The sequence below is a fragment of the Cellulosimicrobium sp. BMG9.22 genome (assembly GCF_059159975.1).
The window spans coordinates 1-54,436 of record NZ_JBZGBY010000002.1 but is presented as its reverse complement, the minus strand read 5'-3'; the positions used below and the strand labels follow the sequence as shown (position 1 = coordinate 54,436).

Sequence of the window (54,436 nt, the reverse complement as noted above, 5' to 3'; positions counted from 1 at the left end):
GGCGCTCGTCCTGGTCGTCGAGGCGCTGCACGGGCGGCGGCGCCACCACGCGGCGGAGTACCTCGCGGTGGCCACGGACCGGGCGGTCGCCGGGGTCGCCGGCGGGTTCACCGTCACGGAGCGCGACGAGGCGCGCGCGCTCGTCGAGCTCGGGCGCGGCGAGCCGGGCGCCGAGGAAGTGTCGGCGCTCGTCGAGGCCGTGCCGCGCGACGACGTCGACCTCCCCGACCCGGTCCGCGCGCTCGTGCGCCGGTCGTCGGAATGGTTCTCCGCCGCGCTCGAGCGGCGGTGGGCCCGGGTGCTCGTCGTGGTGCTCGTACTCGGGACGGCGGCGGGGTCGCTGGTCGCCGGTATCCGCGTGCTCGTCCGGGACATCGACGTGCCGTCGTGGGTCGGCGTCGGGATCGCCGTCGGGGCCGCGGCGACGGCCGCGTGCGTCGTGACGGGCGTGCTGCGGGCGCGCGGCGGGCAGAGCGCGGACCGTCGCGCGGGGGCCGTCTGGGTGCGGCGCGGCGTGCTCGTGTCGCTGCTGCTCACGCAGCTGCTCGTGTTCCGCGCGCTGCAGTGGGTCGGCGTCGCGGGGCTGGTCGTGGACCTGCTCGTGCTCGCGGCGCTCGGCGCCGCGCTGGGCGGCGACGACGAGCGCCGTCGGACACCGCCGCGCGGCGCCGACCCGAGCACGCCGCCGCGAGATAGCGACGCACGGCCCAGATAGCGACGCACGGCCCCTGAGGAGCCCCGTCTCGCGCGGTACGTCGCTATCTCGCGAGCGTCAGACGCCGGCGGTGACCTGGTGTCCGGTCGGACCCCTCGTGTCGGCTGGGCGCTAGCTCAGTTCCAACGTTGCCCGAAGGTCGGCGCCGTCCGTCACGACCATTGCGTCGTCGCGTAGTTCCTCTGGGAGGTGCGGCAGGAGGCTCGCGTCGGGCACGGATGTCGGGCAGCCGACCGCGAGGACCGCCAGCGAACCGACCCCCGCGAGCTCGACGATCACGTCCCGGCGGACGGCCCGGTGCCGCAGCCGCTCGTCCACGACGAAACCTGCGCGATCGTACGCGGAGACGGCACGCTCGCTGCTGTGCACGACGACGCGCTCGACGCCGAGCCGGCCCGCCTGCGCGACCACGGCCTCGACCAGACGTGACCCGAGCCCGGCGTCCCGCGCGTCGGGCACCACGTACACGCTCTGCAGGTCCCCGCTGCGGCGGTGCGGCGCTCGCGGGCTGGGCACGCGCGCTGTGAGCGCGAGCCAGGCCATGCCGATCACCGCACCCTCCCGCTCGGCGACGAAGCACCGGTGGGTCCTGGCCTGCTCGCGGGCCCACCCGGCGAACGCCTCGACGAACTCGTCCTCGTCGAGGACGTCTGTCGCGCCGTTCTCCTCGACCACCCACCGCCACCGCAGTCTCGCGACGGCGGCGACGTCGTCGGGGCGGGCCGGCCGGATCGTCACCTCGTGCATCGGCCCATCATCGGTCATCGCCGCCAGGGCGCGACGACGCGGGTTCTGCCAGGATCGAGCCATGTCCGAGGGATGGAGCACGCGCCGTGTCGAGGTGGAGGGGCGCGAGGTCTTCGTGCGCCTCGGGCCGGAGGTGCCCGGCGCGGTGCCGCTCGTGCACGTCCACGGGTTCGCGGTCTCGGGGAGGAGCCTCGTGCCGACGGCGGAACGGCTCGCGCAGCGGGCGACCAACGTCGTCCCGGACCTCCCCGGCTACGGGCGCAGCGAGGACCCGGCGCACGCGCTCGGCATCCCGGCGCTCGCGTGGTCCCTGCTCGACCTGCTGGACGCGCTCGAGCTGGAACGTGTCGTCCTTGTCGGCAACTCGATGGGTTGCCCGGTCAGCCTCGAGGTCGCGCACGCCGCGCCGGAGCGGGTGGCCGGCATCGTGCTCGCATCGCCGGCCGGCGGGGTGCACAACCAGCCGTTCGTGCGCGCCCTGACCCAGCTCGCGCGGGACGCCGGACGCGAGAGCCCGAGGATGGCGCGCATCGCGGTGCCCGACTACGCGCGGTTCGGGCCGATGAATGCGCTGCAGGTCTTCGCCGAGCTGGCCCGCTTTCCGTCGCTCGAACGCATGATCCGGGTGCCCGTGCCCACGCTCGCGGCCATCGGCACGCGCGACCCCCTGATGCCGCCGCCGTGGCGCGTGCGGGAGGTCGCAGCGCTCGCGCCGCCGCACGTGACGGTCGTGGCGATCGAGGGCGCGGCGCACGCGATGAACTTCAGCCACCCCGGTGAGCTCGCGCACGCGATCGGGTGCTGGCTCGACGGGCGGGACATCACGGACGCGCCTGACGAGCCGGGCGTGGCGCGCGTGCTCCAGGTCGCGCGGGGCGCGGGACCGGTGGTCTGATCCCGACGGCGGGTGTCGGAGCCCAGCGCTAGCCTGCGAGGCGTGGCGATCACCTGGGCCCAGGCGCTCGCGTGGCGGGCGCGGCGGCACCTGCTCGAGCCGGTCGGCGACGACCCGGCCGAGCACGTCGTCGCGCGGCTCGGCGCCGTCCCGGCCGCCTCCGACGACGCGGCCGAGCTCGCCGTTCGCGTACGGCAGCGCGCGTCGGAGCCGGGCGAGGTCGCTCGGGCGGTCGCGGACGGACGGCTCGTGCGGACGTATGCGTTCCGGGGCGCGAACCATCTCCTCACACCCGAGGACGGCGGCGCCTACCTGGCACTGCGCCGGGCCGGACGGATGTGGGAACGGACGAGCTGGCAGGAGTACTACCGCCTGACGCCCGCGGAGTGGCCGGATCTGCGCGCCGTCGTGCGCGACGCGCTGGCCGACGGCCCCCTCACGCGCGCCGAGCTCGGCGACGCCGTGGCGTCGCACGCCCGGTTCGCCCACCTGCGCCCGTCGTTCGGCGACGGCACGGACACTCTCCTCAAGCCGCTCGCGTGGTTCGGTGACATGAGCTTCGCCCCGTCGGGCGACGGCCGGTCGGCGTTCCAGCGCCTCGACACGAACCCGCTCTGGGTGGACTGGCCCGACCTCGACGCCGCGGGCCGGCACGCGATCGTCGCGTACCTGCGCACGTACGGGCCTGCGACCCCGGACCGCGTCCACTACTGGTTGGGCCAGGGGCTGGGCGCCGGCCGCGGTCGCCTGGACCGCTGGCTGGGGGACCTGCGTGGCGACGTGATGGCCGAGGTCGACGTCGAGGGCGAGCGCGCGCTCGTGCTGCGCGCGGACGCGGACGGGCTGGAGGCGACGGTCGCGACGTCGGTGGTCCGCCTGCTGTCGGTGTTCGACCAGTGGGTGCTCGGCCCGGGGACGTCGGACGCGCACGTCGTGCCGCCTGCGCACCGCGCCGTGGTGAGCCGCGGGGCGGCGGTCGTCACCGTGGGCGGCGTCGTCGCGGGGACGTGGGCCGCCGCGGGTGACGAGCTGCGGGTGTCCTGGTTCGACGGCGCTGCTGCACCGCACGACGTCCTCGCTGCGGCACCCACGCGGCTGGGTGGCCTGCTGGACCGCGACCTTCGGCTCGTCGAGGTCGGGTGAGCGCGGGCGCGCAGTGCGCGGCCAGCAGGTCGGTGACCGGGTCACGGGAGGACAATGACGGGATGACGACGGCAGGGCCCGCGTCGTCGGGCGACGACGCTGCGCGTCTGACTGACGCGCAGCGGGCGCTGCGTGCCCAGATCCTCGCGACCGAGCACTGGAGCCTGCTGGCGTCGCGCTCGACCACGCAGAGCGAGGTCCTCACGCGCATCGCGATCTTCCTCACGCTCGTGTCCGCCGGGGTCTTCAGCCTGGGCGTGCTCGGGAACGCGACGGGCTTCCGCGGCAGGTTCGGCGCGGTCGCGGTAGGGGTGCTGCTCCTGCTCGCGCTGCTCGGCGCGGTGACGCAGCTGCGCGTCATCAACACCGGGGTGGAGGACCTCGCGCACGTGCTCGCGATGAACCGCCTGCGCGGGGCGTACGTGGACCTGGACCCGGGCGTCGAGCCGTACTTCCTCATGTCGGCGGCCGACGACCGGGCAGGCGCGGAGCGCACCTACTACCCCTTCGCGTCGCGTGACCGGACCCAGGTGCTCGCGAGCTCGATGCTGCTCATCGCCGTCGTGGAGTCGGCGCTCGTCGGCATGCTGTGCGGGGCCACGGTCCGGCTGGTCACGGGCTCGGTAGGGTGGGGGATCGTCGTCGGGGTGGTCGGTGCGGTCGTGTCGTTCCTCGTGTGGGCGCGCCACGGGTACCGGGCCTACCGGCGCGTGTGGCGCGTGCACGAGCCGCTGCGCCGCAGCAGCCCCGGCGGCGCGGGGCCGAGCCGCCGGTCCCCGTGAGGTCACACGACGCTGAGGTCACACGACGCTGAGGTCACACGACGAGTCCATCCCGGGCACGTCCACGATCAGCGACGCCGGATCCCCTGAGCGAACAGGTCGAGGACAGCGATGATCCCGTCGTGCTGCCAGACACGGTTCCGGCGCAGACCGCTGCGCTCGCGGAGGATGCCTGCGTCGGAGAGCTGGCTCAACGCTCGCTGCGCGGTGACGTCGCTGAAGCCGAGGTGGTCGCGCAGGAACGCTGCGTTGACGACCGGATGCGCCACGAGGTGCGGGACGACCTTCCAGGCAGAGGCCTGGGGTCGTAGGCCGACGAGCCGGTCTCGTGCGTCGTTGACCTGTGCGGCGAGGTCGTCGACGAGCCGCGCGCCGGCCGTCGCGGCGTACCGGCTCGCGCGCGAGAACTGTTCGACGATCGGCCAGGCGTCCCCCGAGCGATACGCGGTCAGGGCATCGAAGTAGGCCTCGGTGTCCACGAGCAGTCCGGCGGAGACCGGTGCGATCGTGCTCCGGGTGAGTCCCTTGGAGCGGAGCATGGCGTGGACGAGGGCACGTCCGGTGCGCCCGTTGCCGTCCGTGAACGGGTGGATGGTCTCGAGCTGGGCGTGCGCGACGGCCGTCTGGACGACGATGGGGAGATCCTCTCGGCGCACGAAGGCGACCAGATCAGCCATCGCCCCTGGCACGAGCTCCGGCTGAGGCCCGACGTGCGTGGCGCCACGAGGGCTGATGCTCGAGGACCCGACCCAGACGAGGGCTGATGCTCGAGGACCCGACCCAGACGAGGGTCTGCCGGTATCGACCCGCGTGGTCCTCCCACCCGGGCTGCCCGGCGAGAAGCTCGCGGTGCATCGTGAGGATCGAGTCCTCGTCGATCTTGTCGGCGATGTCCAGCGCGGCCTGCATGGCGCGCACGTTCGCGACGACGGTGCGGGCGTTGGTACTCGTCGTCTGGTGGATCTCTGCGAGCGCCAGCTGCTTGGCGCCGACCGTGAGGTTCTCGATCTGCGACGAGGACGCCGACTCGGTGCGCAGCAGGATCGACGCCATCGGTCCGAGGGTGGGGCTGTCAGGTCCGAGGGTGGAGCTGGCGTAGGAGTCGAACCGCGCGAGAGCAGCGGCTGCCTCCTCCGCGTCGGCGGAGTGCCGAGGCGACAGGCCAGGGGAATGGTCTGCGATGAGGGCTGGCAGGCTGGATTCGTACGGGCCCGATCCCGCGGCGACCTGGGCACGTGTGGACATGCCGTCGTTCTCCGCGACCCAGGCGTGGGTCTCGTATCCGACGGGCGTGATGGCGATGCCGTCCTGTGTGTCCACGCTCGCACCTTACTTACAGTTTCGGCCAAACTGTAAGTAGGGGCGGACCTCTACGCACACGTGAAGGTCCGCGTTCGGTGTGGCGAGGGCCACGTGCACGCGGTGCCACTCAGGTCGAAGTCGTGCACCAGATGGATGCATCATGTATCTATGCCTCGCACGACCAGCGGTTCTGCCACGGAGCAGGCCTACCGACACGTGAAGTCCCTCGTCCTCGACGGCACGCTGCCCGGCGGGTCGATGACGAGCGAGGGCGAGATCGCCGAGCAGCTCGGCGTGAGCCGCACGCCGGTGCGCGAGGCGTTCCTGCGCCTGGAGACCGAGGGCCTGCTGCGCCTCTACCCGAAGCGCGGCGCGCTCGTCGTCCCCGTCGCGCCAGGGGAGGCGGACGCCGTCCTCGACGCGCGTCTGCTCGTCGAGACCCACGCCGCGCAGACCGTCGTGCGCCTGCCCGACGCCGAGCTCGCGACCCTCGTCGCGCTCCTGCGCGACCTCGTCACGGCGCAGGAGGCCGCGGTCGCCGACGGCGACGTCGCGGAGTACGCGACCCTCGACGCGCGCTTCCACCAGGAGATCGTCGCCGCGGGTGGCAACGCGCTGCTCACGACGTTCTTTGTGAGCCTGCGCGAGCGCCAGCAGCGCATGGTCGCGCACAGCGTCCGGTGGGACCCGAGCCGCGCGACGACGTTCGTCGCCGGGCACCGAGCGCTGATCGACGCGCTCGAGGTGCGCGACACCCGCACGTACAAGCGCCGCATCCAACGCCACCTCGAGGACGCGAGGTCGGGTCTGTGAGCGCGGTCTCGATGTCGGCGACCGAGGGCGAGACCGCGGCCTCCGCGCGTGGGGCGAGCGCCGCCGTCGGGCCGCGGGCGTGGGTCGCCGTCGCGGCGGTGATGTTCGCCGTCGCGTGGGGCGGCAACGAGTTCACGCCTCTGCTCGTCATGTACCGGGAGGTGGGGCACTTCTCGGCGGTGACCGTCGACGCGCTGCTCGCCGCGTACGTGCTCGGCATCGTGCCCGCGCTGCTGCTCGGCGGACCGCTCGCCGACCGGTACGGGCGGCGGCCACTGCTGCTGCCCGCGGCGCCGATCGGGCTCGCCGGGTCGCTCGTGCTCGCGGCGGGGGAGTCGTCGGCCGCGCTGCTCGCGACCGGGCGGGTGCTGTGCGGGGTCGCGCTCGGCCTCGTCATGGCCGTGGGCACCACGTGGGTCAAGGAGCTCAGCGACGCGGCGTCCCGCACGTCCGGGGTGCCCGACGGCGGCTCCGGCGCCCGGCGCGCCGGCCTCGCCCTCACGCTGGGGTTCCTCGTCGGGGCGGGCGTCGCGGCGGTGCTCGCGCAGTGGGCGCCGTGGCCGACGCACACCGCCTATCTGCTGCACGCGGCGCTCGCCGTCGCGGCGGGCGTGTGGGTGCTCGGCGTGCCGGAGACGCGCGTCGCGGCCGACGGCGCCGCTCGCGGTCGGCTGCGCGACGACCTGCGCGTGCCGGCCGTCGCGCACCGGCGGTTCCTGCGCGTCGTCGTGCCGGTGGCGCCCTGGGTGTTCGGATGCGCGGGCAGCGCGTACGCCGTGCTGCCGGGGCTCGTTTCCACGAGCGCGGGGAGTGCGCCCATCGCGTTCTCCGGCCTCATGACGGTGCTCGGTCTCGGCTGCGGCGTCGGGATCCAGGTGCTCGGCCGCCTCATCGACACCCGGCACAGCGCACGGGCGTCCGTCGTCGCGATGTCGATCGTCGTGGTCGGGATGGGGCTCGGCGCGCTCGCGTCGGCGCGCCTCGACCTCCCGACGGCGCTCGTCGCCGCGATGGTGCTCGGCGCCGGGTACGGGCTCGCGCTCGTCGCCGGGCTCAGCGAGGTGCAGCGCATCGCGACGCCCGACGACCTCGCCGGGCTCACGGCCGTGTACTACTCGCTCACGTACGTCGGGTTCTGCGTGCCCGTGGCGCTCGCGGCGCTGTCCGTGCGGTGGACGTACGCGCAGATGTTCCTCGGCGGGCTGGTCATCGCCGCGGTGTGCCTGGCGATCGTCGCGAGCGCGTGGCGCGCGCACCTGCCGACGGGGGAGGACGACGCCGCTGCTCAGGGCGTGGACGAGACCCGCAGCACAGCCGCGACCGGGGCAAACGGTGCGCTGGAGGCGTCGCGGATGGGGTAGAGTATCCGAGGCTTCACGGGGCCAGGACGCGCGGTGTTGTGCAGCGTGTGAGGGCCAGTGATCCAGCCACGGGCTGTGGCGCAGCTTGGTAGCGCACCTGACTGGGGGTCAGGGGGTCGCAGGTTCAAATCCTGTCAGCCCGACCGTGTGATGTCTCACGACATCGCGGACAGCCGGACCTACGTTTTCGTAGGTCCGGCTTTTCGTTGTTCGGGGTCTGGGCGGTGTTGTCGGCCGGTGGGCTGGTAGTCGCGTGCGGGGTCGAGGGTGAGCTCGCGCAGGATCTCGCCGGTGGCGCGGTCGATGACGTGGATGTCGAGGTCGCCGTCGCGGTGGTCCCGGTCTAGCCCAGGCGACGTATTCACCGGTATCGTCTGCCCGTGACCTCAGCGATCAACTCAGCGATCTTGAAGCTTGTGCGGCGTGCGGAGGTCAATCAGACCGACGAACTCGTCCGCACTTTCGTAAGCGCTGGTCCAATACTTGAGCTTCTTGCATCGCAAGATCATCAGGTGGTATACGGGAGGCGAGGCACGGGAAAGACCCACGTACTTCAGTTCCTGGCGGAGCAAACTCAGACCGCCGGGGATGTCCCGGTATACGTTGACTTGCGAACTATCGGCTCCAATGGCGGAATCTATGGTGACCGCTCTGTTCCGTTGCCCGAGCGTGGGACCCGGCTCCTAGTTGACGTACTGAGCCACGTCTACAACGCACTGAGCATCCAAGTGCTCGAGGCTGACGAAGTAGGTGGCTTTGACTACTCAGTGTCGATGAGGCATCTGGATGACCTGGAACGAGCAATTACTGATGTTCGCGTCAGCGGTGACGAAGAGCGAGCGATCACTAGGCAGCGATCCGAGGAATCTCGGGCGCGGGTTGGCTTCACCTTAACTCGCTCGAATGGCGGATTCGAGGCGAACGCTGAGGATGCCGCCGCCAGTTCGGAAGAGGTTGCAGTACGTGTTCAAGGCCCTCGGCGCTACCATGTTCATTTCGGTGCCGTGTCGCAGGCCGTGGCGGGCCTTGCTCAGAGCTTGCCGGGCCGATTGTGGCTGATTCTCGATGAGTGGTCCGATGTGCCGCTCGACCTGCAACCGCTGCTCGCGGACCTACTTCGGCGCTGCGTCTTGCCCGTGCAGAATGTCAGCGTAAAAATAGGCGCAATCGAACAGCGGAGCAACTTCTCCGAGCCCGATGGGGTCGGAGGCTATATTGGTTTCGAACTCGGTGCGGACATCTTCGCCGACCTTGAGCTCGATGACTTCATGGTCTTTGGTAACGACGAGGATAAGGCAAAGGCATTCTTTGCCGAACTCCTATTTCGGCACGTATCGAGTTTCTTGGCTGAGGGCGACTCGGCGCAGATAGGCACGGCGGATGAATTTGTTAGGCGCGCCTTCACTCAGAGAAACGCCTTTGCCGAGTTTGTGCGTGCAGTAGAAGGGGTGCCCCGAGACGCAATCAACGTTGCCATTCACGCTGCCCGGTTGGCGGTCGATGACCCGATCTCTGTCCCGCACGTCAGGCAGGCGGCCCGCCAATGGTACCTCAGGGACAAAGAAAAGTCAGTTCAGGCCAACGAGCGCGCGATTGAGCTTCTTCATTGGATCATTGACGAAGTGATCGGTACGCGAAAGGCTCGCGCCTTCCTGCTCGAGCAGGGCCAATCGGGGCGACACGAGCTCATTATCGCATTGTACGACTCCAGGGTTCTACACGTCATCAAGCGAGGGGTGTCGGCAAACGACCGCCCTGGGAAGCGGTTCGACGTTTTTACATTGGATTTTGGGTGCTATGTCGAGCTCGTTTCGACAACCGCTGCGCCGCAGGGCCTATTCGAGGTAGACGATGAAAGCGACCATGCCGAATTTGTCACAGTTCCGAAGGATGACTATCGTTCTATTCGAAGGGCTGTACTGGATCTCGAGACGTTTGAGCAGGCCAACTGAGATCGCCAATGCGAGCGCGTCTTGGTGGCAAGCTCGCGACTCGGGTCCCAAGCGAAATCTGCGTACGCGTGTGCCAAGTTGGCCTCGCTACGAGTACGGTATGGCGCTCAGTGGCTTCTCCTTCAGGAAATTAGCCAAGGTGTGACGATGCTCTATTGGTCGAGTCCGCGTGCTCGCCAGCCTGAAATAACGCTAGACGTCCTCGACATAGATGTGGAGTACCTCGCTGCCTGCGGGCACCGGGTTTCCGTTACCGGTGTCATTTTTTAGCCGAGCCATATTGAAGCGCAGAACTGGTCCACGGTCGCCCATAACGTAGTTCGCGAGAACTGCCTTATCGGATGGCGATGCAATGACCAGTTGATCACAAGCGGCCGCTGAATAGCTGTTTACATCACGTACGCGACTCGCATCTACGATGTAGCGCTCGTCGGAGCCGCCGTCTCTGCCTAGCACAAGAAGGTGGTTCGGTCCTAGCGGGAAGCGGATCTCGTGCGCGCCGTCGAAGCCAGTCCCCTGAAACAGATAACGCCTTGGCTGCCACGTTGCGACCGGACGATCGGACGTGATGAACCTCCCGCTTTGCGCAGTCTCCACGCGCCATGCCCGCCTCTCGAGCAGTGGAGCGAGCAACTCCACATGCCGTATTGCGACCTCGAGCGCCTCCTTGTTGGTGGGCACACCGTCACTAAGGCTATGGTTTACGTAGATCAATGCACCTTCTACTTCGCCGGCCAACGGCTCGCTCCCAAGTTTTTGTGCTAGATACTCACGCATTTCATCGGACGTAATCGGGTAATGGCCGATCGCCTCATAGACACGTGTTGGGAAAAGATACCTGCCTAGTACTGCGGGCGTGCGCGCGTGCTGGAACGCGATTGCTTCGGCAACCTCGCGTCGGTCTGCTGTACCTCTTCGGGGTGCGCGGTGTTGGCGGATTCGCGCTAGCAACTCGGGGAGTCGTGGCTCAACGTGCTGTGAAAGTGCTACCTCGAAACTGTCGTCGGGGCGGCCGTCAACATCAATCGTGTAGAGATTGCCCTCGAGGGCCACGTTTTTCATCGAGGTAACAAAAGTCTTGTCATTGCGACGCTTGCGCGCCGCAACTCGTTCGTCCATATCTGCCCACGCCGACATGTAGGCGATGGGTAGGTAGTGATGCCTCTTCCGTCGCGGTTCGTGCGGGGCACCTGGTACTGGAGCTGTCCTGGGTGATGTCACGGACACATTGTGTCGTACGGCACTGACAGTGTCCGCGGCGACGATGGTGCGCAACCTGTCTGCTCGCGTGATCGGGACTCGCCGCGGTCGCTTTGGCGTCGCCCCGGGAAGGTCAGCGCGAACTTCGAGGCTCACCACGTCGTGGTGATGGCTCGCTCCTAGTTTGGCCCGACATTGCTCTGGAAGAGCGCAATATGCGATTGACGGAGTTTCCGCGAGCATGAGCGTGGGCGTCGGGCTGGTCACTACCAGGTTGACCGGCCGGATGACCAGCCCGGTTGGCGGGACTGTGGAGGAGCTGGCGCCTTGGCGGGCCGCATAGCCGTCATGATGGTCAGAGGAATGAGTTCGACCGCGTCGCCTTCATGGCGGGAGTTGGCAGGCGCTGTTCCGCTGACAGGTGAATGTCGGTGGGACTTGTCGTGTGCCGCGACGCCCCTGAGCCTCGCGGGTGCCGGACACGGCCAGACTTTGGCGAAGCGTGCAGGTGTGGGAATCGATGTATCGAGCAATGAAGCGCTAGTGCTAGAACTAGCGTGTCCGCAGTGAAGGCGCCGTCGGCTTACGAATGTGCACATGGATTGAAATTCCGCCGTCTCCCGGTGCATCCGAAACAGTGCCCGGCGATGTCAGCGGCTCAGGTGCCACGCACGCACCAGGAACGCGCCTACGCTCAGGGCATGCCGACAGTCCTCCTCGTCCGCCATGGCCGCACGACCGCGAACGCGGGAGGGATCCTTGCCGGCCGTGCGGCGAGAGTGCACCTCGACGCCACGGGCGAGGACCATGCGGTCCGGGCCGCGAAGCGTGTCGGGAGCGTCCCGCTGCTGCGCGTCGTGACGAGTCCGCTCGAACGGTGCCGGCAGACCGCGCGGGCACTGCTCGACCACCAGCCGGGGGCCCCGGAGATGGTGACCGAGCACGGGATCACCGAATGTGACTACGGGCAGTGGCAGGGGCGCGCGCTGAAGGATCTGGCCAAGGAGCCGTTGTGGTCCGTCGTGCAGACGCAGCCGTCGGCTGCGATCTTCCCCGGCGGCGAGTCGCTCGCGGCGATGCAGGCCCGGAGCGTCGAAGCGATCCGGCGCCACGACGCCGAAGTCGCGGCACGCTACGGGGACGACGCGGTCTGGGCTGCGGTCTCGCACGGGGACGTGATCAAGTCCGTGCTGGCCGACGCGCTGGGGATGCACCTGGACCTGTTCCAGCGCATCGTCGTCGGCCCGGCGTCGATCTCGATCGTCCGGTACGGCGCGCACCGCCCGGAGGTGGTGGCCGTCAACACCGATGCCGGCGACCTCTCGTGGCTGCGCACGGCTGCGCCCGTCGGCGATGCGCCGGTCGGGGGCGGTGCCGGGCCGGTAGAGCCCGACGACCCGAGCGATGTCCAGGCGTCCTGACGTCCGACCCGCGGCTGTCCGTCAACCACGTCGCGACCGCTCGTAGAGTGAGGGCATGCCCACTCTCGTCCATGAGTACGACTGGCCCGACCGCGTCGTCGTCGGGACCGTCGGGATGCCCGGTTCCCGCACGTTCTACCTGCAGGCTCGCTCCGGCAACCGGACGACGAGCGTCGCCCTCGAGAAGGAGCAGTCCGCCGTCCTCGCCGAGACCGTCCAGCGCCTGCTCGACGAGCTGATGGAGGCGCCCGACAACCGGTACAGCGTCCCCGCCGAGGTGCCCGCCGAGCTGATCGACGACGACCCGCTGGACCTTCCGGTCGAGGAGGAGTTCCGGACGGGGTCGATGCGGCTCGCCTGGGATCCCCGCACGGCGCAGGTGATCGTCGAGGCGTTCCCGTTCGTGGACGACGACGAGCTGGACCCTGAGGCGGACGAGCCGGAGCCCGCGGAGGCGCTCGTGGTCCGGATGCCCGTCGGCACGGCCCGCGCGTTCGCGCAGCGCACGCGCGCCGTCGTGCTCGCGGGCCGCCCCGCCTGCCCGCACTGCGGTGCACCGATGGACCCCGACGGGCACGAGTGCGCGTTGCCCGACGAGGCGTGACGACGCCGGACGGCGACCTCGACGCGGCGCCGCTCGACGTCGTCGGACGCATCCGCGTCGCGTCCAACGCGACGTTCCTCGCGCGGATCGGGGGCGTCGAGGTCGTGTACAAGCCGGTGGCCGGCGAGAAGCCGCTGTGGGACTTCCCGGAGGGCACGCTGGCGGGCCGGGAGGTGGCCGCGTACCTCGTCTCGGAGTCGCTCGGCTGGGGGATCGTGCCGCGCACGTGGCTGCGCGACGGACCGCTGGGTCCCGGCATGGTGCAGCTCTGGCAGCAGGTGGACGAGGTGCAGTCGCCGGTCGACGTCGTGCCGACGGACGAAGTGCCCACCGACGGTGTGCGGACGGTGCTGGAGGGCGTCGACGAGGATGACCGTCCGGTGAGCGTGATCCACGAGGACTCCCCGGCGCTGCGGCGCATGGCGGTGTTCGACGCGGTCGTGAACAACGCCGACCGCAAGGGCGGGCACGTGCTGCCGCTGCCCGACGGGCGGCGCCTCGGCGTCGACCACGGCGTCACCTTCCACGTCGAGCCCAAGCTGCGGACGGTCCTCTGGGGCTGGCTCGGCGAGAGCCTCGACGACGACGAGCTGGCCGGCGTCGAGCGCGTGCGGGCCGCCCTGGGCAGCGACCACGACGGCGATCTCGGCCGCCGTCTGGCCGAGCTCCTCGCGCCCGACGAGGTGACCGCCCTCGCCGAGCGCTGCGACCGACTGCTGCACGCCTCGCGGTTCCCCGCGCCGGAGGGCGACATGCCCGCCGTCCCGTGGCCGCTGTTCTGACCGGGCCACGGGCCGGCACACGCTGACCGCGCCCGGGGTCTTGACAGCGATGTCACACCCCACGATGCTCGCAGGGGAACGGGCCGATGGTTGCCGGAGCGACGCGCTGGAGCGTCAGCGTGGCGACGACGGCCGGGCAACGTCTCCGTGCCGGCGTCCCGCCGAGGGGACGACGCGTGCGGTCGACATCGAGGTGGCACGTCGACCGGTGACACCGCCCGCTCACGACACTCGACGGAGAGGTAGAGCACGGTATGCGAGACGTACGACGAAGCAGACGGATCGGCGCGTGGTCAGGTTCGGCGGTTCTGGTGGTCGCGGGGGCGCTGGTGGCACCGGCGGTCGCCGCGGACGAGCCCGAGGGGGCGGCGTCGGCCGCGGTGGACTGCACGGCGGTCATCGCCGGTGATGCGACACCGGCGACGGACCTGCAGGACGCGTGGTGGGACTTCGGGGACGCCGCGGGCCAGGGCGAGTGGGCGGGCGCGGACGGGACGTACTCGGTCCCGCTCCCGGACGGGGGCGTCGCGTGGCTCTACAACGACACGTTCCTCGGCCCCACCGCGCCCGACCGCAGCGTGCCCGGCACGATGGTGCACAACTCGATCGTTACCGCCGGCCCTGACGGTAAGCCGGTCGACACCGTCACCGGAGGGACGCCCGAGGCACCGACGACGCTCGTCGGTCCCGACGGCTTCGACGACCCCTGGTACTGGAACACGGACGGCATCGTCGACGACGGCAGGCTGTACGTCTTCGAGGCGCAGCAGGACGTCGCGGGGGAGGGCCACTGGGGCTTCGACTGGATCGGGACCGACATCGCCGTCCTCTCGTTGGACGACTACCAGGTCGAGGAGATCGTGCCGACCTACGACGGCGCCGGCATCACGTGGGGCGTCGAGCTGGTGCCCGTCGACGACTACGTCTACGTCTACGGCATGGGCTCCCAGGCGCACCCCGAGAAGGAGGTGCACGTCGCTCGCGCACGCACCGGCGAGCTGACGGGTGCCTGGGAGTTCTGGGACGGCAGCGGCTGGTCGGCCGAGGAGGCCGACTCGGCGATCGTCGCGAACAACGTCGGGTCGTCGTTCGGCGTGGCCGAGGTCCAGGGGCAGTACGTGCTGCTGACCACCGACAGCTACCTCGGCTCGGGGATCCACGCCCACGTCTCGGCGACGCCGTGGGGCTTCGCCGAGACCGAGCGCCAGCAGGTCTACGACACGCCCGAGGGCCAGCCCGGCTACGACGCCGACCTCGAGGGCGACGTGTACACGTACAACGTCGCGGTGCACCCGTCGATCAGCGGCGACGACGAGCTCGTGCTCTCGTACAACACGAACAACTCGAACTTCGGCGAGCTCACGTCCGACGTGAGCTTCAACCGGGCCCGGTTCCTCACGCTGGGCTTCGAGCCGCTCCCCGCCGGTTGCGGCGAGCCGCCGCAGGAGTGCACCGTCGCGATCGACGGGCCGGCGACGACGGTCGCCGACGTCCAGGACGCGTGGTTCGCCTGGGGCGATGCGGCCGGCGAGGGTGACTGGACCGGGGGCGACGGCATGTTCTCCGTGCCGCTGCCGGACGGCGACGTGGCGTGGTTCCTCAACGACACGTTCGTCGGGCCGATCGGCGAGGACCGCAGCATCCCGAGGCAGGACCCGGTGCACAACACGCTCGTCCTCAGCGGTCCGGACGGCGCGCCGCGGGACTTCGTCACCAACGGGACGGCGGAGCACCGCCTGCCGCTCGTCGGGCCCGAGGGCTACGACGAGCCCTGGTACTGGAACGCCGACGGCATCGTCGACGACGGCAAGGTCTACGTCTTCGAGGCCCTCCAGCGGTACACCGGGCCGGGGCACTGGGGCTTCGAGGGCATCGGCATGGACCTCGCGACGTTCTCGCTGCCCGACCTCGAGCTCGAGGACGTGCAGCCGACGTACTACGGCGAGGGCATCGGCTGGGGCACCGAGCTGGTCCGGATCGACGACCAGATCTACATCTACGGCACCGGTTCGGTGGGCGGCGAGAAGGCGATGTTCCTCGCTCGCGCGCAGTCGGGGGAGCTCGACGGCGCGTGGGAGTTCTGGACCGGTGATGCCTGGTCGGCCGAGCAGTCCGACGCCGTGGCCGTCCTCGGGAACGTCGGCTCGACGTTCGGCGTGAGCGAGGTCGCGGGGAAGTTCGTGCTCGTCACGACCGACGCGTGGCTCGGCTCGGGGATCTACGCCCACGTCTCCGACACCCCGTGGGGCTTCGGCGGTACCGAGCGCGTGCAGGTCTACGACACCCCCGAGGGCCAGCCGGACTACGAGGAGACCGAGGGCTTGGCGGGCGACTCGTACACGTACAACGTGGCCGCGCACCCCGCGATCAGCGACGAGGGCGAGCTCGTGATCTCGTACAACACCAACAGCACCGAGCTGAGCGACCTGCTGTCCGACATCGACCGCAACCGGTCGCGCTACCTCAGCCTCCCGCTCGACGTCGACTGCGGGCAGCCCACAGGACCGGTCGTGGACGTCACGGCGGATGCCCGGTGCCTCGGCGGCACGGCCTTCGTCGCGGTCCGGGCGACCAACGACGAGGACGCGGCGGTGGACGTGGACGTCACGACGCCGTTCGGCGAGAGGACGTTCGCCGACGTCGCTCCCGGGAAGAACGCCTACCAGTCGTTCACCACCCGCACGGGCGAGCTCGAGGCCGGGTCGGTCACGGTCACGGCGAGCCACGACCGTGACGGGGCGACGGCCTCGAAGGAGTACTCGACGTCGTTCGACGCGATCACCTGCGGCTGAACCTCCCGCGTCGTCGGCCGGTGGCGGCCGGGTTCTTCGGACCCGACCGCCACCGGCGGGCGGAGGTTCAGCTGCCGTGCGGGTCCGATGCGTTGAGCACGCGCACGACCTCGTCGTAGTCGCCGCGCACCTCGCCGAACCGGAGGAACTTCACGCGCTCGACGAGGATCTCGTGGGCGTCGGGCTGGGTGCGGACGAGCTCGACGACCTCGGTGACGTACTCGTCGAGCGGCATGGCGGTGGCGCTCTCCCGCTGGCCGGGCACGATCTCGGTGGCGACGGACGGCGGGACGAGCTCGACGACGTCGACGCTCGTGTCGGCGAGCTGGAGCCGCAGCGCCTCGCTGAGCATGTGGATGGCGGCCTTGGACGCGTCGTAGGTCGGCGTGGCCGTGAGCGGCGCGAACGCGAGGCCTGACGACACGGTGACGATGGTCGCGTGCGGGCGGGTCTGCAGGTGCTCGACGAACGCGCCGATGAGACGGATCGGGCCGAGCACGTTGGTCGTGAGGATCTCCTCGGCGGAGTCGAGGAACCCCTCGGGGTGGTGCCAGTCCTCGACGCGCATGATGCCGGCCATCGTGACGAGGGTGTCCAGGTCGGGGTGGCGGTCGAGCACCTCCTTGGCGGCCGAGGCGATGCTCTCGGGGTCGGTCGTGTCGATGCGCACGGTGTCGAGGCCGGGGTGCTCGGCGGCGATCTGCTCCAGCAGCTCGGTGCGGCGCCCGCCGACGACGACGGTGCTGCCCTGCTCGTGGAGCGCGACCGCGAGCGCCAGCCCGATGCCGCTCGTCGCGCCGGGGATGAAGACGGTGCTGTTCGTGATGTCCATGCCTCGATCCTGGGCACCCGGCGCGGGCCGTGGCAGAGTCCGGTGAACGGGGGACTGGCGATCCCTAGCACGCGCCGCGCCGACCCCGGACGATGGGACGCATGGACCGCGCCGCACTCGCAGACTTCCTCCGCCGTCGCCGGGAGGCGCTGCAGCCGGTCGACGTCGGGCTGCCGGCCGGGCTGCGCCGTCGGGCACCGGGGCTGCGCCGCGAGGAGGTGGCGCAGCTCGCGCTCATGTCCACGGACTACTACACGCGTCTGGAGCAGCAGCGCGGCCCGCAGCCGAGCACGCAGATCCTCGCGTCGATCGCGCGGGCGCTGCGCCTGTCCGACGACGAGCGCGACTACCTCTACCGCGTCGCCGGGCACGGCGTCCCCGATCGGGCGACGGACCCCGGCCACGTCGCGCCCGCGCTCCAGCGGGTTCTCGACCGTCTCGCCGACACCCCGGCGCTGATCATCGACCCGCTCGGCGAGACGCTCGCGCAGAACGAGCTCGCCCGAGCCCTCTACGGCGACACCACCGCGCACCCCGGCTGGGACCGCAGCGAGATCTACCGGTGGTTCGCCCATCCGGAGACGGCTCGCGCGATCTACCCGGAGGACGACCGCGACCGGCAGGGCCGCGCGCTCGTCGCGGGCCTGCGCTCCGCCGTCGCGGTGCTCGGCCAGGATTCGCGCGCCGGGGAGCTCGTGCGGGTGCTGCAGCGCACGAGCCCGGAGTTCGCAGGGCTGTGGGACCGCCAGGAGGTGGCGCGGAGGTTCGCAGACCACAAGAGGCTCGTCCACCCGGTCGTGGGGGAGATCGAGGTCGACTGCCAGGCGCTGGTCACCGAGGACCAGCTCCAGGCGCTGCTCGTGCTGACGGCCGCTCCCGGGAGCGAGGCCGAGGAGAAGATCCGCCTGCTCGCCGTCGTCGGGACGCAGGGCCTCGTGGGATCCAGGTGAGGGCACGCACATCAAGGGAGACCGACGGGATGAGACCACTTCGCTACTCGATCAACGTCACGCTCGACGGCTGCTGCCACCACGAGGCCGGGCTTCCACCGGACGGGGAGTCGATGCGCTACTGGACCGCCGAGATGGAGCGCGCCGATGCCCTGATCTTCGGCCGGGTGACCTACTTGATGATGGAGTCGGCGTGGCGCAAGCCCGCCACGGGCACGTGGCCCGACTGGATGCAGGAGTGGCAGATCCCCTTCGCCGAGGCCATCGACGGGACGAAGAAGTACGTCGTGTCGAGCTCGCTGAGCGCGGTCGACTGGAACGCCGAGCTGGTACGAGGCGAGCTGGGGCCGGCGGTTCAGCGGCTCAAGCAGGAGTCGGGCGAGGGTCTGTGGGTGGGCGGCGTGAAGCTCCCGGTGGCGTTGGCAGACCTGGGCCTGATCGACGAGTACGAGTTCCTCGTGCAGCCGGTCCTCGCCGGGTACGGGCCGACGTTGCTTTCCGGTCTGCGCGAGCGCGTCCAGCTCGAGCTCGTGGACCGCCACGACTTCGAGTCGGGGGCGGTCGCGCAGCGATACCGGCCCGCGGGGACTACGGCGTGACGCGGGCTCCCGCACTCGGTGCGGACGATGACACGGACCGCGGCGGTTCGTCGGCGGTCAGGTCGTCGTCCGACCACAGGGCCGCCGAGGCGTGCCCCAGCAGCAGCTTGGGGTAGTAGGTCCAGGCGAACCACGGCGCGAGCCGCGACGGGCCGAGCGCGCCGTCCAGCGCGAGCCCCCCGACGGTGAGGGCCACGCCCAGGGCACGCCGTCGGGCGGGGTAGCGGCGGATGACGACGGTCGAGGCCATCAGGTAGGCGTAGTGCAGCGCGGCCCAGCCGGCAGGGTGGACGCGGCGTCGTGCCGATCCCGCGTCCAGCCACGCGACCGCCGCCGGGTGCACGTGCAGCGCGGCGAACGCGACGTGCGCGCCGAACCCCTGCCCAGGGCGCTCGTACCAGCGGGCGCACGCCCGCGTGTTGTTGACGTAGACGCCGCCGGAGAGGTCGACGGCCAGCAGGCACGCCACGCCCGCGCGCGCGGAAGTCCCGCCGCGTTTCCCGGCAACCACCGCCGCGGCCACCGCACCCACCGCCGTGGTCGCCGCCGTCAGCACGTTGTTCGTCGGAGTGGCCTCCGGGCCGACGAACTCTCCCCACGCGCGGCGCAACGCTGCGCCCGTCCCCGTCCCCGTCGCCGTCCTCTCGGGAGGTTGCTGTTCGGGTTGTCCCAGGTGATCGCCCGCCATGCGCCTCACACTCGCCCCAGCCTGGGGTTTCGGCAAGCCGAACGGGGCGGCGCAAGAAGGGACGAACGGCGCATCCTGCCGCGGCTCGGTACGGCGCCGGCGATGGCGTCGAACGGGAAGCGAGAGCGCGCGGCGCGGCGCCTCAGCCCGGCGAGTCGCGCTCGTCGTCGCCACCCTGATCGCCAGCACCGAGCGCGCGCTGCGCCTGCGCTACCACTGGCTGCTCGACGGCGGGCTCTTCGACGGCGACGACTAGGCGCGCTCAGCGGCCGGCGCGAGCGTGGCAGCCAGAACCTGCCATCCCTCGTCCGCACGCAGCCAGAGGCGCGTGTAGACCAACCGCGCCGAGACTGCGGTGCCGCCCTGGATCGCCTCCACGGCGGCGACCAGCCTGGTCACGCCGCTCGCTCCGTCATCCTGGACGTCGAGCGACTCCTCCTCCAGGCGGGTGATCTGCAGGAAGCCCGAGCGGTAGCCCTGCAGGTCGTCCTCCTTGGAGAAGACCGACCCGTCGGGCCCGGCGCCGACGCACCGAGGATGCAGCAGCGCGTCCAGGGCGTCGACGTCGCCGGCACGCTGGGCGGCCTGGAGCGCGTGCTCTGCAGCAAGAAGAGTCATCGCGCGAGTCTACGCACCGACAGGTTCACGCCTCCGGGTGGCTGGGCGGGGGCGTGGCGCGCGGGACGCCGACGTCCCGGCGGCGCGCGAGGATCTGCTCGCCCGCCGCGACGTAACCGTCGAAGAGCGCCGCGACGTCCTGGAGCCGGTCCCGCGCCGCGGAGTCGGCCGGGACGAGCTCCTCGCCGCCCCGCAGTGCCGCGATGAAGAGGCGTGCTCGGCGGTGCGACGCGTCGAGCAGGGTGTCGAGCCCGGCCTCGGCCTCGACGTAGAGCCGTCGTCCGCCGTGGCGCGTCGTGGTCCGGGCCAGCCCCCAGCTCGCGAGCTCGCGGACGGACGTGCTCGTCTGGCCCTTGCTGAGCCCCGTCTCGTCCTGCAGCGCGTCGAGCGTGACGGGCGCGTCGCTGAGCAGGAGGGCCGCGTAGACCCGGCCTGTCGCGCGCGGCAGGTTCCACGCGGCGAGGAGGTCTGCGAGCCCGTCCGCGAAGCGCTCGCGCCGGTCATCCACGGTGAGCCACCGCCGTCGCGAGGAACGCGAGCAGCGCGGTGTCGACCGCGTCCGGCGCGTCGAGCATGACGACGTGGCCGGCGTCAGGTACCACGACCTCCTGGACGCCCTCCGCGGCGGCCCAGCGGGGCATCGCGGTCGCGATGTTCCCGGTGCGGTCCGCCGCCCCGCGCAGCAGCAGGAGCGGGACGGGCGTGCGGTAGCCCGGATCAGGCGCGACGAGCTGCGTCGTCGCCCGCCACGCCGCGAGGAACTCGGCCGGGGACTGGACCGCGAAGAGCGCCCGCAGCGCCGCGCGGGCGGTGGGGGTGACGGCCGAGGCGTCCGCCATGAGGCGGGGGAGCGAGCGGGCCGGCACCAGCCGCAGGAACGGCGCCGCCGAGCGCAGCGCGAGGCGCTCGCCGCGTGTGAGCGGCCCCGCGCTCCACGTGGCGTCCAGGACGGCGAGCGCCGTGTACCGGTCTGGTGAGCGGCGCACCAGGCGCTGGGCGAGGTTGCCGCCGAGCGAATGACCCACGAGCACAGGCAGGACGAGGCCGAGGTGGTCGACGAGCGCCTCGACGTCCGCGACGAGCCGGTCCGCAGTGAGCGGCGCGTCGCTCGGCCGCGAGGCCCCGTGGCCGCGGAGGTCGAGGAGCACGGGCCGGTACCCGGCGGATGCGAGCGTGGCGGCCTGGCCGGCGAAGGTGGTGCGGTCGGTCCCGGCGCCGTGCAGCAGGACGACGGGGGCACCGGTGCCCCCGCCGTCCTCGACGTGCAGCGTGCACCCGTCGATCGGCAGATCTGCATCTAGATTTGGCATCTACTGAATATAGCCGGATGCTCGGCCGGGCTGGCTGCCGCACACGGTTGTCGTTCGTTCGTGCGGGTCAGGGGTCGAGGCGCCGGCGCAGGAGACAGAACTCGTTCCCCTCGGGGTCGGCGAGGACGTGCCAGGGCTCCTCGCCGGTCTGCCCGACGTCGGTGGGCCGGGCGCCGAGGGCCAGGAGGCGCTCGAGCTCGGCGTCCTGGTCGCGGTCGGTCGGGTTGACGTCGATGTGCAGGGGCAGCTTCCCGCGCCGCGGGTCGCTGCTCGGGCTCAGGACGATCGTGGGCTGCAGGCCGCCGAACCCGACGTCGGCCGGGCCGATCTCGATGGCGCCGTCCTCCCGTCCGAGCTCGACGTAGCCGAGCACGTCGCTCCAGAACCGCGCGAGCAGCTCCGGGTCGGCGCAGTCGAGGACCAGCTCGCTGATGCGGGATGCCATGGGACGCACTCTACGGAGCGGCGCGGTCCGGCGGCACCCGGCGGGTGAGTCGTGATCGTGTCACCCTGGCCGTCACACGTGCGGCGAGAGGGAGTGGCGATGGCTCTGGGCAGGAACCGGTCGAGGGGGCGCGCGCCGCAGCGCGCCGAGGAGTCGGAACCCGCCGGCGCGCAGGCGGTCGAGACGACCCAGGCCGGGCCGGTGCCCGACGACGCGCTGCCGCACAAGGGAGCTTCCGCGCTGTGGTCCGACGGCGTCGGTCGGGCAGGTACCCGCTCGCTGCAGGTGCTCGCGATCGTCGCGCTCGTGGCGGTCGCCGTCTTCGCGGTGACGCGGCTGACGCTCATCGTCATCCCCGTGCTCATCGCGCTCGTGCTCGCCGCGGCGATCTCGCCGCTCGTGAGCCTCCTTCGCCGCAAGGGCGTGCCGTCGTTCCTCGCGACGGTGATCGCGCTGCTCACGCTGGTCGCCGTGCTGGCGGCCGTCGTGTGGCTGGTCGTCGCCGCCGTCGTGAACCAGTGGCCCCAGCTGCGCGACCAGGCCATCGACGGGTTCGACGAGCTGCAGACGTTAGTCCAGAACCTGCCGTTCCAGGTCACCGACGAGCAGCTCCAGTCGGTCCGCGACTCGGTCGTCGGCCTCCTGCAGTCCGACGCCGTGGGCGCGGGCGCGCTGGCCGGCGCCTCCCAGACCGTCGACTTCGTCGCCGGCTTCTTCGTCATGATCGTCGTGCTGTTCTTCTTCCTCAAGGACGGACCGGCGATCTGGGAGTTCCTGCTGCGCCCGTTCGAGGGCAGGCGGTACGAGCGCGGTCAGCGGATCGGTGAGGCGACCGTCCGCACGCTCGGCGGCTACGTGCGCGGCACGGCGATCATCGCGGCGGTCGACGCGATCGCCATCGGCATCGGCCTCGCGATCATCGGCGTGCCGCTGGTGCTCCCGCTCGCGGTGCTCGTGTTCCTGCTCGCCTTCATCCCGCTGGTCGGGGCGACGCTCGCGGGCGTCCTGTGCGCGCTGGTCGCCCTCGTCGCCGTCGGGCCGGTCGAGGCGCTCATCGTGGTGGGGATCGTCATCGCGGTGAACCAGCTCGAGGGCGACCTGCTGCAGCCGGTCGTCATGGGACGGACGCTGCGGCTGCACCCCCTCGTGATCCTCGTCGCGCTGACCGCTGGTACCGTGCTCGCCGGGCTGACCGGCGCCGTCCTGGCCGTCCCGATCGCGGCGTCGATCTGGCGAGCGATCCAGGTGTGGGACGGCCCGGACCTGCCCGCGCGGTTCGCCCGGCAGAAGCGGCACGAGACCGTGGAGCCTCCGCAGAGGGCAGTCGCGGACCGGTAGCTGGCGGGCTCAGGCGGTCTCGTCACGCGCCACGGACGCGACACGGTCGATGACCGCCGCGGCCACGTCGTCCGGCGCGGTCTCCGGGAGCCAGTGCCCGCGGTCGAGCTCGACGAAGCGGTAGGGCGCCTCGACGTGGCCCTCGGTGTCCTCGGCGGCCCACCGCCCCAGGGCCGCGTCGTGCGCGCCCCACACGTACGTCGTCGGGACTTCGACGGCGCCCACGGACCGGCGCGCGAGCGGCAGGGCGCGGTACCAGTTGAGCGCGGCGCGCAGTGCGTTCGGTTCGCGCATGCGGGCCGTGCAGCGCGCGGCGTCCTCGGACGGCATCCCCGACCGCTCGAGCATCGCCGGCATGGACCGGGCCAGCAGCCTCTCCGGCAGCCGCGGAACCTGGAAGAGGCCGACGTACGACGACCGCAGCGCCTGGTCCGATCGCACGAGCGAGCGCGCCAGGGCGCGGGGGTGCGGGGTCGAGAGCACGGTGAGGCTGCGCACGTGCTCCGGCGCCCACGCCGCCGTCGCCCAGGCGACGTTCCCGCCCCAGTCGTGCCCGACGACGTGCGCCGGCCCGGTCTCTCGCAGCAGCGCGAGCACGTCCCCGACGAGGAAGTCGAGCCGGTACGCCGCGCGCCCGAGCGGGCGCGCGGCGGGGGAGTAGCCCCGCTGGTCGAGCGCGACGGTGCGCAGCCCCGCCTCGTGCAGACGCCGCGCGACCCGGGACCAGCTCGACGAGTCCTCGGGGAAGCCGTGCAGCAGGACGACGGACTCGCCGTCGGTCGGGCCGTCGTCGTGCAGGTCGAACGTGAGCTGGTTCCGTCGCAGGCTGGTCATGCGGGGCGCGGTCATCGTCCCAGCGTGCGGCGTCAGCGGGGCACCGGCAATCGGCCGCGACGCGGCGTGCTCGAGGCGCTGGGCTGGTCCGGCAAGCGGTTCGGTCCCGGCCGCGACGCGCACCCGCTCCTGTTCGACGACGGCCGTCGACGACGACACCCTGGTCGGGCTGATGGACGCCCGGGGGATGGACCGCCCGTTCCGCTTCGTGCTGCGGCGGTCCGGTGGGGGATGAGGGTCAGGAGACCTTGCCCTGCAGGAGCCGGCGCCAGTAGATCGTCGGCTGCAGGTACCGGTCGAACAGCAGCAGGCTCCGGCGCGGCCGGGCGAGGTCGACGAACCGGAAGCCCGGGTCGGGCCGGCGGTCCCGGTCGAACTCCGCGAGGAGCAGCCTGCTGGCCGACGTCGTGACGGGCGCGACGGAGTAGCCGTCGTAGTGCCGCATCGCCGTGCGTCGGCGCCGGGCCTGGATGTTGCGTGCCACGACGGGCACCTGTCGGCGCAGCGCGCCGCCCGACGGCATGGCGTCGACGGCGGCTGCGTCGCCCAGGCCCCAGACCCGGGGATGGGCGACGTGCTGGAGCGTGCGGGGGTCGACCGCGACGAACCCGTCGCTCTCGGGCGTCGCGAGGCCGCTCTCGGCGATCCACGTCGGCGCTCGGTGCGGCGGCGCGAGGTACAGGGCGTCGTAGGCGACGGTGTCGGTGCCGTGCGGGCCGCGGAGCCTGACCGTGCGCTGCGCCGCGTCGACGGACTCGAGCGTCGTGCTCGCGCGCACCCGCACGCCGTAGCGCTCGGCGGCGGCGCGCAGCGCGGGCTCGGCGCGCGGGTCGTCCACGAGCCGCGGCGACTCGATCGCGAGCTCGATCCGGATGTCGTCCAGCACCCCGCTGCGTCGCCAGTGGTCGGCGGCCACGAACAGCGGCTTGAGCCCCACGGGGAAGCACGGCACGTGCCGGGCGGAGACCGCGAACACCACGGTGCCCGAGACGAGCGACGACAGCAGGGCCCAGGTCTTGGCCGCGTGCTCGGGCAGGTAGCTCGTCGAGGCGATCGGGGTGCGGACGGCTTGCTCGGCGCCGGGCACGGCGTCCCAGTCGACCTGCGACCCCGGGCACACCGCCAGGTCCCCGTACCCGAGCTCGCGGCCGTCGCCCAGGCGGACGACGGAGCGCTCCGGGTCGACGGCGACGACGCGCTCGGGATAGCGGTGGACGCCGTCGGGCACGACGTCGTCCTGCGGCTTCGTGAGGTCGTCGAGCGTCGCCGTGCCCGAGGCGACGTACGAGAGCAGCGGGCGGTACCGGTGCACCGGCTCGGGTTCGACGACGGCGACGTCGCGGCAGCCGTCGCGACGCAACCGTCCCGCGAGGGACAGGCCGGCGTTGCCGCCGCCGAGGACGAGCACGTCGTGGTTCGCGGGTGGACTCATGACCGATCCGTTCTGCCGGGATGGATCGCTCCACGCTACGGCGCGACGCATCCGCACGCCGTCTGACGGCACATGCAACCCAAAGGTTGCTTCTTGGTGTCTGATGATGCAACTATGAAGTTGCACGTTGTCGCCCAGGAGGTTCCCCGACGACCACTCGAACCACCCGTCCCGGCCACGCCCGTCGACGAGGACGCCCCGACGCGCGCCTGAGGCGATGACGAACGTCTCGAAGAAGGACCGATCCCCGGGAGGAAGCACATGGACAGCCAGCTGCTGAAGGACAAGAGCGCCGTGATCTACGGCGGCGGAGGGGCGATCGGCGGTGCCGTCGCCCGCGTGTTCGCTCGCGAGGGCGCACGCGTCTTCCTCGCCGGGCGGACGCACGCGCGGCTCGACGCCGTCGCACGGGACATCACCGCCGCGGGCGGCACGGTCGAGACCGCGCAGGTCGACGTCTTCGACGAGCGTGCCGTCGACGCCCACGCCGCGCGGGTTGCGGCGGAGGCCGGAGGGATCGACGTCGCGCTCAACGCCGTGAGCGTCATGCACGACCAGGGCACCGTGCTGGCGGACCTGTCACCGGAGGAGTTCCTGCGGCCCGTCGACGGCTTCCTGCGGTCGTTGTTCCTCACGAGCCGAGCCGTCGCCCGGCACATGGGAGGTGAGCGCGGGGGCGTCGTGCTCGTCCTGTCCGAGCCGGGCGCGAGGCTGGCCATGCCCGGCCTGCTGGGGCACGGCGTGAGCGCCGCGGGCAAGGAGGCGTTCGCGCGCCTGCTGGCCGCGGAGCTGGCACCCCGGAACGTGCGCGTCGTCGACATCCGGCCCCACGCCGTCGTCGACGCGCCCGCAGCGGGCTCCTACACCCGCGAGCTCTTCGAGCCCGCCGCTGCCGCAGCGGGCAAGACCGTGCAGGAGCTCCTCGACGACGGCGGCATGGCCCAGATGACGCTCCTCAAGCGGCTGCCCACGCTCGACGAGGTCGCCGAGACGGCGGCCTTCCTCGCCTCGGACCGGGCGCGGGCCATGACCGGGACGGTCGTCAACCTCACCGCCGGCGCGCTCGTGGACTGAGACCGCCGGGCCGCGTCACACCCACCGGTCTCGCCAGCGCTCCCACGGTGGCGAGACCGCCCAGTTGAGGTGCAGCGTGCGCCACGCGCGGTCCATGCGTCGTCGTCGCTGGCGCGGTCCGCGCAGGGAGCGCGCGGAGACGCCCACGCGCCACGACCGGACGAGCACGGTGCGACGGCGGGGCCCGAGCCGGAACGCGAGGTCGAGGTCGTCGTGCACCTCGGCGTCGTCGCGCACGGCCTGGTCCCGCACCTCGACCCACACGGAGCGACGCAGCGCCATGCACGACCCCCACAGCGGGGTGTGGCCGAGCGCGAGGTGCCCGAGCACGTAGTACGCGCCCAGGTAGCCGACCGAGGCCACGGTCCGCGCGCCGCGGGGGAGGTCGTGGAACAGCCCGGTCCCCGTCATGGCGTCGACGGTGGGGTCGGCGGCCATCCGCTCGACGACCGTCCGCACCCATCCGGGCCCCGGCCGCGAGTCGGCGTCGAGCCGCGCGATGACGTCGCCCCGCGCCGCGTCGTATCCCGTGGCGGCGGCCGCGGGGATGCCGACGCGCTCCTCGTGCACGACGACGGCGCCCCACCGTCGCGCGACGCGAGCCGAGGCATCGCTCGAGGCGTTGTCGACCACCACGACCTCGAGCGGGGCGATGCTCTGGCGTGCCAGGAGGGCGAGGCAGTGCTCCAGCGCCTCGGCGTCGTCCCGCACGGGCACGACCACGGAGACGCTCGGGACGCGGGCACCCGTCACGGCCGGCCTCCCGGGCGGACGGCCGCACGGGCGAGGACGAGACCGGCGACCGCGGACCCGGCGACTCCCGCCGCGAGGTCGACCACCGTGTCGGTGTACCCGACGCCGATGCGGTCGTCGAGGTAGGTGTGGCCGGCCCACTCGCCCACCTCCCAGAGGACGGCGACGAGCGCGCCGAGCCCCGTCGTCGTGACGACGACTCCCAGCGGAGACCCGCCGGAACCCGCCGGGCCCGGATCCGGCACCGCGCGCACCCGGGCCAGAGCGACGAAGGCGACGGCGGCGATCAGTCCCGTGCAGGCGGCGTGCACGGGCAGGTCCAGCCAGGGCACCGCGCGGTACCACTCGAGCTGGGCCGCCCACGCGGCGACCAGGAGCGCGCTGCCGTACGCCACGTCGAGGGGCGCCGCGACCCCGATCGCCCGCGGCACCATGACCCCGCCGAGGACGAGCAGGAACAACGCGACGGCGACGATCTCCAGCCGCACCGCGGCGACGGCGACGCTCACGGCCGCGGCGGCACGCACCACGTCTCCGGGTACGAGCGCTCCCACGACGGACTGCCTGCTCATGCGCGTGGAGCGGCGTCGGGGCGGCGGAGCATCGAGTCCTCCTCGTAGGGGCGACGGTGGCTCACAGGGTCACACTGCACCCCGGCGCTCGCACGCGCCTGTGGCGGAGCGCGCATCAGCGTCGGAACCCGGTGAGCGCGGTGTCGAGAGCGGTGCGCATCCCCCGACGGAGGGCGTCGGGGTCGTCCGTCTCGCGCGCCAGGACGAGGCCGGCGGCCCCGACCGCGCCGACCGCTGCCCCGACGATCGGCGCGACCTCGGTCCTCGGCGTCCGGGTCGCTGCGCTGACGCGGTCCATGATCCCGCCGGCGAGAGCGGCCAGGCGCGTCGCGAGCGACGAGGGCAGCCCGCCTCTGCTTCCCAGCACCGCGCGGGCGCGCGCCTGGGCGACGAGTGCGGCGTCCGACGTCGCGGCGTCGACGAGCGCGCCCACCGCGGCGTCGACCCGGTCGGCGGCGACGGCGGACGGCGAGGCCTCCACCGCACGCCAGGCCAGCTCGGCGAACGCATCGACGTGGTCGAAGAGGAGGTCCTCCTTGGTGGGGAAGTGGAGGTAGAACGTGCGGTCCGAGACGTTCGCGGCTCGTGCGACCTGCGCGACCGTCGTCCTCGCGTAGCCCTGGTCCTCGAACAGCCGGGTCGCGCTCGCGAGGATCGCCGCGCGCGTGCGACGCCGCCGCACCTCCTGCCCGTTCATCGTCGACATGCGAGAAGCATACGCGGCGAACAGGCATTATGCAGATCTGTACTTTATGGCAGGGTGTGGGGATGGAGCACTCGAGGCAACCACGCCGCTACGTCGTCACCGGAGCGGACTCCGGACTGGGCCGGGAGGTCGCGCGTGTCCTCGCACGCCGCGGCGAGGTGATCACGTGCGGCGTCGGGGGCGACGTCGACGTCCGCGCGGACCTCACGACTGCGGACGGCCGGAGCTCGCTGGTGGAGCAGGTGCGGGACCGCACCGCAGGGCGGCTCGACGCCGTGGTGGCCGTCGCGGGGTCGGGCGCCCCGCGGCCCGTGACGGTCGCGCTCAACTACTTCGGCGCCGTGGATGTGCTCGACGGCCTGCGGCCGGAGCTGGCCGCGTCCCCCGCCGGGGCCGCGCTCGTCGTCTCGTCGTCCTCGACCCTGAACCGGGGCAGCGGCGCGCTGGTCCGTGCGTGCCGGAGCGGCGACGAGGCACGGGCGCTCGCAGCCGCCCGGCACCTGACCCGCACCTGGCGAGCCAGCCAGATCTACCGGTCGAGCAAGATCGCCCTGAACCACTGGGTGCGCACGGTTTCGGTACGGTCCGAGTGGGCGGGAGAAGGTGTCGTCCTCAACGCCGTCGCCCCCGGCATCATCGCGACCGAGACCGTCGCGCGGACCTGGGAGCGCGACCGGGCGCTCCTCGAGACGGCGCTCCCGCAGCCGCTCGGGGCGCCCGGGCCCGTGACGCCCGTCGCGCACCTGATCGCCCACCTCGTGTCGGCGGAGAACCGCTCGACGACCGGGCAGGTCGTGTACAGCGACGGGGGGACGGACGCGCTCGTGCGCGGCACCCGGCCCCAGCGGTCGTACCTGCGCTACCCGGCGCGCGACCTCGTCACGATGTGGCGCGCGGCCCGGTCGAGCGCGACGTAGCGGACGTGGACCGCCGTCAGCTCCAGGTGGCGGTCGCCGGGTCGACGCCGTGGGTGCGGGCGTTCTCCTCGATCGCCGCGAGGAGCCAGCGCGCGAGCCCGGGCGCCAGCGTCTCGTAGTGGGCGCGGAAGCCGTCGTCCTCGACGAGCAGCCGGCCGAGGCACACGTGCCGCTCGTGGTCGCAGTCGAAGTAGGCCCCGAGCGAGGCGCGGTGCCGCTCGGCCAGCGCCGCTGCGCGGGGCGAGGTCGGGTCGAGGCCGTCGCGGCACGCGGCCGTGAGGTCGGCCTCGAGCGCGTGGACGTCGTCGACGACCCGCCGCCAGTCCTCGGGCGTGCGCTCGGCGGAACGCTCCGCGTACTGCGCCCACTGCGCGGTGTCGCCCCACCGCTCGCGCGCCTGCGTGGGCCACGAGGGGTTCCACCCGTCGCCGAGGAGCGCGACCTGCTCCGTCTCGGTGAGCAGCAGGCCGCGTTCGCGCGCCTCGACCAGCCGGTCGAGTGCCGCCGCGGTGCGCTCCAAGCGGGCGATCTTCTCGCCGAGGAGCTCGCGCTGGCGCCGCAGCGCGCCGAGAGCGTCCTCCCCGGGCGCGTCGAGCAGGTCCGGGATGTCCTCGAGCGCGACCCCGAGGTCGCGGTAGGCGATCACGCGCCGCAGCCGCGCGACGTCGGACGCCGAGTAGAGCCGGTAGCCCGCGGCGGTGCGCTCCGACGGGTGCACCAACCCGACGGCGTCCCAGTGGTGCAGCGCGCGGACCGTGACGCCGACGGCGGCGGCCGCGTCGCCGACGGTGAGCGCGTCGGCGACGCGCGGGGGCGCGGGGTACGTGGTCACGCGTCCCAGTGTCGCCCGGGCCGGGCCGGTGGTCACGTGGCGGGCGCGTCGATCCCCATGCCCGCGATGAAGCGCGCGGCGTCGCTGTCGGGGTCGTACGGCCGCGCGGCGGTCATGACGACGCGCGTGTTCTCGGGCGTGCGGACCTCGACCTCGACCGAGCCCCACGGCGTGTCCCGGGGACCCGTCGTGCACCCGGGCGAGACGTCCTCGCACGCGGCGACGATCGCGTCGATCTGCGACAGCACGCACGAGAAGCTCACGGTGAGTGCGGTCAGCTCCGACGCGGGCGTTCCCGGCACGAGCAGGACGTCCTGGAACGCCCAGCGCCGCAGGTGGACGACGCCGCCCGGCAGGGAGAACAGGTCGATGAACCCGAGGCCCCGGGTCCAGAGGTCGGCGGAGGCTGCGAGGTCCGCCGTCGGGATCGTGACGAACTGCGGCATGCCGTAGATGCCGCGGAACGGCTCGGGGGCGACGGCGTCAGGCCCCGGCGGCGGGACGGGGGAGTGGTCGAAGGCGGAGTACGTGTCGGTCATGCGGCCAGCGTGGGCCCTGACGTCGCGTGAGGGTCAAGCTCGTGCACGCCACTCCTCGGCCAGCAGCGCGTAGACCACGCCGTCGACCCACCCGAGGTCGCGGTGCAGCGAGTCGCGCACCCCGACGCCCTCGCGCCGCATTCCCACGCGCTCCATGAGCCGCCACGACGGCTCGTTCGCCGCGAACGCGTTGGCGACCACGCGCCGCAGGCCCAGGTCCTCGAAGCACACGCGCAGCAGTGCGCGCACGGCCTCGGTCGCGTACCCGTGGCCCTGGTGCCGCGGCGAGAGCGCCCACCCGATCTCGGCCTCGTCGTCGTGCGGGTGGTCGGGGATGTCGCGCTGGACCCAGCCGTCGCGCACCCCGAGGTACAGGTCGCCGACCACCTCGCCGGCCGCCTCGACGACGAGCGTCTTCGCGAGGCGCTCCGGCGCGGCGTAGTGCACGCGCCACGCCTCGGCGTCGCCGAAGCGCTGCGTGAGCCAGCGGTCCACCTCGGGCAGGCACCGGTAGGCGTAGAGCGCGTCGGCGTCCTCGACCCGCGCGCGGCGCAGCGTCAGGCGCGGGGTGGCCACGGGCCAGGTGATTCTCTCCAGCGCGTCGGGTCGGACGTCGGTCGTGTCGGTCATGACAGCACCCTGGCACGCGCTCGCCCCGGCTCGAAGCGGATTCTCCGCGGGCACGAGCCCGACCCGCACGGGCCTGCGCCCGACGTCACGAGAGGCGACGGTCGAGGCGCACCTCGACCGTGTCGCCGACGTCCTTCCCGAGCTGCTTGCGGACCTTGGCGCTGAGGGACAGCATGTGGCCGCCCCGTCCCGTGACCATGAGGCCGACGTTGCTCAGCGCGACGTCGTCGACGCGGGCGTCGACGCGGACGGCCCGCCCGGTGCCGAAGAGCTCGACGGAGCCGGGCACCTCGACGCAGGACCAGGTCGCGCCCTTGACGTCGACGCCGATCGGCGCCGTGAACGTGTGGTCGAGCAGGACGGGATCGAACGGCATGGGGGACTCCTCAGGGGTGGGGCGCGCGTGTGTCGGGGTGGACCGCCGTCGCGTGCGGAACTCATCGGGGCGCGGTCGGCGGCGCCGGGCCGCCGTCGACCCTGCCGCCGAGAAGAGTGCGAAGGCGCTCGCGGCGGGCCTGGTAGCGCGGCCCGAAGCGTGCCTGCGCGCGGGCGAGCCGGTGCGGGCGGCGCGCGTACCGCCGTCGGGCCCAGTACGACGTCGGCTTGGCGAGCCGGACGGCGCCCACGAACGCCACGACAGGGACCACGATCCCGACCAGGCCGGTCGCGAGCTTGCCCTTGAGGACGGCGACGAAGGCGAGCGCGAGGTGCACGACCACGGTGACGGTGTAGGCGATCCACCCGTTCGGCGTGCCGTCGGACGTCACGCCGAGCGGAGACGCGGAGAGCAGCAGCGCACCGCCGATCGCGCCGCCGACGAGGATCGCGTCGATCGAGCGCTGCCCGTCCTCGGTCCAATACACGTCGTCAAGGTAGAGCCACAAGGCGAACTCGTCGAGCGCGAGCGCAGCGCCGGCGCCGAAGAGGAGGGCGAGCACCTCTGACCACGGGTGACCGGGGGCGTAGCGGAACTCCAGCATCCCCGTGAGCAGCACGAGCAGGATCCCCCAGACCTGATGGTGCACGTGGACGCCGCCGATCGAGACGTCCCCCAGGAGCGGACGTGGCGGCCCCGCGCCGGTAGCGCGGGGCGATCGTGCCGACGACTCCTTGCGCGCCCGGATCCGGCGGGTGACCGACCGCACGACGGCGAACGTCACGACGAACCCGACGAGCGCGAAAAGCGCGGGCGCGCGCCCGGTGTCGACGACGTGCTGCGTGTACCAGTCCATGAACCGCGCCTCCCGACCTTGCCGGCGTCCTCCGGCTGCCGACGGAGCATGTCGGAGTCCATCGTCGGGCGCGCGGACCGACCCGGCCAGCGGGTAGCGCTGTGCGCTGTGCGCTGTGCGCTGTCGAGTATCTCGCGACGTGTTCGAGCACGCCGCGGGAGTGGACCCGGCGTGGTCTGTCCGTGCGGACCTGCGCGGAGCCCGTTCCACCGCGTGGCGTAGCCGACGGGAACAGGGCTCGTCACCGCGGCACGCTGGGGCGTCGCGACGGCCGACCTTGCCGCCGTCTCCCGGTCAGGCGAGGTCGAGGTCGGCGTAGAGCGCGGCGTGGTCCGATGCGGCGTGCGCGGGCGACGTCATCGTGTCGTAGTGCGGGAAGAGCGTGCCGTTCGTCCCGCCCCACACGCCCTTGCGGAACACCGAGCCGCCGACGGTGCGCTCGAAGAGCGCGGGGGAGAGCAGCACGTAGTCGATCTTCTGGCTCGCCGTGCCGTTGCCGTACGTGCCCGGTCGCCCGTCGCTCGTGAACGCCGGGTGCTCGCTGACGTCGCGCAGGTCGGTGCGCGCGAGCAGGGGCCGCAGCGGCACGGAGTCGGGGGTGTCGTTGAGGTCTCCCGCCACGACGACGTTCTCGCGGCCCTGCGCCCGCAGCCCGGCGTAGATCGCGGCGACCCGCGTCGCCTGCCGCCGACGCGTCGCGTCGCTCTCGGCCTGCGTCCCGTAGCCCTTCGACTTGAAGTGGTTGACGAGCACGGTGACGCTCTGCCCGGACGCCAGCTCGACGACGTACTCGGGGCAGTCCCGTCCGAAGACGACGCGCCCGCGCGAGTCGCGGTCGTCGACGTGCGAGCGGATCCCGCCGATCCCGTGCCCGCGCGTGGTGAGCAGGCCCACGTCGATGCCGCGGTCGTCGTTGCCGTCGACGACCATGACGTGCGGGTAGAGCGGCCGGCCCGTGCGCGTGACGACGCCCGCGTCGGTGAAGTGCTTCAGCGCGACCCGACTCTCCGCCTCGACGACGGCGAGCACGTCGGCGTCGACGTCGGCGACGACCCGCGCGGTGTGGGTCGTGGCGACCTCGTCGACGCGGTCCTTGACGAGGTCGACCCAGCCGATCCAGTCGCCGCGCCCGTCGGCGACCACCTCGGTGCGGGCGGTGCCCGCGGCGAGCGACCCGGTGCGCCGCAGCAGGCGGCCCCGCACCTGGCGCAGGACGGCGAGCTCCGCAGCGTCGGAGCGCAGGAGCTCCAGCGTCGTCAGGTGACGCAGGATCTCGGCGCGCACGTCCGGGGTGTAGGTCTCCTCGTCGAGCAGGGCGTTGACCCGCGCGTGCGCGTCGAGCGCCGCGTTGCCGCTCGTGAGCGGCCCGGCCATCGCCCGCGGCCGCTCGAACAGGTTCTCGACGTTGAACGTGCCGATCCGGATCGTCGCCATCGTGGGCTCCTCGCGCGGTCCGGGACCCGAACGGGTGCGTGATGCGGACCGGTTCCTACGGGGAGAGAGGGTCCCGCGTACCGCGACGGACCTCCGGCGGTGCCTCGTGCAGGGCGAGGCCCGGTCGGCGTCACCGCCGCCGACCGGGCCGTCCGGTCCCCTCGGGGCCCTCAGTGTCGGCGCGCGGCGGGGGCAGAGGGGTAGATGTCGCGGAACACGGGCTCGAACGGGCGTCTGCGCAGCCGCATGCCCGCCTCGTCCGGCGTGCGCCCGCCCTTCGTCGCGTTGCACGGCTCGCACGCCGCGACGGCGTTGAGCCACGTCGTCGTGCCGCCCTGACAGCGCGGCACGACGTGGTCCATCGTCGTGGCGGTGCCTCCGCAGTACGCGCAGCGGTAGCGGTCGCGCCGCAGGAGCGCCGCCCGGGAGTAGGGCACCCGACCCTGGCGCTCGTACACCCACTTCGTGTGGACGTACCGCACGAGCTCGACCGACCGGGGCCGCTGGTAGGGGCCGAAGGTCTCGCCCTCGACGGCCTCCCGCACCTCCGCGACGCGCCGGTGCAGCATCCGGATGGCGTGGCGCAACGTGACGCGGCCCAGCACCTGGCTGCCGCCGAGGTTGTAGATGACCACCTCGCTCATCGTCGCGCCTCCTGTCGTCGTGTCGTGGCCGTGTCGTGGCCGGGACGACGAGAGCCGCCCCAGAACGGTGTCCCAGGACGGCTCCTCAGGTCGACGACGTGCGTCGTCTACCTGGAGAGCGTCCTTCGGGTCGAGTCGGTGGACCGCCGCTGCGTCACGTGCGCCCACCTTCCCTTCACCGGTCGTCATGGTCGAGCGTCCGGGCGGGTTCGACCGGACGCCATGAGGCTATGCCCGCGACGGCGCCGCGTCCACGGTTTACGCGCGGCAGGTCGGGACCGACGTCGCCGCGTGGACGGGAGACGGCCCGCGGAGCAGGCGGACACGGAGTGGCGCAGGACACACTTGACGGCCGCGTCCTGTGCGCTAGGTTAGGCAAGCCAAACCTCACCGGCTGTCGTTCGTGTGCCGGTTCCCTCCTCGTCCCCGGAGCCTCGTCATGCTCTCAGCACGACCCGTCGCGCCCGTCGCTCGTCCAACGTCGGGACCCTCAGGTGCCCCGGCGCTCCTCTCGACCGCGAGCGCCCCGGACTACGCACGCTCGCTGCACGCGGTCGTGGACGACGTCGCCGCCCGCGTCGCCGCCGTCACCCAGCCGTGGTCCGGCGCGAGCCGCGCCCAGCTGGCCACGCTCGTCGACGCCGTCGACCTCGACGCGCCCGGCGTCGGGACCGACGCGGCGCTGCGCGAGACCGCCGACCTCTACGCCACGCACGCCGTGTGGTTCCACGACCCCGGGTACGCGGCGCACCTGAACTGCCCGGTCGCGCTCCCCGCGGTGGCGGCCGAGGCGATGCTCGCGGCGATCAACACGTCCGTCGACACGTACGACCAGTCGACCGTCGCGACCCTCATGGAGCAGCGGCTCGTGGCCTGGACGGCGGGCCGCGTCGGGTACGACGGCGGGGACGGCGTCTTCACGTCGGGCGGCACGCAGTCCAACCTCCAGGCGATGTTCCTCGCCCGTGAGCGCGCCGTCGAGCGGGAGACCCGGCGCGACGGCGGGCCGGGCGGCGGTCGGGGCGTGCCGGGCGGGCGCGCCGCCGTGCTGCCGCGGCTGCGCGTCCTGACGACCGCGTCGAGCCACTTCAGCGTGGCGCGGTCCGCGTTCCTGCTCGGTCTCGCGGACGACGCCGTCGTGGCCGTGGGTGCGGACGCGCAGGGGCGCATGGCGCCCGCGGCGCTCGCGGACGCGATCGCGGCGGTGCGAGCGGCGGGCGACGTCGTGATGGCCGTCGTCGCGACGGCGGGGACCACCGACCGGGGCTGCATCGACCCGCTCGCGGCGATCGCCGACGCGTGCGACGCCGCGGACGCGTGGCTGCACGTCGACGCCGCGTACGGCTGCGGGCTGCTCGTGTCGCCGACGCGCCGCCACCTCCTGGACGGGATCGGGCGGTCGCGCTCGGTGACGGTCGACTACCACAAGGCGTTCTTCCAGCCGGTGTCCGCGAGCGCGCTGCTCGTGCGCGACCCGGCCGACCTGGCGCGGGTCGCGCACCACGCGGACTACCTCAACCCCGTCGAGAACGCCGAGCCGAACCAGGTCGACAAGTCCCTGCAGACGACGCGCCGCTTCGACGCGCTCAAGCTCTGGGCGACGCTGCGCGCGCTGGGGGCCGACGGCGTCGGGGAGATGGTCGACGCCGTGTGCGACCTCGCGGCCGCCGTGCACGCCGACCTCGCGGACGACCCCGACCTGCGCGTCGTCGCGCGCACGGACCTGTCCACCGTCCTGTTCCGCTACGAGCCCGCAGGGCTGACGCGCGAGCACGCGGACCGCCTCGTGCCGCTCGTGCGGCGCGTGCTGTTCGAGTCCGGCCGCGCGGCGGTCGCCAAGACGGTCCTCGACGGCGTGCCGTGCCTCAAGCTGACCCTGCTCAACCCCGACGTCACCCTCGCGGACGTGCGCCGGCTCCTCGAGCTCGTGCGCACCACGGCCCAGGCGCTCGTCGAGCGCGACGAGATGCTCGAGGACGACGCGCCCGGGTCGTTCGCAGGCGCGCTCGACGCCTCCCTCGCGACGGCCGGGGAGGTGGCCCGGTGAGCGCCGCGCAGACCCCGGTGCGCGACGTCGTCGGCGTGGGGATCGGGCCGTTCAACCTCGGGCTCGCCGCGCTGTCCGCGCCGCTGGACGACGTGGACGCCGTGTTCCTCGACGCCGCGCCCGAGTTCCGCTGGCACCCCGGCATGATGATCGAGGGCGCGACGATCCAGGTCCCGTTCCTCGCCGACCTCGTGACGATGGCCGACCCGACGTCGCCCTACTCCTTTCTGGCGTTCCTCAAGGCGACGGGCCGGCTCTACCCGTTCTTCATCCGCGAGTCGTTCTACCCGCTGCGCGCCGAGTACGACGCGTACTGCCGGTGGGTCGCAGGCCGGCTCACGTCCCTGCGCTGGTCGCGGCGCGTCGTCGCGGTGGAGCACGACGCCGCAGCGGACGCGTTCGTGGTCCAGGCCGAGGTGCTGGGCGCGGACGGCGCAGTCGTGGGGACCGAGGAGCACCGCGGCCGTCACCTCGTGCTCGGTGTGGGGACCTCGCCGGTCCTGCCGCCCGCACTGCGGGCGCTCGCCGACGAGGTCGCGGCGGGCGAGCACCCGGGCGCCGGGCCGCTCGTGCACAGCGCGCAGTACGTGCCGCACCGCGACGCGCTCGCCGCGAGCGGGTCGGTGACGGTGGTGGGCAGCGGCCAGTCCGCCGCGGAGATCTACCGTGACCTGCTCGACGGCGTGCACGGCGACGCTCGGGGCGGGGGGTCGGGCGGGTACCGGCTCGACTGGGTGACGCGCTCGCCGCGCTTCTTCCCCATGGAGTACACCAAGCTCACGCTCGAGATGACGTCGCCCGAGTACACCGACCACTTCCACGCCCTGCCGCTCGAGCTGCGCCAGCTCCTCGGGCGCGAGCAGCGCGGCCTGTACAAGGGGATCAGCGGCGACCTCGTCGACGACATCTACGACACGCTGTACCGCCTGAGCCTGGACCGCCCGGTGCCGACGACGCTGCTCACCGACACCGAGGTCGTCGCCGCCCGCTACGAGGCAGCGCCTGACGGGTCGCCCGACGGGTCGACCGGGGAAGCAGAGGGTGAGTACGTGCTGCGGCTGCGCCACGCGCAGCTCGGGCGGGAGGTCGAGCGCCGCACGCGCGCGCTGGTCGTCGCGACCGGGTACGCCGCGTCCGTGCCGTCGTTCCTCGACCCCGTGCGCCACCTGCTGCGGTTCGACGAGCTGGGCCGTCTCGACGTCGCGCGCGACTACACGGTCGACGGCGGGCGGCGCGTGCACGTGCTCAACGGCGAGGAGCACACGCACGGCCTCACCGCCCCGGACCTGGGGTTCGCCGCGTGGCGCAACTCGGTCGTGCTGCGCACGATCACGGGACGCGAGGTGTATTCGGTCGAGGAGCGCATCGCGTTCCAGCAGTTCGGCCTGCCCGACGACGAGCACACCCACCCGGTCGATGCCCCGCGGGATGCCCCGCGGGCGTCGGCGCGCGTGGGAGAGGAGACCCGGTGACCGCCCCGACCACCACCGCCGCACCGCCGTCGGGTGACGCGACGCGGGCGAACCCGTCCGACGCACTGTCCGGGACGCCGTCCGGCACGGCGCGCAGCGCGCCCGACGGCGCGTTCGCGGTGCGCGTGCGCCTCGGCACGGCGCTCGCGGACGTCACGATCGGTCCCGTCGACCCCGCGCGCGACGCCGCGCTCGTCCAGGGCTGGCTCGCGCACCCCCGCTCGGTGTTCTGGCAGCTCGGGCACCTCGACGTCGACGGGGTCCGCGACTACCTCGCCGGCGTCGTCGCCGACCCGCACCAGGACGCGAGGCTCGGACGCGTCGACGGCGTGCCCACGTTCGTCGTCGAGACGTATGACCCGGCGCGCGTCGCGCTCGCGGACGTCCCGGCCGCCGCGGAGCTGCTCGAGCCCGGCGACGTCGGGATGCACCTGCTCGTCGCGCCGCCCGAGGGATCCGCGAGGCACGGCCTGACGTCCGCGGTGATGAGCGCCGTCGTGCGCTTCTGCCTGGACCCGGCGGGCCGCGGCGGGCGGCGTGTCGTCGTCGAGCCGGACGTGCGCAACGCCGCGATCGCCGCGAAGAACGCCGCGGCCGGGTTCCGTGTGCTGCGCGAGCTGGAGCTGCCCGGCAAGACGGCGCACCTCGCGGTCGCCACGCGCGCCGACCTCGACGCGAGCCCGCTCGGTGACGGCGTCGACCTCGCCCCGCACCTGCGTCCCGACCTCGCGGAGCGCGCCCACCGGCACCTCGTCGCGAAGACGATCGCCGAGCTCACCCACGAACGCCTGCTCGCGCCCCGCACGCTCGTGGAGCCCGGTGCGCCGAACGGGCCGGGTGAGTACGTGCTGCCGGTCGCGGACGGCGCGGTCGAGTACCGGTTCACGGCGCGGCGGTACGCGCTCGAGCACTGGGTCCTCGACGAGCCGTCGATCCGCCGGACCGCCACGGCGTCGGACGCGCCGAACGAGCTCCCCGTGGACGCGCTCGACCTCGTCGTCGAGCTGCAGCCGGACCTGCGCATCCCGGACGACCTGCTCGCCACGTACCTCGAGGAGGTGTCGTCCACGTTCGCGAGCGCGACCGCGAAGCTCGAGCGCTACGAGCGCACGGGCGGCCCGAGCGCCACGGATCTGCTCGGCGCGTCGTTCCAGCAGGTCGAGGCGGCGATGACGGAGGGGCACCCCGGGTTCGTCGCGAACAACGGGCGCATCGGCTTCGGCCTCGCCGAGTACCGTGCGTACGCGCCCGAGAACGGCGGCCGCGTGCGCCTGCTGTGGCTCGCGGCGCGCCGCGAGCACACGCACCTTGCGCTCGGCGCCGGGCTCGACGAGGCGTCGCACTACGCGGGCGAGCTGTCCGACGACGAGCGCGCCGCCTTCGCGGACCGCCTCGCCGCGCGTGGCCTCGACCCGGCGGACTACCTCTATCTGCCCGTGCACCCGTGGCAGTGGGAGCACCGCGTGCCCATCACGTTCGCCGCGGACGTCGCGCGGGGCGACCTCGTGCCGCTCGGCCCGGGCGCCGACGAGTACCAGCCGCAGCAGTCGATCCGCACCCTGTTCAACCTCACCCGGCCGGGTCGCCACTACGTCAAGGTCGCGCTCGCGATCCAGAACATGGGGTTCCTGCGCGGCCTGTCGCCCGCGTACATGCGCGACACGCCCGCGATCAACGACTGGGTCGCCGACCTCGTCGCCGCCGACCCGGAGCTCGGCGGCAGCGGGTTCACAGTCCTGCGCGAGCTCGCCTCGATCGGGTACACCGGCGACGTCTACCACCGCACCGCGACCCCGTCCCCGCACCGCAAGATGCTCGCGGCGCTGTGGCGCGAGAGCCCCGTGCCGCGCACCGCGCCCGACGAGCGCCTGGCGACCATGGCCTCGCTCCTGCACCGCGACCCGGACGGCGCCGCGCACGCCACGGCGCTCGTGCGCGCCTCCGGCCTGGACCCCGCCGACTGGGTGCGGTCGTACCTGCGCGCCTACCTGCGTCCGCTCGCGCACGCCCTGCTCGCGCACGACCTCGCGTTCATGCCGCACGGCGAGAACCTCATCCTCGTGCTGCGCGACCACGTCGTGGTCCGCGCGATCATGAAGGACGTGGGGGAGGAGATCGCCGTCCTCGGCGGGCGTGCGCTGCCGCCCGGCGTCGAGCGCGTGCGCGCCGTCGTCGACGACGAGGAGAAGGCGCTCGCGGTCTTCACCGACGTGTTCGACGGCGTCCTGCGCCACCTCGCGGCGATCCTCGCCGGTGACGGCGTGCTGGGCGAGGACCGGTTCTGGGCCCTCGTCGCGGAGTGCCTCGACGCCCACCGCGCCGACCACCCCGACCTGCGCACCGGCGTCGACCTGCGCGCGGCGCGGTTCGCGCACTCGTGCCTCAACCGGCTCCAGCTGCGCAACACGCTCCAAATGGTCGACCTCGCCGACCAGTCCGCGTCCCTGCTCTACGCGGGGACGCTCGCCAACCCCGCGGCGCGGGGTTGACGTGGGCGAAGGTCGCGCCGAGCCGACCCGAGCGGCCGCGGGCGGCTTCGAGGTGCACCGCGACGCGTGGGGCGTGCCGCACGTGCGCGCCGCCGACGAGCTCGCGCTCGCCCGCGGGCAGGGCTACGTCACGGCGCTCGACCGGGGGTGGCAGATCGAGGTCGACCGGTGGCGCGCCGAGGGACGCCTCGCGGAGCGGATCGGCGAGCCCGGGCTCGTCTGGGACCGGGTCGCCCACCGCGTCCGCCTCGCCGACACCGCGCGACGCGCCTACGCGGCGCTCGCGGACGACGACCGCGCGTGGGTCGACGCGTACACCGCGGGCGTGAACGAGGGCCTCGTCCGCGGCCGGGACGTGCCCGAGCTGCACGCCCTGGCCGACGCCGCGTGGCCCGGCGGCGGGGACCTGCCGCCGCACGAGCCGTGGCCCGCGTGGGCGCCGCTCGGCGTGTTCCTCGTCGCGCACGTGCTGTTCTCCGGCTTCCCGCACGTGCTGTGGCGCGACCACGTGGCGCGAACCCTGGGCGTCGCCGTCGCCGAGCGCGACCCGGGCGTGCCGGTCGAGCGCGTGCTCGACCTGCTCGCCGTGGACGGCGGACCCTCGTCGGGGTCGAACGCGTGGGCGCTCGCGGGCGGGCGCACGAGGAGCGGTGCGCCGCTGCTCGCGGGCGACCCCCACCGGCTGCTGGAGCTGCCCGGCGTCTACCAGCAGATCCGCCTGGCGTGCGACGACTACGACGTGGTGGGGCTCGCCTTCCCGGGCGTGCCCGGCGTCCCGCACTTCGGCCACGCGGGCGACGCGGCGTGGGGCATCACGAACGCGATGGCGCACCACGTCGAGGTGTTCGTCGAGCGCCTGCGCCGCGCCGGGGACGGCACGGTCGAGGCGCTCGGCCCCGACGGGCCCGAGCCGGTCGACACCGTCGTCGGCACCGTCCTCGTCCGCGGCACCGGCGGCCCCGTGGAGCATCGGGTCGAGACGTGGGAGACGGCGCGCGGCGTCGTGGTGAGCGGTGCGCCCGCTGCCGCGGACGCCGGCCCACCCGCCGGGCGTGCGCGGGCCGCCGACGCGGACCCCGCCCAGGGCGGGGCACGGGCCACCGCTCGGGGACCTCGCGACGACGACGCGCGCGCGTACGCCGTGCGACTGCCCGCCCGGGTGGACGCCGATCTGGGCGTCGCGAGCTGGCGGCGACTGCTGCGCGCCCGCTCGGCGCGCGACGTCGCGGCCGCGTTCGCCGGGTGGGTCGACCCCGTGAACCGGGTGCTCGCGGCCGACCGCGAGACCGTGCTCAGTCTCACCGCGGGCCGCGTCGCGCGGCGCGACGGCCACGAGCGGGCGCTGCCCGTCCCTGCGTGGTCCGACGCCGCCGGGGCGCGCCCGTGGGTCGAGCTGCCGGCGCCCGTCGACGTCGTGGACGTCGCCGTCGACGCGAACGAGCGCCCCGCCAGGCCGGAGATCTCGCTCGGGCACACGTACGCGCCGCCGCACCGGGCACGCCGCATCCGCGCCCTGCTCGACGACGCCGACGGCGCGCTCGGACCGGGTGACCAGCACCGCGTCCACGGCGACACGTTCCTCGGCGGTGCGGACGCGTTGCTCGCGTTCCTCGACGCTCCCGTGCCCGACGGGTCCGGCACGCCCGTCGACGGCACGCACGGCACACCTGCGGTGGGGGACTCCTCCGCTCCGGCACACTCTGCGCCCGGGCGCGCGTCCTCACACGTCTCGCCCTACGCCGTCGGGCACGCCGCCCGGCGCCTGCGGGGCTGGGACCGCCGGATGGACGCCGACAGCGCCGTCGCGGCGCTCTTCGCCGCCTGGCGCGCGGCGCTCACCCGGCGCGTGGCCGCGCACCCGGCGCTCGCGCCCCTGCACGCCCCGCACGGGCTCGACCTGATCTTCGCACCCTGGCTGTCCGTCACGGCACGCGTGGCCGACGCCCTGCCCGCACTGCTCGGGTCGTGGCTCGGGATCGACGGCCGAGCCGAGGCGTGGGCTGCGCTCGCGGACGTCGTGGCGAGCGACGGCGCCGGGGGTGCTGCTCGCGGCGGGGCTCCCGGCGACGTCGTCGGACGGACTTGGGGAGAAACGCACCGGTTGCTCGGGCTGCACGTGCTGCTCGACGTCCCCGGCGCGGACGTGCCGCACGTCGAGACGGTCGCTCTCGCGGGCGACACCGACACCGTGCGCTGCACGGCGAGCACCCCGGGCGTGACCGACGTGTGCGTGCGGGGGTCGGTGGCCCGCTGGGTGTGGGACCTCGCCGACCGGGACGCGAGCCGCTGGGGCGTGCCGTTCGGCGCGAGCGGGGACCCGCGCTCGCCGCATTCCGCCGACCAGCTCGCCACGTGGGCGGACGCCGGCACCGTGCCGATCGTGACCGACTGGACCCTGCTGCACCACGAGGAGACCCGATGACCGCTCCCGCGACGAGCACCGCTGCGACGAGCACCCCCGCGACGAGCTCCGCCGCGACGAGCACCGCCGGTGGCGCGCCGGCGTCCTCGCGACCGCAGGGCGGGCGCCTGCTCACGGGGGCGCCCGGTGAGCTCCTGCTCGAGCGTGAGGTCCCCGGCGTCGGGAATCTCACGGTCCGCGTGCTCGATCCCGACGCCGACCTCGACGTGGTCCACGGCTGGGTCACCCGGCGCGGGACGGGCTTCTGGGGCCTCGGCCACCTGTCGCGCACCGAGCTGCGCGACCTGTACGCGTACGTCGGGTCGCTGCCCACGCACCACGCCTTCCTCGTGCGGTGGGACGACGCCCCGGTCGCGCTGCTGCAGACCTACGAGCCGGAGCACGACCCCGTCGGCGAGACGTACGCCGTGCAGGCCGGCGACGTCGGCGTGCACTTCCTGCTCGGCGGACGCGGGCCGCGCCGGACGGACCTGTGGGCGGTCGTCGCGCCCGTGCTCGGCGCGTTCTGCTTCGCCCACCCGGACGCGCGGCGGATCGTCGTGGAGCCGGACGTCGCGAACGAACGTGCGCACGCCCGCATGCGGGCGCTCGGGTTCGAGACGGCCGAGCGCGTGCGGGTGGGCGACAAGGACGCGTTCCTGGCCTTCCTCACGCGCGAGCGCGCGTTCGCCCTCCTCGGGACGGACGACGCGCCTGCCTGAAGGTCGGCGCGTCCCGTACGAGAGCGGGCGTCCGGCCTGGATGTCGCGGCCCGGTCGGCCTCATCGACGGGGGCCGCGGTCAGCTCCGGGCGGCGACGGTGTGCCCGGCGTCGCGCAGTGCGCGCGTCGCCGGGTCGAGCCGGTCCTGCGGGACGAGGACGAGGTCGGCGTGGAACGTGGACGCGACGAAGACGGGGATCCCGGCGTCAGCGAGCGGGCCGACGACCGACGCGAGCACCCCGGTGGTCTCCAGCCCGTGCGACGAGCCGTAGAACCCGGCCCAGCGTTCGGCCTCGTCGAACGGCGAGGCGTGGCGCACGACCGTCAACCCCTCCGGCGCGCGGACGAGCGCGACCCACTCGTCGTCCTCCGGGAACGTGGCCCCGGGCACGTGCGCGAGGAGGAACTGGTCGGGGACGACGTGCAGGTCGAGACTCATGCGGGGAGGCTAGCGGCCCGTGCCCACACGACGCGGGGCGCTTCCCGCGCCACGACTACCGTGCCAGTCGCTCGACGACCGCCCCGTACAGCCAGGGCGCGGCGCTCGCCGCCGGCACGATCGCGCGTCGGGCCGGGCTCGCTGCCCAGGCGAGCAGGCCGGTGGTGAGGACCCGGTAGTCGCGGGTGGCGCGCGTCCACGCGCGCTCGTACGCGTCGGCGTCGTCGAGGTGGCGCACGGCGGCCTCGGCCTGCGCGAGCCCGACGCGCACGCCCTCGCCCGTGAGGGCGTCGACGTACCCCGACGCGTCCCCGACGAGGCGCACCCGGCCCGCGGTGCGGCGTCGGGCTCGCTGGCGCAGGGGCCCGGCGCCGCGGACGGGCCCGGCGGCGGGTGCGTCGCGCAGGCGCTCGGCGAGCTCGCCGAACGCGTCGAGCGCCGGGCCGCGCGCGTCGTCGGACCGCCCGACGCTGCCGCGCGGCGCGAGGACGGCGACACCGACCAGGTCGGGCGCGACGGGGGTCACGTACGCCTCGGCGTGGGGCGCCCAGTGCACCTCGACGAGGTCGGACCACGGCGCGACGCGGTAGTGCGTGCGCAGACCGAAGCGGGCCGGGGCACGGCCCGGGCCGGCGTCGAGCCCGACGAGGCGGCGCACCGACGAGTGCAGGCCGTCGCACGCGAGCACCCAACGGGCGCGCACCGGCACGGGTCCGTCGTCGCCGTCGAGGTCCGCGTCGACGCCGGTCTCGTCCTGGCGCAGGCCGCGCAGGGTCGCGTGCCGCAGCACGACGCCCTCGGCGACGGCGCGCTCGCGCAGCGCGGCGTGCAGGGCCGTGCGCCGCACGCCGCGACCCGGGCCGGACGCGAACGCGTGGTCCGCGTGGCGGGTGGCGTCGCGGTAGCTGATGCCCGCGAGCGGGTGCCCGGGTGGGTCGACGCCGAGGTCGAGCACGGCGGCGAGCGCGCCCGGGAGCAGCCCTTCGCCGCAGGCCTTGTCGAGCGGGCCGTCGAGGAGGGCGCCGCGCCGGTCGACCACCACGACGTCGTGCCCGGCGCGCCGGGCGTGGAGCGCGGCGGCGAGACCGACGGGCCCGCCACCCACGACCAGCACGTCGACGAGCACCCCGACGGGCGGCTCGACGCGCGGCGTCACGACGCGGAGCTGCGCGCCACGAGCCCGAGCGCGCGTTCCTCGGCGGGGATGCGGAAGCGCGCGAGCAGCACCGCGTTGACGAGGGTGAACGCGATGGCGGTGACCCAGGAGGTGTGCACGAGCGGGAGCGCGATCCCCTCGACGACGACCGCGACGTAGTTGGGGTGCCGCAGCCACCGGTAGGGCCCGCGGGCGACGAGCGGCAGGCCGGGCACGACGATGACGCGCGTGTTCCACCGCGGCCCGAGCGTCGCGATGCACCACCAGCGCAGCCCCTGGCTCGCGAGGACGAGCGCGAGCATGGGCCAGCCGAGCCACGGCAGGAACGGGCGGTCGGCGAGCCACGCCTCCGCGACGCACGCGACCAGGAGGCCCGTGTGCAGCGCGACCATCGCCGGGAAGTGGCCCCGGCCCGTCTCGACCCCGCCGCGCGCGAACGACCACCGCGCGTTGCGCGCGGACACGACGAGCTCGGCGAGCCGCTCGATCGCCGTCGCGCCCACGAGCACGACGTACCAGGCGAGGCTCACGAGGCCCGTCCTCTCGTCGGCCCGGGCACAGGATCGCGACCGTGCCCGGGAGAGGGTCGTGGCTCGCCGTCGAGACGCAGCAGCACGAGCTCGGTGCTCACCCCGGGACCGAACGCCATGAGCACCGCGGGCGCGCCCGGCGGGGCGTCGGCGCGGGCGAGGGTGTCCGCGAGCACGTGCAGCACGGACGCGGACGACAGGTTCCCGACGTCGCGCAGCGACGCCCGGCTCGCCGCGAGGTCCTCCTCGGCGAGGCCGAGCGCGTCGCGCACGGCGTCCAGCACGCGCGGCCCGCCCGCGTGCACGACCCACGCCGCCACGTGCTCGGGCTCCAGGTCGTGCTCGACGAGCAGTGCCTTGACGTCGCCCAGCAGGTGCGCGCCGATGAGCTCGGGCAGCCGTGCGGACAGCACGATCTCGAACCCGGTGTCGCCGACATGCCACCCGAGGTCGCCCGTGGTCCCGGGGTGCAGGTGGGAGCGCGAGTCGACGACGCGTGCTCCTTGCCGCGCGGCGCCGTGCCGGCCGGGGCGCCGGGCGAGCCGGTGCTCGTCGCCGACGAGGACCGCGGCGGCGGCCCCGTCGCCGAACAGGCCGGACGCGACGAGGTTCGCGGTCGAGGGGTCGCCGCGCTGCAGGGTCAGCGAGCACAGCTCGACCGCGACGAGCAGCGCGACGTCGCGCGGACGCCCGCGCAGCAGGTCGTCCGTGCGCGCGAGCCCCGCCGCGCCCCCGGCGCAGCCCCACCCGAACGACGGCGTGCGCCGCACGTCGGCCCGCAGCCCGAGGCGCGCGGCGACCAGCACGTCGATCGTGGGGGCACCGACGCCGGTGACGGTCGTGAGCACGACGTGGTCCACGTCCTGCGCGTCCAGCCCGGCGTCGGCGAGCGCCGCCCGGCACGCCCGCTCCGCCAGGACGGTGCCCTCCTCGAGGAACGCGTCGTTGGCGGCCCCGAACGTCAGACCGCCGGCGGCACCGAGGTCGAGCGCCAGGCTGCGCCGTTCCACACCGGCGTTCGCATGGAGGCGCCGCGTGAGCGCGCGCCGCACCGGATCGTCGGTGAGGAGCTCGCTGACGACCCGGGAGATCTCGTCCTGGTGGTATGCGTGGTCGGGAAGTGCGGTCCCGACGGCGACGAGGCGCGACATGCCCGCATCGTCCCACCGGCCTGGTGAGCCCGCGCGGGGGCGGGGCTCCCGGGCGGGCGCGCGCCCGGCGGGCTAGGTTGCGGCCATGGCGTTCGGGCGGGTGCGGGGTCTGGTGGTCGCGAGCCACTTCCCGCCCACCGTCATGGTCACGGCGTTCGCGGCCGCGCTCTCGGCCGGCATCGGTGCCGGGGCGCGCACGACGACGCTGGTCACCCTCGCCGTCCTCGCGGGCCAGCTCTCGGTCGGGTGGTGCAACGACTGGCTCGACGCGCGCCGCGACCTCGCCGTGGGCCGCGCCGACAAGCCCGTCGTCGCGGGCCTGGTCACGCCCGCGACCCTGCGCGGCGCGGCGCTCGCGGCCCTCGTCGTGTGCGCGGTGCTCTCGCTGGCGACCGGTGTGGTGCCCGGCCTGGTGCACGTGGTCGCCGTCGCGAGCGCCTGGTCGTACAACGCGGCGCTCAAGGCGACGTGGTGGTCCTGGTTCCCGTACGCGGTGTCGTTCGGGCTGCTCGCGGTGTTCGTCGTCCTCGCGGCCCCCGGGGACGGCCGTCCGGCGCCGTGGGCGGTCGCGGCCGCGGCGCTGCTCGGGGTGGGGGCCCACGTCGCGAACACACTGCCGGACCTCGAGGACGACGCGGCGACCGGGGTGCGAGGGCTGCCGCACCGGCTCGGACGGCGCACGAGCTCCGTGGTCGCGCCCGTGCTGCTCGGCGCGGCCTCGGTCCTCGTCGTGCTGGCGCCTCCGGGAACGCCGGGCGCCGTCGTCTGGACGCTGGGCGCGGCCGCCGTCGGGCTCTCCGTCGCAGCCGGCGCCATCGGTCTCGTGCGCCCTCGGAGCCGCGCACCGTTCGCGCTCTCGATGGCCGTGGCGGGCGTGTGCGTCGTCCTGCTCGTGCTCGCGGCGCCCGCCGTCGTGCTCCCCGGCTGAGGGTGCGTCGGGTAGCCGCGCTGATCAGTCCGCTGCCCGCACGAGACCGTCGACGACGGCCGCCGCACCGGGGGAGGGGCGCTCCCCGTACGTGACGGCGAGCACTCGGCGCGCCGCACCGGGGAGAGGATGCGTGCGGACGCGCGGGTCGCGGTGCGCACGCAGCGCCAGGGCGGGCAGCACCGAGACCCCGACCCCCGACGCCACGAGCGACTGCACCGCGACGTAGTCGTCCGTCTCGAACGCGATCCGCGGGGTGAAGCCCGCCCGCTCGCACCGCCCCACCAGGTCGGCGCGGCAGCGCTCGCAGCCCGCGATCCAGCTCGCGTCGGCCAGCGGCGCCAGGTCCGACGGGTCGTCCGACCCGGAAGTGGCGACGTCGGACCCCGCGCCGTCTCGCTCCGGGCGCACCAGGAACAGCTCCTCGGCCAGCACGGGAGTCACGCGCAGCCCGTCCGTGTCGACGGGCGAGCGGTCGTGCTCGAACACCAGAGCCACGTCCACCGCGCCGCGCCGCAGCGCGTCCAGCGCCTCCGGAGGCTCGGCCTCCACCAGCCCTACGCCCAGGCCCGGATGGTCCCGCGCGAGGCGCGCCACGACGTCGGGCACGAGCGTGGCCAGCGCGGAGGGGAACGCCGCGAGCCGCACCCGCCCGGCCGTGAGCGAGACCAGCGCGTCGAGCTCGTCGCGCGCCGCGCCCACGCGCCCCAGGATCTCCTCGGCGCGCGCCGCGAGCAGGGTTCCCGCCGCCGTGAGCCGCACCCCGCGCCCCTGCCGTTCCAGGAGGGGCACCCCGACCTCCGCCTCCAGGCGCGCCAGGTGATGGCTCACCGACGGCTGCGCGTAGTGCAGCGCCCGGGCCGCCGCGGTCACCGACCCCTCGCGCGCGACCGCGGCCAGCACACGCAGCCGAGTCAGGTCCATGGGACCGAGCATAGACAACGCCGATGTGTTCACAGAGAACAGGCATTGGACCTATGGGTCGCACCGGGGCACCGTGGACGCATGGCTCCCGCACCCGCTCGGCACCCCGCATCCTCGCCGTCCGCACGCCCGCCGTCCGCAGCGCTCGCATCGCCCACGATGCGCGACGTGCTCGACGCCCGCCGCCTCCTCGCCGCACACCTCGACCCCACGCCTGCGCGCGTCTACGCCGCGCTCGACCGCGCCACCGGGGCACGCGTCGTCGTCAAGCACGAGAACCTCGCGCCGACCGGCGCGTTCAAGGTCCGGGGCGCGCTCAACCTCCTCCTGCGCCAGGCGCCCGCCCAGCGCGAGCGGGGCGTCGTCGCGTTCTCCACCGGCAACCACGCCCAGGCGATCGCGTACGCCGCCCGCGCCACCGCGACGCCCTGCACGATCGTCATGCCCACCGACCCCAACCCCACCAAGGCCGACGCCGTGCGCGACCTCGGCGCCCGCCTCGTCCTTGCAGGCAGCACGTTCGACGACGCCCGCGAGCACGCCACGGCGCTCGCGGCCGACAGCGGCGCACGCCTCGTCAGCGCCGCCAACGAGCCCCTCCTCGTCGCTGGCGTCGCCACCGCCTACCTCGAGCTCCTCGCCGACGCCCCGGACCTCGACGCGCTCGTCGTGCCCGTCGGCGGGGGCAGCGGCGCCGCCGCCGCGTGCCTCGTCGCCCACGCCCTCGCGCCCGACCTCGACGTCATCGCCGTCCAGGCCACCGGCTCGCCCGCCGCGCACGACTCCTGGCGGGCCGGGGAGCTGCTGGCACGCCCCAACACCTCGCGCGCCGAGGGCCTCGCCACCGGGACCGGTTTCGCCCTCACCCAGGCCGTCCTGCGCGAGCACCTCACCGACTTCGTCCTCGTCGACGACGACGCGATCGACCGGGCGGCCGCCCTCTACCTCACCGGCGCGCACACCGTCGCCGAGGGCGCGGGCGCGGCGGCGCTCGCGGCCGTGCTCGCCGACCCGGAGCGGTTCGCCGGTCGCCGGGTGGGCGTCGTGTGCTCGGGCGGCAACGCGAGCCCGGCCGAGCTGCGGCGCGTGGTCGGGCACCTGGCGCCCTAGGCTCGGGCCATGGCCCGCTACCTCGACGTGCACCCCGACAACCCGCAGCCGCGCGTGATCTCCCAGGTCGTCGCGCTCCTGGAGGACGGCGGCCTCGTCGCGTACCCGACCGACTCCGGGTACGCGCTCGGGTGCCGCATGGACGACAAGGAGGGCGCGGACCGCATCCGCCGCATCCGGAACCTCGACGACCGGCACCACTTCACGCTCGTGTGCGCCGACTTCGCGCAGCTCGGCCAGTTCGTCATGGTCGACAACTCGGCGTTCCGCGCGATCAAGTCCGCCACGCCCGGCCCGTACACGTTCATCCTGCGGGCCACGTCCGAGGTTCCGCGCCGCCTCGCGCACCCGAAGAAGAAGACCGTCGGCGTCCGCATCCCGGACGACACGGTCGCGCAGGCGATCGTCGCCGCGCTGGGTGAGCCGATCCTGTCGAGTTCGCTCATCCTCCCCGGATCGACCGAGGCGCTCACCGACGGGTGGGCGATCAAGGAGGAGCTCGACCACGTGATCGACGCCGTCGTGGACGGCGGCGAGCGGGGCAGCGAGCCGACGACGGTCGTCGACTGGTCCGACAGCGTCGCCGAGGTCGTGCGCGTCGGTGCCGGCGACCCGTCGCGCTTCGAGTAGCCGTTCGGCCCGCGGTCGCGGCCCAGCGCACGGACCGGATCACGCGTCCCGTCCGAGCAGCGCGCGCAGCCGCGCGAGGTCGACCGGGTCGACGAGGACCGCGAGCTCGCGGCGCACCCACCAGTCGCCCGTGCGCCGCCGCTCGTCGCGCGTCGTGTACCGGTAGCGGAACAACCGCGCCCGTACCCAGCGCGGAGCCGGGCCGGCGGGGTCGTCCGCGAACGGGTCGGCGCGCAGGAGCCGCAGCGTCGCGGGGTCGGCCTCCAGGAGGCGCAGCAGCAGCACCTCGAACCAGCGCACCCCCGACGACCCGAGCGCGAGGAACCACATCTGCCAGTCCAGGCGCAGGTGGTAGGGCGCGACCTGCGGGGGCCGTCGCGACACGTCGCCCGGCTTCCCGGGGAACTCGTACTCCCGCCAGTCGTGCGGGCCGGGGGACCGCGCCGTCGAGCCTTCCAGCACGACCTCGTCGCGCCGCCGCGACACCGACCCGAACGCGCCGTACGCGTTCACCAGCCGGAACGGCTCGAAGCTCGCGTTCATGAGCTGGCGCCGCGCCACCAGGTTGAGCGCGGGGCGCACGCTCAGCACGAGCAGCAGCACCGTCGCCGCCAGGACGACCACCGCCAGGGCGGGCGGACTTCCCGCCCCGCCCGCGCCGTCGGGCAACGCACCGCTCCCGAGGGCCGGCACCAGCCACGACCCCAGCGCCGCCCACGACCCGTCGCTCACGACACCCAGCCCGAGGATGATCGTCAACCAGTTCAGCCACGCGAAGTTCCCCGTGACCAGGAGCCACGCCTGCGTCAGCACGACGACCCCGCCCGCGACGCTCGCGAACGGCTGCGGCAGAAAGAGCGCGAACGGCAGCAGGAGCTGCGTCACGTGGTTCCCCGCCACCTCGACCCGGTGCCACCACCGCGGCAGATGGTGCGCGTGCCACGAGAACGGGCCCGGCAGCGGCTGCGTCTCGTGGTGGAAGTACAGCGCCGTGAGGTCGCGCCACACCCGGTCACCGCGGATCTTGATGAGCCCCGCGCCCAGCTCCACCCGGAGCAGGCACCAGCGTGCGAGCAGCAGCACGAGCAGCGGGGGAGCGGCCCCATCGCCCGAGGAACCCAGGAACGCCACGAGGAACGCCACCTCGCACAGCAACGACTCCCACCCGAACCCGTAGAACCGCTGCCCCACGTTCAGCACCGACAGGTAGCCCGCCCACAGGGCGAGGAACGCGACCATCACCACCCACCACGGCCCGCGCTGCGGCAGCCCGACGACGAGCAGCGCCGCCAGCACGACCCCGCACCACGCGAGACCCACCACGAACCGGTCCGAGCAGCGCCACCGCAGCACGCTCGGACCGTCGCGCCACGACGTCCGCGCCACGTACGCCGCCACCGGGAGCAGACCCCGCTCGCCCAGCAGCGGACGCCACTGGCGCACCACCACGAGGAACGCCACCGCGAGGACCGCCGCGACACCTCGCTGCAGCACCTCGCGCGCGACGTCGTAGTCGCCCGCCCAGAACCAGGACCCCGGCCAGCCCACCCCACCACCGTAGGCGTGTGACCCGCGTAACACCCCGCGCACGGGGGCGCCGCAGCGGCCTCCCACCTAGCATCGGTCGCATGAGCAGCCAGGGCCTCACCGAGTCACAGGACCGCATGCGCGACGCCGGCGTGGCACCCGCCGCGATCGACGTCTTCACCCGCTTCTACCGGCTCCTCGAGTCCGGCGAGACCGGGATGATCCCCGAGGCCGACGTCGAACCCCTCACCGACGTCACCCGCCGCGCCGACCTCTCCGACCCCGACGACGACGCCCGCGCCGCCCTCGAACGCACCGCCGTCATCAAGCTCAACGGCGGCCTCGGCACCTCCATGGGCATGGACCGAGCCAAGTCCCTCCTCACCGTCCGCGACTCCGACCCCCAGCGCTCCGCCGAGGGCGACCACCCCCTCACCTTCCTCGACGTCATCGTCGGCCAGGTCCGCGCCGCACGCCGCAGCACCGGCGCCCGCCTCCCCCTGCTCCTCATGAACAGCTTCCGCACCCAGGCCGACACCCTTGCCGCCCTCGCCCCCTACGACGACCTCCCCGTCGCCGACCTTCCCCTCGACTTCCTCCAGAACCGCGAGCCCAAGCTCCTCGCCACCGACCTCACCCCCGTCGACTGGCCCACCGACCCCGAGCTCGAGTGGTGCCCCCCGGGGCACGGCGACCTCTACACCGCCCTCTACGCCTCCGGCGCCCTCCGCGCCCTCCTCGACGCCGGTTTCCGCTACGCCAGCGTCTCCAACTCCGACAACCTCGGCGCCGCACCCGACGCCCAGATGGCCGGCTGGTTCGCCTCCACCGGCGCACCCTTCGCCGCCGAGGTCGCCCGCCGCACCCCCGCCGACCGCAAGGGCGGGCACCTCGTCGTCCGCCGCAGCGACGGCCGCATCGTCCTGCGCGAGACCGCCCAGACCCCCCAGGCCGACACGGACGCTGCCTCCGACATCAGCCGCCACCAGTACTTCAACACCAACAACCTCTGGTTCGACCTCGAGGCGCTCGCGGCCGAGCTCGACCGGACCGGGGGAGTGCTCGAGCTGCCGCTGATCCGCAACACCAAGACCGTCGACCCGACCGACCTGGGCTCGCCCGAGGTCGTCCAGATCGAGTCCGCGATGGGCGCGGCGGTCGAGGTGTTCGACGGCGCCGTCGCGATCGAGGTCGACCGCTCGCGCTTCCTCCCGGTCAAGACGACGAACGACCTCCTCGTGCTCCGCTCGGACGTCTACGACCTCGACGACGCCTACCGGTTCGTCGCGCGCACCGACGCCCCGCTCGTCGACCTGGACCCCGCGTTCTACAAGACGATCGCCGGGTTCGACGCGCGCTTCGACGACGGCACCCCGTCCCTGCGCTCCGCGCGCTCGCTCACGGTGCGCGGCGACTGGACGTTCGGGTCGGGCGTCACGGTCACGGGCGACGCCGAGCTCGCCGACCCGGGCGGCTCGTCGCGCGTCCCCGACGGCGCCGTCGTCGGCCCCGACGGAGTGAGCGACTGACGCGGAGGGCAGGTCACCGCCCGGGCCGCTCGTGGACGGGTCCGCGTGCGGGGCGGCGTCGGTGCTCGGGCTGTCCGCGCCGTCGCCGTGGTCTGTCGGGTGTGGGTTTGTGGAGCGCGGCCTTGACGCCCTTCGCATCCGACGCCGCCCCACCCGCTCAGCCACCACCTCACCCGGGCGGCGGTAGGCCGCGGCTCCGAGCCGCCGAAGTAGAGCCCTGGTCGGCCGAGGTAGAGCCTCGTAGTCGGCCGACGACGGCGGTGGGCCGGGCGTTGAGCAGACGTCGCCCCCTTTCGCGAGGCCGAGAAGTGAGAAACGGCCCCGAAATCGCGGGCGGGTTCTAGCGGTCGATTCTCACTTCTCGACAACACCGAACCCGGTGCCCCGCGTGGGAGCGAGCCGACCGACCCGCCCGGCCCAGCACCCGGTAGGCAGTCCGCCGGGGCGAGCCGCCCGACCAACCCAGCCCGGCGCCCGGGCGGTCGCCGGGGTG

The 54,436-nt window shown here is 73.5% G+C and carries 55 protein-coding genes and 1 tRNA gene (1 of these 56 cut by a window edge); 28 read left to right on the top strand and 28 right to left on the bottom strand.

Annotated elements, in window-relative coordinates; translation table 11 throughout:
• Positions 1 to 715 carry the 3' portion of a hypothetical protein gene (locus tag AC4H2H_RS02130; RefSeq protein WP_494369170.1) on the top strand. It extends 473 nt beyond the left edge of the window, so the window shows 715 of its 1,188 coding nt (coding positions 474-1,188); its start codon lies beyond the left edge, outside the window; it ends in the stop codon at positions 713 to 715.
• Positions 716 to 826: 111 nt separating this feature from the next.
• On the opposite strand, the gene AC4H2H_RS02125 is transcribed toward AC4H2H_RS02130, so the two are convergent.
• The gene (locus tag AC4H2H_RS02125; RefSeq protein WP_494369169.1) at positions 827 to 1,525 is read right to left on the bottom strand and encodes a GNAT family N-acetyltransferase; all 699 of its coding nucleotides are present in this window, start codon (positions 1,523 to 1,525) and stop codon (positions 827 to 829) included.
• On the opposite strand from AC4H2H_RS02125, the gene AC4H2H_RS02120 reads away from it, so the two are divergent.
• The 3 genes from AC4H2H_RS02120 to AC4H2H_RS02110 all read left to right on the top strand — a co-directional run bounded on the left by AC4H2H_RS02120 (position 1,524) and on the right by AC4H2H_RS02110 (position 4,282).
• Positions 1,524 to 2,357 carry an alpha/beta fold hydrolase gene (locus AC4H2H_RS02120; RefSeq protein WP_494369168.1) on the top strand — a complete coding sequence of 278 codons (834 nt, stop codon included), beginning with the start codon at positions 1,524 to 1,526 and terminating at the stop codon, positions 2,355 to 2,357. The genes AC4H2H_RS02125 and AC4H2H_RS02120 overlap by 2 nt on opposite strands.
• Positions 2,358 to 2,399: 42 nt before the next feature.
• Positions 2,400 to 3,500: a DNA glycosylase AlkZ-like family protein gene (locus AC4H2H_RS02115; protein WP_494369167.1), complete on the top strand. Its 1,101-nt coding sequence runs from the start codon at positions 2,400 to 2,402 to the stop codon at positions 3,498 to 3,500.
• 62 nt (positions 3,501 to 3,562) lie between these two features.
• A complete protein-coding gene (locus tag AC4H2H_RS02110) occupies positions 3,563 to 4,282 on the top strand; it encodes a hypothetical protein (RefSeq protein WP_494369166.1) in 720 nt (239 codons plus the stop codon).
• 68 nt (positions 4,283 to 4,350) lie between these two features.
• Here the strand turns inward: AC4H2H_RS02110 and AC4H2H_RS02105 are convergent, their stop codons facing one another.
• A complete protein-coding gene (locus AC4H2H_RS02105; protein WP_494369165.1) occupies positions 4,351 to 4,959 on the bottom strand; it encodes a Fic family protein in 609 nt (202 codons plus the stop codon).
• The gene (locus tag AC4H2H_RS02100) at positions 4,952 to 5,602 is read right to left on the bottom strand and encodes a Fic/DOC family N-terminal domain-containing protein (protein WP_494369164.1); all 651 of its coding nucleotides are present in this window, start codon (positions 5,600 to 5,602) and stop codon (positions 4,952 to 4,954) included. The genes AC4H2H_RS02105 and AC4H2H_RS02100 overlap by 8 nt, the downstream gene beginning before the upstream one ends.
• A 150-nt stretch (positions 5,603 to 5,752) precedes the next feature.
• Here AC4H2H_RS02100 and AC4H2H_RS02095 point away from each other — a divergent pair, with 150 nt between their 5' ends.
• From AC4H2H_RS02095 to AC4H2H_RS02080, 4 genes are all read left to right on the top strand, one after another.
• Entirely contained in the window at positions 5,753 to 6,397 is a 645-nt protein-coding gene (locus AC4H2H_RS02095; protein ID WP_494369163.1) for a GntR family transcriptional regulator, read from the top strand.
• On the top strand, positions 6,394 to 7,758 hold the full coding sequence (locus tag AC4H2H_RS02090; RefSeq protein WP_494369162.1) for an MFS transporter: 1,365 nt from the start codon (positions 6,394 to 6,396) through the stop codon (positions 7,756 to 7,758). Before AC4H2H_RS02095 ends, AC4H2H_RS02090 begins: the two co-directional genes overlap by 4 nt.
• A gap of 69 nt (positions 7,759 to 7,827) precedes the next feature.
• Positions 7,828 to 7,901, top strand: a tRNA-Pro gene (locus AC4H2H_RS02085).
• Between the two features lie 237 nt (positions 7,902 to 8,138).
• Positions 8,139 to 9,710 carry an ORC-CDC6 family AAA ATPase gene (locus AC4H2H_RS02080; RefSeq protein ID WP_494369161.1) on the top strand — a complete coding sequence of 524 codons (1,572 nt, stop codon included), beginning with the start codon at positions 8,139 to 8,141 and terminating at the stop codon, positions 9,708 to 9,710.
• Between the two features lie 192 nt (positions 9,711 to 9,902).
• Here AC4H2H_RS02080 and AC4H2H_RS02075 read toward each other — a convergent pair whose 3' ends face one another.
• Positions 9,903 to 11,153, bottom strand: a complete 1,251-nt coding sequence (locus tag AC4H2H_RS02075; RefSeq protein WP_494369341.1) for a DUF4238 domain-containing protein — start codon at positions 11,151 to 11,153, stop codon at positions 9,903 to 9,905.
• 458 nt (positions 11,154 to 11,611) lie between these two features.
• On the opposite strand from AC4H2H_RS02075, the gene AC4H2H_RS02070 reads away from it, so the two are divergent.
• The 4 genes from AC4H2H_RS02070 to AC4H2H_RS02055 all read left to right on the top strand — a co-directional run bounded on the left by AC4H2H_RS02070 (position 11,612) and on the right by AC4H2H_RS02055 (position 16,509).
• A complete protein-coding gene (locus tag AC4H2H_RS02070) occupies positions 11,612 to 12,331 on the top strand; it encodes an MSMEG_4193 family putative phosphomutase (RefSeq protein ID WP_494369160.1) in 720 nt (239 codons plus the stop codon).
• A 55-nt stretch (positions 12,332 to 12,386) separates the two neighbouring features.
• Positions 12,387 to 12,935: a DUF3090 domain-containing protein gene (locus tag AC4H2H_RS02065; RefSeq protein WP_494369159.1), complete on the top strand. Its 549-nt coding sequence runs from the start codon at positions 12,387 to 12,389 to the stop codon at positions 12,933 to 12,935.
• Positions 12,932 to 13,717 carry an SCO1664 family protein gene (locus tag AC4H2H_RS02060; protein WP_494369158.1) on the top strand — a complete coding sequence of 262 codons (786 nt, stop codon included), beginning with the start codon at positions 12,932 to 12,934 and terminating at the stop codon, positions 13,715 to 13,717. The genes AC4H2H_RS02065 and AC4H2H_RS02060 overlap by 4 nt, the downstream gene beginning before the upstream one ends.
• 311 nt (positions 13,718 to 14,028) lie before the next feature.
• Entirely contained in the window at positions 14,029 to 16,509 is a 2,481-nt protein-coding gene (locus AC4H2H_RS02055; protein ID WP_494369157.1) for a DUF5005 domain-containing protein, read from the top strand.
• Positions 16,510 to 16,576: 67 nt separating this feature from the next.
• Here AC4H2H_RS02055 and AC4H2H_RS02050 read toward each other — a convergent pair whose 3' ends face one another.
• A complete protein-coding gene (locus AC4H2H_RS02050; protein ID WP_494369156.1) occupies positions 16,577 to 17,341 on the bottom strand; it encodes an SDR family oxidoreductase in 765 nt (254 codons plus the stop codon).
• A gap of 101 nt (positions 17,342 to 17,442) precedes the next feature.
• On the opposite strand from AC4H2H_RS02050, the gene AC4H2H_RS02045 reads away from it, so the two are divergent.
• Positions 17,443 to 18,291 (top strand): helix-turn-helix transcriptional regulator, encoded by an 849-nt coding sequence (locus tag AC4H2H_RS02045; protein WP_494369155.1) that lies wholly within the window; start codon positions 17,443 to 17,445, stop codon positions 18,289 to 18,291.
• 29 nt (positions 18,292 to 18,320) lie between these two features.
• On the top strand, positions 18,321 to 18,890 hold the full coding sequence (locus tag AC4H2H_RS02040; protein WP_494369154.1) for a dihydrofolate reductase family protein: 570 nt from the start codon (positions 18,321 to 18,323) through the stop codon (positions 18,888 to 18,890).
• On the opposite strand, the gene AC4H2H_RS02035 is transcribed toward AC4H2H_RS02040, so the two are convergent.
• On the bottom strand, positions 18,880 to 19,578 hold the full coding sequence (locus AC4H2H_RS02035) for a hypothetical protein (protein ID WP_494369153.1): 699 nt from the start codon (positions 19,576 to 19,578) through the stop codon (positions 18,880 to 18,882). The two genes, AC4H2H_RS02040 and AC4H2H_RS02035, sit on opposite strands and share 11 nt — an antisense overlap.
• Here AC4H2H_RS02035 and AC4H2H_RS02030 point away from each other — a divergent pair.
• Complete coding sequence (locus AC4H2H_RS02030) at positions 19,577 to 19,834, top strand: hypothetical protein (protein ID WP_494369152.1); 258 nt, start codon at positions 19,577 to 19,579, stop codon at positions 19,832 to 19,834. The genes AC4H2H_RS02035 and AC4H2H_RS02030 overlap by 2 nt on opposite strands.
• On the opposite strand, the gene AC4H2H_RS02025 is transcribed toward AC4H2H_RS02030, so the two are convergent.
• From AC4H2H_RS02025 to AC4H2H_RS02010, 4 genes are all read right to left on the bottom strand, one after another.
• Positions 19,831 to 20,196, bottom strand: coding sequence for a nuclear transport factor 2 family protein (locus AC4H2H_RS02025; RefSeq protein WP_494369151.1), 366 nt, complete (start codon positions 20,194 to 20,196; stop codon positions 19,831 to 19,833). The genes AC4H2H_RS02030 and AC4H2H_RS02025 overlap by 4 nt on opposite strands.
• A 25-nt stretch (positions 20,197 to 20,221) precedes the next feature.
• A complete protein-coding gene (locus AC4H2H_RS02020; RefSeq protein ID WP_494369150.1) occupies positions 20,222 to 20,704 on the bottom strand; it encodes a GbsR/MarR family transcriptional regulator in 483 nt (160 codons plus the stop codon).
• Complete coding sequence (locus tag AC4H2H_RS02015; RefSeq protein ID WP_494369149.1) at positions 20,697 to 21,506, bottom strand: alpha/beta fold hydrolase; 810 nt, start codon at positions 21,504 to 21,506, stop codon at positions 20,697 to 20,699. Before AC4H2H_RS02015 ends, AC4H2H_RS02020 begins: the two co-directional genes overlap by 8 nt.
• Positions 21,507 to 21,573: 67 nt before the next feature.
• Entirely contained in the window at positions 21,574 to 21,951 is a 378-nt protein-coding gene (locus AC4H2H_RS02010) for a VOC family protein (protein ID WP_494369148.1), read from the bottom strand.
• A 99-nt stretch (positions 21,952 to 22,050) separates the two neighbouring features.
• Here AC4H2H_RS02010 and AC4H2H_RS02005 point away from each other — a divergent pair, with 99 nt between their 5' ends.
• A complete protein-coding gene (locus tag AC4H2H_RS02005; protein ID WP_494369147.1) occupies positions 22,051 to 23,289 on the top strand; it encodes an AI-2E family transporter in 1,239 nt (412 codons plus the stop codon).
• Between the two features lie 9 nt (positions 23,290 to 23,298).
• Here AC4H2H_RS02005 and AC4H2H_RS02000 read toward each other — a convergent pair whose 3' ends face one another.
• Positions 23,299 to 24,138 carry an alpha/beta fold hydrolase gene (locus AC4H2H_RS02000; RefSeq protein ID WP_494369146.1) on the bottom strand — a complete coding sequence of 280 codons (840 nt, stop codon included), beginning with the start codon at positions 24,136 to 24,138 and terminating at the stop codon, positions 23,299 to 23,301.
• Here AC4H2H_RS02000 and AC4H2H_RS01995 point away from each other — a divergent pair.
• Positions 24,122 to 24,358: a DUF4334 domain-containing protein gene (locus AC4H2H_RS01995; protein ID WP_494369145.1), complete on the top strand. Its 237-nt coding sequence runs from the start codon at positions 24,122 to 24,124 to the stop codon at positions 24,356 to 24,358. The genes AC4H2H_RS02000 and AC4H2H_RS01995 overlap by 17 nt on opposite strands.
• Positions 24,359 to 24,361: 3 nt before the next feature.
• Here AC4H2H_RS01995 and AC4H2H_RS01990 read toward each other — a convergent pair whose 3' ends face one another.
• Positions 24,362 to 25,555 (bottom strand): NAD(P)/FAD-dependent oxidoreductase, encoded by a 1,194-nt coding sequence (locus AC4H2H_RS01990; protein WP_494369144.1) that lies wholly within the window; start codon positions 25,553 to 25,555, stop codon positions 24,362 to 24,364.
• Between the two features lie 261 nt (positions 25,556 to 25,816).
• Between AC4H2H_RS01990 and AC4H2H_RS01985 the strand changes: the two genes are divergently transcribed.
• On the top strand, positions 25,817 to 26,629 hold the full coding sequence (locus tag AC4H2H_RS01985) for an SDR family NAD(P)-dependent oxidoreductase (protein ID WP_494369143.1): 813 nt from the start codon (positions 25,817 to 25,819) through the stop codon (positions 26,627 to 26,629).
• A gap of 15 nt (positions 26,630 to 26,644) precedes the next feature.
• On the opposite strand, the gene AC4H2H_RS01980 is transcribed toward AC4H2H_RS01985, so the two are convergent.
• From AC4H2H_RS01980 to AC4H2H_RS01970, 3 genes are all read right to left on the bottom strand, one after another.
• A complete protein-coding gene (locus AC4H2H_RS01980; protein ID WP_494369142.1) occupies positions 26,645 to 27,382 on the bottom strand; it encodes a glycosyltransferase family 2 protein in 738 nt (245 codons plus the stop codon).
• Entirely contained in the window at positions 27,379 to 27,954 is a 576-nt protein-coding gene (locus tag AC4H2H_RS01975) for a DUF2238 domain-containing protein (RefSeq protein WP_494369141.1), read from the bottom strand. Before AC4H2H_RS01975 ends, AC4H2H_RS01980 begins: the two co-directional genes overlap by 4 nt.
• Before the next feature lie 115 nt (positions 27,955 to 28,069).
• Entirely contained in the window at positions 28,070 to 28,660 is a 591-nt protein-coding gene (locus AC4H2H_RS01970; protein ID WP_494369140.1) for a helix-turn-helix domain-containing protein, read from the bottom strand.
• A gap of 62 nt (positions 28,661 to 28,722) precedes the next feature.
• On the opposite strand from AC4H2H_RS01970, the gene AC4H2H_RS01965 reads away from it, so the two are divergent.
• A complete protein-coding gene (locus tag AC4H2H_RS01965; RefSeq protein WP_494369139.1) occupies positions 28,723 to 29,577 on the top strand; it encodes an SDR family oxidoreductase in 855 nt (284 codons plus the stop codon).
• Between the two features lie 16 nt (positions 29,578 to 29,593).
• Here the strand turns inward: AC4H2H_RS01965 and AC4H2H_RS01960 are convergent, their stop codons facing one another.
• From AC4H2H_RS01960 to AC4H2H_RS01930, 7 genes are all read right to left on the bottom strand, one after another.
• Positions 29,594 to 30,409 carry a MerR family transcriptional regulator gene (locus AC4H2H_RS01960; protein WP_494369138.1) on the bottom strand — a complete coding sequence of 272 codons (816 nt, stop codon included), beginning with the start codon at positions 30,407 to 30,409 and terminating at the stop codon, positions 29,594 to 29,596.
• Between the two features lie 32 nt (positions 30,410 to 30,441).
• Positions 30,442 to 30,948 (bottom strand): VOC family protein, encoded by a 507-nt coding sequence (locus AC4H2H_RS01955; protein ID WP_494369137.1) that lies wholly within the window; start codon positions 30,946 to 30,948, stop codon positions 30,442 to 30,444.
• A gap of 33 nt (positions 30,949 to 30,981) precedes the next feature.
• Entirely contained in the window at positions 30,982 to 31,578 is a 597-nt protein-coding gene (locus AC4H2H_RS01950) for a GNAT family N-acetyltransferase (protein ID WP_494369136.1), read from the bottom strand.
• 85 nt (positions 31,579 to 31,663) lie between these two features.
• Positions 31,664 to 31,954, bottom strand: coding sequence for a DUF1905 domain-containing protein (locus AC4H2H_RS01945; protein WP_494369135.1), 291 nt, complete (start codon positions 31,952 to 31,954; stop codon positions 31,664 to 31,666).
• A 61-nt stretch (positions 31,955 to 32,015) separates the two neighbouring features.
• On the bottom strand, positions 32,016 to 32,810 hold the full coding sequence (locus AC4H2H_RS01940) for a hypothetical protein (RefSeq protein ID WP_494369134.1): 795 nt from the start codon (positions 32,808 to 32,810) through the stop codon (positions 32,016 to 32,018).
• 294 nt (positions 32,811 to 33,104) lie between these two features.
• Positions 33,105 to 34,244, bottom strand: a complete 1,140-nt coding sequence (locus AC4H2H_RS01935) for an endonuclease/exonuclease/phosphatase family protein (protein ID WP_494369133.1) — start codon at positions 34,242 to 34,244, stop codon at positions 33,105 to 33,107.
• Positions 34,245 to 34,414: 170 nt separating this feature from the next.
• Complete coding sequence (locus AC4H2H_RS01930) at positions 34,415 to 34,888, bottom strand: HNH endonuclease (protein WP_494369132.1); 474 nt, start codon at positions 34,886 to 34,888, stop codon at positions 34,415 to 34,417.
• Positions 34,889 to 35,327: 439 nt separating this feature from the next.
• Here AC4H2H_RS01930 and AC4H2H_RS01925 point away from each other — a divergent pair, with 439 nt between their 5' ends.
• From AC4H2H_RS01925 to AC4H2H_RS01905, 5 genes are all read left to right on the top strand, one after another.
• Positions 35,328 to 36,935: a pyridoxal phosphate-dependent decarboxylase family protein gene (locus AC4H2H_RS01925; RefSeq protein ID WP_494369131.1), complete on the top strand. Its 1,608-nt coding sequence runs from the start codon at positions 35,328 to 35,330 to the stop codon at positions 36,933 to 36,935.
• Positions 36,932 to 38,407: a lysine N(6)-hydroxylase/L-ornithine N(5)-oxygenase family protein gene (locus tag AC4H2H_RS01920; RefSeq protein WP_494369130.1), complete on the top strand. Its 1,476-nt coding sequence runs from the start codon at positions 36,932 to 36,934 to the stop codon at positions 38,405 to 38,407. The genes AC4H2H_RS01925 and AC4H2H_RS01920 overlap by 4 nt, the downstream gene beginning before the upstream one ends.
• Positions 38,408 to 38,526: 119 nt before the next feature.
• Positions 38,527 to 40,896 (top strand): GNAT family N-acetyltransferase, encoded by a 2,370-nt coding sequence (locus AC4H2H_RS01915; protein WP_494369340.1) that lies wholly within the window; start codon positions 38,527 to 38,529, stop codon positions 40,894 to 40,896.
• 1 nt (position 40,897) lies between these two features.
• Positions 40,898 to 43,318: a penicillin acylase family protein gene (locus AC4H2H_RS01910; RefSeq protein WP_494369129.1), complete on the top strand. Its 2,421-nt coding sequence runs from the start codon at positions 40,898 to 40,900 to the stop codon at positions 43,316 to 43,318.
• The gene (locus tag AC4H2H_RS01905) at positions 43,315 to 44,019 is read left to right on the top strand and encodes a GNAT family N-acetyltransferase (protein ID WP_494369128.1); all 705 of its coding nucleotides are present in this window, start codon (positions 43,315 to 43,317) and stop codon (positions 44,017 to 44,019) included. The genes AC4H2H_RS01910 and AC4H2H_RS01905 overlap by 4 nt, the downstream gene beginning before the upstream one ends.
• Before the next feature lie 79 nt (positions 44,020 to 44,098).
• Here AC4H2H_RS01905 and AC4H2H_RS01900 read toward each other — a convergent pair whose 3' ends face one another.
• Genes AC4H2H_RS01900 through AC4H2H_RS01885 form a run of 4 tightly spaced genes read right to left on the bottom strand, consistent with a single transcriptional unit; the run spans position 44,099 to position 47,295 of the window.
• Positions 44,099 to 44,458 (bottom strand): ACT domain-containing protein, encoded by a 360-nt coding sequence (locus AC4H2H_RS01900; protein WP_494369127.1) that lies wholly within the window; start codon positions 44,456 to 44,458, stop codon positions 44,099 to 44,101.
• A gap of 55 nt (positions 44,459 to 44,513) precedes the next feature.
• The gene (locus AC4H2H_RS01895) at positions 44,514 to 45,614 is read right to left on the bottom strand and encodes an NAD(P)/FAD-dependent oxidoreductase (protein WP_494369126.1); all 1,101 of its coding nucleotides are present in this window, start codon (positions 45,612 to 45,614) and stop codon (positions 44,514 to 44,516) included.
• Positions 45,611 to 46,144, bottom strand: coding sequence for an isoprenylcysteine carboxyl methyltransferase family protein (locus tag AC4H2H_RS01890; RefSeq protein ID WP_494369125.1), 534 nt, complete (start codon positions 46,142 to 46,144; stop codon positions 45,611 to 45,613). Before AC4H2H_RS01890 ends, AC4H2H_RS01895 begins: the two co-directional genes overlap by 4 nt.
• A complete protein-coding gene (locus tag AC4H2H_RS01885; protein WP_494369124.1) occupies positions 46,141 to 47,295 on the bottom strand; it encodes a type III polyketide synthase in 1,155 nt (384 codons plus the stop codon). The genes AC4H2H_RS01890 and AC4H2H_RS01885 overlap by 4 nt, the downstream gene beginning before the upstream one ends.
• A gap of 85 nt (positions 47,296 to 47,380) precedes the next feature.
• Between AC4H2H_RS01885 and AC4H2H_RS01880 the strand changes: the two genes are divergently transcribed.
• Positions 47,381 to 48,223, top strand: coding sequence for a UbiA family prenyltransferase (locus AC4H2H_RS01880; RefSeq protein WP_494369123.1), 843 nt, complete (start codon positions 47,381 to 47,383; stop codon positions 48,221 to 48,223).
• Positions 48,224 to 48,247: 24 nt separating this feature from the next.
• Here AC4H2H_RS01880 and AC4H2H_RS01875 read toward each other — a convergent pair whose 3' ends face one another.
• Entirely contained in the window at positions 48,248 to 49,147 is a 900-nt protein-coding gene (locus AC4H2H_RS01875; protein ID WP_494369122.1) for a LysR family transcriptional regulator, read from the bottom strand.
• Between the two features lie 81 nt (positions 49,148 to 49,228).
• On the opposite strand from AC4H2H_RS01875, the gene AC4H2H_RS01870 reads away from it, so the two are divergent.
• Positions 49,229 to 50,257 (top strand): threonine ammonia-lyase, encoded by a 1,029-nt coding sequence (locus AC4H2H_RS01870; RefSeq protein ID WP_494369121.1) that lies wholly within the window; start codon positions 49,229 to 49,231, stop codon positions 50,255 to 50,257.
• A gap of 9 nt (positions 50,258 to 50,266) precedes the next feature.
• Positions 50,267 to 50,887, top strand: coding sequence for an L-threonylcarbamoyladenylate synthase (locus AC4H2H_RS01865; protein ID WP_494369120.1), 621 nt, complete (start codon positions 50,267 to 50,269; stop codon positions 50,885 to 50,887).
• A gap of 39 nt (positions 50,888 to 50,926) precedes the next feature.
• Here the strand turns inward: AC4H2H_RS01865 and AC4H2H_RS01860 are convergent, their stop codons facing one another.
• Complete coding sequence (locus AC4H2H_RS01860) at positions 50,927 to 52,435, bottom strand: lipase maturation factor family protein (protein WP_494369119.1); 1,509 nt, start codon at positions 52,433 to 52,435, stop codon at positions 50,927 to 50,929.
• An 80-nt stretch (positions 52,436 to 52,515) separates the two neighbouring features.
• On the opposite strand from AC4H2H_RS01860, the gene AC4H2H_RS01855 reads away from it, so the two are divergent.
• On the top strand, positions 52,516 to 53,943 hold the full coding sequence (locus tag AC4H2H_RS01855; protein WP_494369118.1) for a UTP--glucose-1-phosphate uridylyltransferase: 1,428 nt from the start codon (positions 52,516 to 52,518) through the stop codon (positions 53,941 to 53,943).
• The last annotated feature ends 493 nt before the right edge of the window (positions 53,944 to 54,436 follow it).

What these genes read in the sequence shown, in the direction of transcription:
- AC4H2H_RS02120 (WP_494369168.1), top strand. Translation starts at nt 1,524, where the DNA reads ATGTCCGAGGGATGGAGCACGCGCCGTGTCGAGGTGGAGGGGCGCGAG.
- AC4H2H_RS02125 (WP_494369169.1), bottom strand. Translation starts at nt 1,525, where the DNA reads ATGGCTCGATCCTGGCAGAACCCGCGTCGTCGCGCCCTGGCGGCGATG.
- AC4H2H_RS02110 (WP_494369166.1), top strand. Translation starts at nt 3,563, where the DNA reads ATGACGACGGCAGGGCCCGCGTCGTCGGGCGACGACGCTGCGCGTCTG.
- AC4H2H_RS02105 (WP_494369165.1), bottom strand. Translation starts at nt 4,959, where the DNA reads ATGGCTGATCTGGTCGCCTTCGTGCGCCGAGAGGATCTCCCCATCGTC.
- AC4H2H_RS02095 (WP_494369163.1), top strand. Translation starts at nt 5,753, where the DNA reads ATGCCTCGCACGACCAGCGGTTCTGCCACGGAGCAGGCCTACCGACAC.
- AC4H2H_RS02075 (WP_494369341.1), bottom strand. Translation starts at nt 11,153, where the DNA reads ATGCTCGCGGAAACTCCGTCAATCGCATATTGCGCTCTTCCAGAGCAA.
- AC4H2H_RS02070 (WP_494369160.1), top strand. Translation starts at nt 11,612, where the DNA reads ATGCCGACAGTCCTCCTCGTCCGCCATGGCCGCACGACCGCGAACGCG.
- AC4H2H_RS02065 (WP_494369159.1), top strand. Translation starts at nt 12,387, where the DNA reads ATGCCCACTCTCGTCCATGAGTACGACTGGCCCGACCGCGTCGTCGTC.
- AC4H2H_RS02050 (WP_494369156.1), bottom strand. Translation starts at nt 17,341, where the DNA reads ATGGACATCACGAACAGCACCGTCTTCATCCCCGGCGCGACGAGCGGC.
- AC4H2H_RS02045 (WP_494369155.1), top strand. Translation starts at nt 17,443, where the DNA reads ATGGACCGCGCCGCACTCGCAGACTTCCTCCGCCGTCGCCGGGAGGCG.
- AC4H2H_RS02040 (WP_494369154.1), top strand. Translation starts at nt 18,321, where the DNA reads ATGAGACCACTTCGCTACTCGATCAACGTCACGCTCGACGGCTGCTGC.
- AC4H2H_RS02030 (WP_494369152.1), top strand. Translation starts at nt 19,577, where the DNA reads ATGCGCCTCACACTCGCCCCAGCCTGGGGTTTCGGCAAGCCGAACGGG.
- AC4H2H_RS02035 (WP_494369153.1), bottom strand. Translation starts at nt 19,578, where the DNA reads ATGGCGGGCGATCACCTGGGACAACCCGAACAGCAACCTCCCGAGAGG.
- AC4H2H_RS02025 (WP_494369151.1), bottom strand. Translation starts at nt 20,196, where the DNA reads ATGACTCTTCTTGCTGCAGAGCACGCGCTCCAGGCCGCCCAGCGTGCC.
- AC4H2H_RS02015 (WP_494369149.1), bottom strand. Translation starts at nt 21,506, where the DNA reads ATGCCAAATCTAGATGCAGATCTGCCGATCGACGGGTGCACGCTGCAC.
- AC4H2H_RS02010 (WP_494369148.1), bottom strand. Translation starts at nt 21,951, where the DNA reads ATGGCATCCCGCATCAGCGAGCTGGTCCTCGACTGCGCCGACCCGGAG.
- AC4H2H_RS02005 (WP_494369147.1), top strand. Translation starts at nt 22,051, where the DNA reads ATGGCTCTGGGCAGGAACCGGTCGAGGGGGCGCGCGCCGCAGCGCGCC.
- AC4H2H_RS01995 (WP_494369145.1), top strand. Translation starts at nt 24,122, where the DNA reads ATGCGGGGCGCGGTCATCGTCCCAGCGTGCGGCGTCAGCGGGGCACCG.
- AC4H2H_RS02000 (WP_494369146.1), bottom strand. Translation starts at nt 24,138, where the DNA reads ATGACCGCGCCCCGCATGACCAGCCTGCGACGGAACCAGCTCACGTTC.
- AC4H2H_RS01990 (WP_494369144.1), bottom strand. Translation starts at nt 25,555, where the DNA reads ATGAGTCCACCCGCGAACCACGACGTGCTCGTCCTCGGCGGCGGCAAC.
- AC4H2H_RS01985 (WP_494369143.1), top strand. Translation starts at nt 25,817, where the DNA reads ATGGACAGCCAGCTGCTGAAGGACAAGAGCGCCGTGATCTACGGCGGC.
- AC4H2H_RS01975 (WP_494369141.1), bottom strand. Translation starts at nt 27,954, where the DNA reads ATGAGCAGGCAGTCCGTCGTGGGAGCGCTCGTACCCGGAGACGTGGTG.
- AC4H2H_RS01970 (WP_494369140.1), bottom strand. Translation starts at nt 28,660, where the DNA reads ATGTCGACGATGAACGGGCAGGAGGTGCGGCGGCGTCGCACGCGCGCG.
- AC4H2H_RS01965 (WP_494369139.1), top strand. Translation starts at nt 28,723, where the DNA reads ATGGAGCACTCGAGGCAACCACGCCGCTACGTCGTCACCGGAGCGGAC.
- AC4H2H_RS01955 (WP_494369137.1), bottom strand. Translation starts at nt 30,948, where the DNA reads ATGACCGACACGTACTCCGCCTTCGACCACTCCCCCGTCCCGCCGCCG.
- AC4H2H_RS01950 (WP_494369136.1), bottom strand. Translation starts at nt 31,578, where the DNA reads ATGACCGACACGACCGACGTCCGACCCGACGCGCTGGAGAGAATCACC.
- AC4H2H_RS01945 (WP_494369135.1), bottom strand. Translation starts at nt 31,954, where the DNA reads ATGCCGTTCGATCCCGTCCTGCTCGACCACACGTTCACGGCGCCGATC.
- AC4H2H_RS01940 (WP_494369134.1), bottom strand. Translation starts at nt 32,810, where the DNA reads ATGGACTGGTACACGCAGCACGTCGTCGACACCGGGCGCGCGCCCGCG.
- AC4H2H_RS01935 (WP_494369133.1), bottom strand. Translation starts at nt 34,244, where the DNA reads ATGGCGACGATCCGGATCGGCACGTTCAACGTCGAGAACCTGTTCGAG.
- AC4H2H_RS01930 (WP_494369132.1), bottom strand. Translation starts at nt 34,888, where the DNA reads ATGAGCGAGGTGGTCATCTACAACCTCGGCGGCAGCCAGGTGCTGGGC.
- AC4H2H_RS01925 (WP_494369131.1), top strand. Translation starts at nt 35,328, where the DNA reads ATGCTCTCAGCACGACCCGTCGCGCCCGTCGCTCGTCCAACGTCGGGA.
- AC4H2H_RS01905 (WP_494369128.1), top strand. Translation starts at nt 43,315, where the DNA reads ATGACCGCTCCCGCGACGAGCACCGCTGCGACGAGCACCCCCGCGACG.
- AC4H2H_RS01900 (WP_494369127.1), bottom strand. Translation starts at nt 44,458, where the DNA reads ATGAGTCTCGACCTGCACGTCGTCCCCGACCAGTTCCTCCTCGCGCAC.
- AC4H2H_RS01885 (WP_494369124.1), bottom strand. Translation starts at nt 47,295, where the DNA reads ATGTCGCGCCTCGTCGCCGTCGGGACCGCACTTCCCGACCACGCATAC.
- AC4H2H_RS01880 (WP_494369123.1), top strand. Translation starts at nt 47,381, where the DNA reads ATGGCGTTCGGGCGGGTGCGGGGTCTGGTGGTCGCGAGCCACTTCCCG.
- AC4H2H_RS01875 (WP_494369122.1), bottom strand. Translation starts at nt 49,147, where the DNA reads ATGGACCTGACTCGGCTGCGTGTGCTGGCCGCGGTCGCGCGCGAGGGG.
- AC4H2H_RS01870 (WP_494369121.1), top strand. Translation starts at nt 49,229, where the DNA reads ATGGCTCCCGCACCCGCTCGGCACCCCGCATCCTCGCCGTCCGCACGC.
- AC4H2H_RS01865 (WP_494369120.1), top strand. Translation starts at nt 50,267, where the DNA reads ATGGCCCGCTACCTCGACGTGCACCCCGACAACCCGCAGCCGCGCGTG.
- AC4H2H_RS01855 (WP_494369118.1), top strand. Translation starts at nt 52,516, where the DNA reads ATGAGCAGCCAGGGCCTCACCGAGTCACAGGACCGCATGCGCGACGCC.